The 54,771-nt window shown below is 68.4% G+C and carries 60 protein-coding genes and 4 pseudogenes (2 of these 64 cut by a window edge); 20 read left to right on the top strand and 44 right to left on the bottom strand.

Annotation, left to right across the window (positions count from 1 at the left end):
- A protein-coding gene (locus ACH492_RS02340; protein WP_398981891.1) for a cytochrome P450 crosses the window boundary here: on the bottom strand, window positions 1-991 show its 5' portion. 248 nt of this gene lie to the left of the window's left edge; 991 of the gene's 1,239 nt are visible here — the first part of the coding sequence; it begins with the start codon at window positions 989-991; its stop codon lies off the left edge, out of view.
- A 628-nt stretch (window positions 992-1,619) separates the two neighbouring features.
- Here ACH492_RS02340 and ACH492_RS02335 point away from each other — a divergent pair.
- The gene (locus ACH492_RS02335) at window positions 1,620-3,221 is read left to right on the top strand and encodes a CocE/NonD family hydrolase (RefSeq protein ID WP_398981889.1); all 1,602 of its coding nucleotides are present in this window, start codon (window positions 1,620-1,622) and stop codon (window positions 3,219-3,221) included.
- A gap of 47 nt (window positions 3,222-3,268) precedes the next feature.
- On the opposite strand, the pseudogene ACH492_RS02330 reads toward ACH492_RS02335, so the two are convergent.
- The 7 genes and pseudogenes from ACH492_RS02330 to ACH492_RS02300 form a co-directional block, all read right to left on the bottom strand.
- A pseudogene (locus ACH492_RS02330) lies at window positions 3,269-3,413 on the bottom strand (amino acid ABC transporter permease); the annotation flags it as partial.
- A gap of 34 nt (window positions 3,414-3,447) precedes the next feature.
- Entirely contained in the window at window positions 3,448-4,191 is a 744-nt protein-coding gene (locus ACH492_RS02325; RefSeq protein ID WP_398981887.1) for an amino acid ABC transporter ATP-binding protein, read from the bottom strand.
- Between the two features lie 119 nt (window positions 4,192-4,310).
- Entirely contained in the window at window positions 4,311-4,757 is a 447-nt protein-coding gene (locus ACH492_RS02320) for a DUF6278 family protein (protein ID WP_398981885.1), read from the bottom strand.
- A 58-nt stretch (window positions 4,758-4,815) separates the two neighbouring features.
- A complete protein-coding gene (locus ACH492_RS02315) occupies window positions 4,816-5,595 on the bottom strand; it encodes an exodeoxyribonuclease III (protein ID WP_398981883.1) in 780 nt (259 codons plus the stop codon).
- Between the two features lie 45 nt (window positions 5,596-5,640).
- Window positions 5,641-6,273, bottom strand: a complete 633-nt coding sequence (locus ACH492_RS02310; RefSeq protein ID WP_398981881.1) for an MBL fold metallo-hydrolase — start codon at window positions 6,271-6,273, stop codon at window positions 5,641-5,643.
- A gap of 12 nt (window positions 6,274-6,285) precedes the next feature.
- A complete protein-coding gene (gene pcaC, locus ACH492_RS02305; protein WP_398981879.1) occupies window positions 6,286-7,566 on the bottom strand; it encodes a 4-carboxymuconolactone decarboxylase in 1,281 nt (426 codons plus the stop codon).
- A gap of 3 nt (window positions 7,567-7,569) precedes the next feature.
- On the bottom strand, window positions 7,570-7,845 hold the full coding sequence (locus tag ACH492_RS02300; protein ID WP_398983255.1) for a transposase: 276 nt from the start codon (window positions 7,843-7,845) through the stop codon (window positions 7,570-7,572).
- A gap of 128 nt (window positions 7,846-7,973) precedes the next feature.
- On the opposite strand from ACH492_RS02300, the gene ACH492_RS02295 reads away from it, so the two are divergent.
- A complete protein-coding gene (locus ACH492_RS02295; protein ID WP_398981877.1) occupies window positions 7,974-8,441 on the top strand; it encodes a hypothetical protein in 468 nt (155 codons plus the stop codon).
- A 32-nt stretch (window positions 8,442-8,473) separates the two neighbouring features.
- On the opposite strand, the gene ACH492_RS02290 is transcribed toward ACH492_RS02295, so the two are convergent.
- A complete protein-coding gene (locus ACH492_RS02290; protein ID WP_398981875.1) occupies window positions 8,474-8,695 on the bottom strand; it encodes a hypothetical protein in 222 nt (73 codons plus the stop codon).
- Window positions 8,696-9,090: 395 nt separating this feature from the next.
- Between ACH492_RS02290 and ACH492_RS02285 the strand changes: the two are divergent.
- Window positions 9,091-9,456: pseudogene (locus tag ACH492_RS02285) on the top strand (aminoglycoside phosphotransferase family protein); the annotation flags it as partial.
- Between the two features lie 111 nt (window positions 9,457-9,567).
- On the opposite strand, the gene ACH492_RS02280 reads toward ACH492_RS02285, so the two are convergent.
- The 15 genes from ACH492_RS02280 to ACH492_RS02210 form a co-directional block, all read right to left on the bottom strand.
- Entirely contained in the window at window positions 9,568-10,002 is a 435-nt protein-coding gene (locus ACH492_RS02280; protein WP_398981873.1) for a TIGR03618 family F420-dependent PPOX class oxidoreductase, read from the bottom strand.
- A 138-nt stretch (window positions 10,003-10,140) separates the two neighbouring features.
- Entirely contained in the window at window positions 10,141-10,593 is a 453-nt protein-coding gene (locus ACH492_RS02275) for an NUDIX hydrolase (RefSeq protein WP_398981871.1), read from the bottom strand.
- Window positions 10,590-11,261 carry a class I SAM-dependent methyltransferase gene (locus ACH492_RS02270; RefSeq protein WP_398983253.1) on the bottom strand — a complete coding sequence of 224 codons (672 nt, stop codon included), beginning with the start codon at window positions 11,259-11,261 and terminating at the stop codon, window positions 10,590-10,592. The genes ACH492_RS02275 and ACH492_RS02270 overlap by 4 nt, the downstream gene beginning before the upstream one ends.
- A complete protein-coding gene (locus ACH492_RS02265) occupies window positions 11,245-11,730 on the bottom strand; it encodes a phosphatase PAP2 family protein (protein ID WP_398981869.1) in 486 nt (161 codons plus the stop codon). Before ACH492_RS02265 ends, ACH492_RS02270 begins: the two co-directional genes overlap by 17 nt.
- A gap of 200 nt (window positions 11,731-11,930) precedes the next feature.
- A complete protein-coding gene (locus ACH492_RS02260; protein WP_398981867.1) occupies window positions 11,931-12,176 on the bottom strand; it encodes a phosphopantetheine-binding protein in 246 nt (81 codons plus the stop codon).
- Complete coding sequence (locus tag ACH492_RS02255) at window positions 12,173-13,003, bottom strand: ABC transporter permease (RefSeq protein WP_398981865.1); 831 nt, start codon at window positions 13,001-13,003, stop codon at window positions 12,173-12,175. Before ACH492_RS02255 ends, ACH492_RS02260 begins: the two co-directional genes overlap by 4 nt.
- A complete protein-coding gene (locus tag ACH492_RS02250; protein WP_398981863.1) occupies window positions 12,987-13,901 on the bottom strand; it encodes an ABC transporter ATP-binding protein in 915 nt (304 codons plus the stop codon). The genes ACH492_RS02255 and ACH492_RS02250 overlap by 17 nt, the downstream gene beginning before the upstream one ends.
- Window positions 13,902-13,903: 2 nt before the next feature.
- Complete coding sequence (locus tag ACH492_RS02245; protein ID WP_398981861.1) at window positions 13,904-15,454, bottom strand: alkaline phosphatase family protein; 1,551 nt, start codon at window positions 15,452-15,454, stop codon at window positions 13,904-13,906.
- Complete coding sequence (locus ACH492_RS02240) at window positions 15,451-16,062, bottom strand: histidine phosphatase family protein (protein ID WP_398981859.1); 612 nt, start codon at window positions 16,060-16,062, stop codon at window positions 15,451-15,453. The genes ACH492_RS02245 and ACH492_RS02240 overlap by 4 nt, the downstream gene beginning before the upstream one ends.
- A gap of 1 nt (window position 16,063) precedes the next feature.
- Complete coding sequence (gene galE / locus ACH492_RS02235; protein WP_398981858.1) at window positions 16,064-17,047, bottom strand: UDP-glucose 4-epimerase GalE; 984 nt, start codon at window positions 17,045-17,047, stop codon at window positions 16,064-16,066.
- Window positions 17,044-17,748 carry a PIG-L deacetylase family protein gene (locus ACH492_RS02230; protein WP_398981856.1) on the bottom strand — a complete coding sequence of 235 codons (705 nt, stop codon included), beginning with the start codon at window positions 17,746-17,748 and terminating at the stop codon, window positions 17,044-17,046. The genes galE and ACH492_RS02230 overlap by 4 nt, the downstream gene beginning before the upstream one ends.
- Window positions 17,745-19,163, bottom strand: coding sequence for a glycosyltransferase family 4 protein (locus ACH492_RS02225; RefSeq protein WP_398981854.1), 1,419 nt, complete (start codon window positions 19,161-19,163; stop codon window positions 17,745-17,747). The genes ACH492_RS02230 and ACH492_RS02225 overlap by 4 nt, the downstream gene beginning before the upstream one ends.
- A complete protein-coding gene (locus tag ACH492_RS02220; RefSeq protein WP_398981852.1) occupies window positions 19,163-20,119 on the bottom strand; it encodes a GNAT family N-acetyltransferase in 957 nt (318 codons plus the stop codon). The genes ACH492_RS02225 and ACH492_RS02220 overlap by 1 nt, the downstream gene beginning before the upstream one ends.
- A gap of 3 nt (window positions 20,120-20,122) precedes the next feature.
- On the bottom strand, window positions 20,123-21,139 hold the full coding sequence (locus tag ACH492_RS02215) for a radical SAM/SPASM domain-containing protein (RefSeq protein ID WP_398981850.1): 1,017 nt from the start codon (window positions 21,137-21,139) through the stop codon (window positions 20,123-20,125).
- A complete protein-coding gene (locus ACH492_RS02210) occupies window positions 21,139-22,104 on the bottom strand; it encodes an NAD-dependent epimerase/dehydratase family protein (RefSeq protein ID WP_398981848.1) in 966 nt (321 codons plus the stop codon). The genes ACH492_RS02215 and ACH492_RS02210 overlap by 1 nt, the downstream gene beginning before the upstream one ends.
- A gap of 486 nt (window positions 22,105-22,590) precedes the next feature.
- Here ACH492_RS02210 and ACH492_RS02205 point away from each other — a divergent pair, with 486 nt between their 5' ends.
- The 7 genes from ACH492_RS02205 to ACH492_RS02175 all read left to right on the top strand — a co-directional run bounded on the left by ACH492_RS02205 (window position 22,591) and on the right by ACH492_RS02175 (window position 29,647).
- Window positions 22,591-22,848: a hypothetical protein gene (locus ACH492_RS02205; protein WP_398981846.1), complete on the top strand. Its 258-nt coding sequence runs from the start codon at window positions 22,591-22,593 to the stop codon at window positions 22,846-22,848.
- Between the two features lie 162 nt (window positions 22,849-23,010).
- Window positions 23,011-24,396 carry a site-specific integrase gene (locus ACH492_RS02200; protein ID WP_398983251.1) on the top strand — a complete coding sequence of 462 codons (1,386 nt, stop codon included), beginning with the start codon at window positions 23,011-23,013 and terminating at the stop codon, window positions 24,394-24,396.
- Window positions 24,396-25,484: a hypothetical protein gene (locus ACH492_RS02195; protein WP_398981844.1), complete on the top strand. Its 1,089-nt coding sequence runs from the start codon at window positions 24,396-24,398 to the stop codon at window positions 25,482-25,484. Before ACH492_RS02200 ends, ACH492_RS02195 begins: the two co-directional genes overlap by 1 nt.
- On the top strand, window positions 25,481-26,173 hold the full coding sequence (locus ACH492_RS02190) for a hypothetical protein (protein ID WP_398981842.1): 693 nt from the start codon (window positions 25,481-25,483) through the stop codon (window positions 26,171-26,173). Before ACH492_RS02195 ends, ACH492_RS02190 begins: the two co-directional genes overlap by 4 nt.
- Window positions 26,170-28,347, top strand: coding sequence for a site-specific integrase (locus ACH492_RS02185; RefSeq protein ID WP_398981840.1), 2,178 nt, complete (start codon window positions 26,170-26,172; stop codon window positions 28,345-28,347). Before ACH492_RS02190 ends, ACH492_RS02185 begins: the two co-directional genes overlap by 4 nt.
- Before the next feature lies 1 nt (window position 28,348).
- Window positions 28,349-28,846, top strand: a complete 498-nt coding sequence (locus ACH492_RS02180) for a hypothetical protein (protein WP_398981838.1) — start codon at window positions 28,349-28,351, stop codon at window positions 28,844-28,846.
- Window positions 28,847-28,870: 24 nt separating this feature from the next.
- Window positions 28,871-29,647 (top strand): hypothetical protein, encoded by a 777-nt coding sequence (locus tag ACH492_RS02175; RefSeq protein ID WP_398981836.1) that lies wholly within the window; start codon window positions 28,871-28,873, stop codon window positions 29,645-29,647.
- Here ACH492_RS02175 and ACH492_RS02170 read toward each other — a convergent pair.
- The 10 genes from ACH492_RS02170 to ACH492_RS02125 form a co-directional block, all read right to left on the bottom strand.
- Entirely contained in the window at window positions 29,590-29,901 is a 312-nt protein-coding gene (locus tag ACH492_RS02170) for a dihydrofolate reductase family protein (RefSeq protein ID WP_398981834.1), read from the bottom strand. The two genes, ACH492_RS02175 and ACH492_RS02170, sit on opposite strands and share 58 nt — an antisense overlap.
- Window positions 29,810-30,433, bottom strand: a complete 624-nt coding sequence (locus ACH492_RS02165) for a dihydrofolate reductase family protein (RefSeq protein ID WP_398981832.1) — start codon at window positions 30,431-30,433, stop codon at window positions 29,810-29,812. Before ACH492_RS02165 ends, ACH492_RS02170 begins: the two co-directional genes overlap by 92 nt.
- A complete protein-coding gene (gene folE, locus ACH492_RS02160; RefSeq protein ID WP_398981830.1) occupies window positions 30,426-31,118 on the bottom strand; it encodes a GTP cyclohydrolase I in 693 nt (230 codons plus the stop codon). Before folE ends, ACH492_RS02165 begins: the two co-directional genes overlap by 8 nt.
- Window positions 31,119-31,292: 174 nt before the next feature.
- Window positions 31,293-31,655, bottom strand: coding sequence for a DUF488 domain-containing protein (locus ACH492_RS02155; RefSeq protein WP_398981828.1), 363 nt, complete (start codon window positions 31,653-31,655; stop codon window positions 31,293-31,295).
- A gap of 27 nt (window positions 31,656-31,682) precedes the next feature.
- A complete protein-coding gene (locus ACH492_RS02150) occupies window positions 31,683-32,183 on the bottom strand; it encodes a VOC family protein (RefSeq protein WP_398981826.1) in 501 nt (166 codons plus the stop codon).
- A gap of 139 nt (window positions 32,184-32,322) precedes the next feature.
- Entirely contained in the window at window positions 32,323-32,805 is a 483-nt protein-coding gene (locus tag ACH492_RS02145) for a hypothetical protein (protein ID WP_398981824.1), read from the bottom strand.
- The gene (locus ACH492_RS02140) at window positions 32,802-34,652 is read right to left on the bottom strand and encodes a glycoside hydrolase family 15 protein (RefSeq protein ID WP_398981822.1); all 1,851 of its coding nucleotides are present in this window, start codon (window positions 34,650-34,652) and stop codon (window positions 32,802-32,804) included. Before ACH492_RS02140 ends, ACH492_RS02145 begins: the two co-directional genes overlap by 4 nt.
- Window positions 34,653-34,677: 25 nt before the next feature.
- Window positions 34,678-35,928, bottom strand: coding sequence for an NAD(P)/FAD-dependent oxidoreductase (locus ACH492_RS02135; RefSeq protein WP_398981820.1), 1,251 nt, complete (start codon window positions 35,926-35,928; stop codon window positions 34,678-34,680).
- Between the two features lie 207 nt (window positions 35,929-36,135).
- Window positions 36,136-37,251, bottom strand: a complete 1,116-nt coding sequence (gene tal, locus ACH492_RS02130) for a transaldolase (protein ID WP_398981818.1) — start codon at window positions 37,249-37,251, stop codon at window positions 36,136-36,138.
- A 316-nt stretch (window positions 37,252-37,567) separates the two neighbouring features.
- Window positions 37,568-38,002, bottom strand: a complete 435-nt coding sequence (locus ACH492_RS02125; RefSeq protein ID WP_398981816.1) for a hypothetical protein — start codon at window positions 38,000-38,002, stop codon at window positions 37,568-37,570.
- A gap of 85 nt (window positions 38,003-38,087) precedes the next feature.
- On the opposite strand from ACH492_RS02125, the gene ACH492_RS02120 reads away from it, so the two are divergent.
- Both ACH492_RS02120 and ACH492_RS02115 read left to right on the top strand, forming a co-directional pair.
- The gene (locus ACH492_RS02120; RefSeq protein WP_398983249.1) at window positions 38,088-38,765 is read left to right on the top strand and encodes a helix-turn-helix transcriptional regulator; all 678 of its coding nucleotides are present in this window, start codon (window positions 38,088-38,090) and stop codon (window positions 38,763-38,765) included.
- 841 nt (window positions 38,766-39,606) lie between these two features.
- Window positions 39,607-40,278, top strand: a pseudogene (locus tag ACH492_RS02115) (transposase family protein); the annotation flags it as partial.
- A 306-nt stretch (window positions 40,279-40,584) separates the two neighbouring features.
- On the opposite strand, the gene ACH492_RS02110 reads toward ACH492_RS02115, so the two are convergent.
- The 3 genes from ACH492_RS02110 to ACH492_RS02100 form a co-directional block, all read right to left on the bottom strand.
- On the bottom strand, window positions 40,585-40,722 hold the full coding sequence (locus ACH492_RS02110) for a DUF6461 domain-containing protein (RefSeq protein ID WP_398981815.1): 138 nt from the start codon (window positions 40,720-40,722) through the stop codon (window positions 40,585-40,587).
- 531 nt (window positions 40,723-41,253) lie between these two features.
- The gene (locus ACH492_RS02105; RefSeq protein WP_398981813.1) at window positions 41,254-41,595 is read right to left on the bottom strand and encodes a helix-turn-helix domain-containing protein; all 342 of its coding nucleotides are present in this window, start codon (window positions 41,593-41,595) and stop codon (window positions 41,254-41,256) included.
- A gap of 141 nt (window positions 41,596-41,736) precedes the next feature.
- The gene (locus ACH492_RS02100) at window positions 41,737-41,877 is read right to left on the bottom strand and encodes a hypothetical protein (RefSeq protein WP_398981811.1); all 141 of its coding nucleotides are present in this window, start codon (window positions 41,875-41,877) and stop codon (window positions 41,737-41,739) included.
- Between the two features lie 243 nt (window positions 41,878-42,120).
- On the opposite strand from ACH492_RS02100, the gene ACH492_RS02095 reads away from it, so the two are divergent.
- From ACH492_RS02095 to ACH492_RS02065, 7 genes and pseudogenes are all read left to right on the top strand, one after another.
- Window positions 42,121-42,843 (top strand): DUF2470 domain-containing protein, encoded by a 723-nt coding sequence (locus ACH492_RS02095; RefSeq protein ID WP_398981809.1) that lies wholly within the window; start codon window positions 42,121-42,123, stop codon window positions 42,841-42,843.
- 56 nt (window positions 42,844-42,899) lie between these two features.
- Window positions 42,900-43,619: a siderophore-interacting protein gene (locus ACH492_RS02090; RefSeq protein ID WP_398981807.1), complete on the top strand. Its 720-nt coding sequence runs from the start codon at window positions 42,900-42,902 to the stop codon at window positions 43,617-43,619.
- Window positions 43,620-43,716: 97 nt separating this feature from the next.
- Window positions 43,717-44,385: an isochorismatase family protein gene (locus tag ACH492_RS02085; protein ID WP_398981805.1), complete on the top strand. Its 669-nt coding sequence runs from the start codon at window positions 43,717-43,719 to the stop codon at window positions 44,383-44,385.
- A 78-nt stretch (window positions 44,386-44,463) separates the two neighbouring features.
- Window positions 44,464-45,501 (top strand): N-acetyl-gamma-glutamyl-phosphate reductase, encoded by a 1,038-nt coding sequence (gene argC / locus ACH492_RS02080; protein WP_398981803.1) that lies wholly within the window; start codon window positions 44,464-44,466, stop codon window positions 45,499-45,501.
- A pseudogene (locus ACH492_RS02075) lies at window positions 45,498-45,827 on the top strand (bifunctional ornithine acetyltransferase/N-acetylglutamate synthase); the annotation flags it as partial. The gene argC and the pseudogene ACH492_RS02075, both read left to right, overlap by 4 nt.
- 164 nt (window positions 45,828-45,991) lie before the next feature.
- On the top strand, window positions 45,992-46,849 hold the full coding sequence (gene argB / locus ACH492_RS02070; RefSeq protein WP_398983247.1) for an acetylglutamate kinase: 858 nt from the start codon (window positions 45,992-45,994) through the stop codon (window positions 46,847-46,849).
- A gap of 73 nt (window positions 46,850-46,922) precedes the next feature.
- A complete protein-coding gene (locus ACH492_RS02065) occupies window positions 46,923-47,090 on the top strand; it encodes a hypothetical protein (protein ID WP_398981801.1) in 168 nt (55 codons plus the stop codon).
- Between the two features lie 78 nt (window positions 47,091-47,168).
- On the opposite strand, the gene ACH492_RS02060 is transcribed toward ACH492_RS02065, so the two are convergent.
- The 7 genes from ACH492_RS02060 to ACH492_RS02030 form a co-directional block, all read right to left on the bottom strand.
- Complete coding sequence (locus ACH492_RS02060; protein WP_398981799.1) at window positions 47,169-47,702, bottom strand: GNAT family N-acetyltransferase; 534 nt, start codon at window positions 47,700-47,702, stop codon at window positions 47,169-47,171.
- 114 nt (window positions 47,703-47,816) lie between these two features.
- Complete coding sequence (locus ACH492_RS02055) at window positions 47,817-48,080, bottom strand: 4'-phosphopantetheinyl transferase superfamily protein (RefSeq protein WP_398983245.1); 264 nt, start codon at window positions 48,078-48,080, stop codon at window positions 47,817-47,819.
- A 358-nt stretch (window positions 48,081-48,438) separates the two neighbouring features.
- A complete protein-coding gene (locus tag ACH492_RS02050) occupies window positions 48,439-48,669 on the bottom strand; it encodes a hypothetical protein (RefSeq protein ID WP_398981797.1) in 231 nt (76 codons plus the stop codon).
- Window positions 48,666-50,246 carry an amidohydrolase gene (locus ACH492_RS02045; RefSeq protein ID WP_398983243.1) on the bottom strand — a complete coding sequence of 527 codons (1,581 nt, stop codon included), beginning with the start codon at window positions 50,244-50,246 and terminating at the stop codon, window positions 48,666-48,668. The genes ACH492_RS02050 and ACH492_RS02045 overlap by 4 nt, the downstream gene beginning before the upstream one ends.
- A 20-nt stretch (window positions 50,247-50,266) precedes the next feature.
- Window positions 50,267-51,157 carry an ABC transporter ATP-binding protein gene (locus tag ACH492_RS02040; protein ID WP_398981796.1) on the bottom strand — a complete coding sequence of 297 codons (891 nt, stop codon included), beginning with the start codon at window positions 51,155-51,157 and terminating at the stop codon, window positions 50,267-50,269.
- Entirely contained in the window at window positions 51,154-52,278 is a 1,125-nt protein-coding gene (locus ACH492_RS02035) for a FecCD family ABC transporter permease (protein WP_398981794.1), read from the bottom strand. Before ACH492_RS02035 ends, ACH492_RS02040 begins: the two co-directional genes overlap by 4 nt.
- Window positions 52,275-53,342 (bottom strand): FecCD family ABC transporter permease, encoded by a 1,068-nt coding sequence (locus ACH492_RS02030; RefSeq protein WP_398981792.1) that lies wholly within the window; start codon window positions 53,340-53,342, stop codon window positions 52,275-52,277. Before ACH492_RS02030 ends, ACH492_RS02035 begins: the two co-directional genes overlap by 4 nt.
- 237 nt (window positions 53,343-53,579) lie before the next feature.
- On the opposite strand from ACH492_RS02030, the gene ACH492_RS02025 reads away from it, so the two are divergent.
- Window positions 53,580-54,771: the 5' portion of an ABC transporter ATP-binding protein gene (locus ACH492_RS02025; protein ID WP_398981790.1), read on the top strand. 521 nt of this gene lie beyond the right edge of the window; only the first 1,192 of its 1,713 coding nucleotides appear in the window; its start codon is at window positions 53,580-53,582; the stop codon falls past the right edge of the window.

The following is a 54,771-nucleotide window of genomic DNA, read 5'->3' as shown; positions in this document are numbered from 1 at the left end:
CGGATGCGTGGAAGACGACGACCTTGTCGCCCGTACGGATCTGCTGCCCGGCCAGAGTGGTGTCGCGGGTGGCGGTGCGGCGGAAGCTGAGGACGGGCGGGTGGCGGCGCAGCAGTTCGTCGACGGCCCGGTCCAGGTCTGCCTCGCCCAACCGCAGTCTGCGCTGTTCTTCCGGGTGCTCCGCCAGCGTCAGAAAGCCGCCGGGGGCGGCGCTGCGGACGGTGTCGTTGCCCGCGACCGTCAGCAGAAAGAAGAACATCTCCAGCTCGGCGTCGGAGAGTTCCGACTGCGCGAGCGAGGTCATGACGTCGTCGGCGGGGCTGCGCCGTTTGTACGCGGCGAGCTCCTGGGCGTATGTGAACATCTCCTGGAGCATGGCCGGTGAGCGCGGGTTGACGGGCCGCCCGTCCGGGCCGAGCACCGGCGGCTCGTCGGGGTCCTGGTAGGCGATGACGCGCTCGGTCCACTTCAGCAGCAGGCCGCGGTCGCTCTCCGGGACACCGAGCAGGTCGGCGAGATTGAGCAGTGCGTAGTCGTCCGTGACGGCGGAGACGAGGTCCACGACAGGCCCCGTGTCCCGTGCGGCGGTGAGCAGTTGGCGGGCCCGGGTCCGGGCGGCCGCAGTGAAGCGGTCGATGCGGCCGGGGGTGAAGGCGCCGCTCACCAGACGTCGCAGCCGCCCGTGGTCCGGAGGGTCCTGATTGAGCATCATCCGCCGGATGAAGGGCAGGTCGGCCGGGTCGGGGTCGCGGATCTGGGTGGCCCCCAGGTGAGAGGAGTACGTTCCCGAGTCCTTGAGGACCCGTACGACGTCGGCGTGCCGGGTAACCGCCCAGAAGCCGGGTCCGGCGGGCCAGCCCAGGACTTCGTACTCCTGCTGCCAGGCCACCGGATGGCGGTCCCGCAGCTCGCGGAACGCGTCGTGCGGCAGTCCGGCAGCGTAGATCCGCGGATCGAACACATCGGGCACGGTCTGATCGGGCCTCGTCATACAGGCATTGTCAGCCGTGGACACCCGCGCGGAGGAAGTCCTCGACGGTACGGATGAGCTGAAGCGGCGTCTCGTCCATCGCGTGGTGTCCGGCGCACGCCGGCTCCACCAGCTCGCGCGCACGTAGCAGCGCAGCCAGGTCCGGCGCATGAAGTCCGCGCTGATCGCCGGGTCGAGCGCCCTGATCACCGCGAGCGCCGACGTCAGCGAATGGGGCATCAGGGGGCCACGACTTCTCCGTTAGCCGACACAGGCCTGCACCACCAGGGTGTGTCAACTGCCCTTCCTGGCAGGACCGGGAAGGGGGCCTCGGGAGGCTTCTGGCGCGTTTCGTTCGTGGCCGTGAGCCCTACTGGCGCGTACTGCCTGACGGCGTCGAGCAGTTCGGCCGGATCCAGATCGAAGATCTGTCTCTCGAAACAGAGCCCGCGGCCGTCTGCGGGCCGGGCCCAGGTCCGGGGCGAGTCTTCGCACACGGCCCGCACCCGGCAAGTCTGCGGCTCGCCCCGCTCACTGACACCGCGTCCAATAATCGTTACCCTCGCGTAACTTACCGAGGAGTTACCCCAAGTAAGTCCCCGAGGTTACCGTCGGGTCACTTTACAGTTACGCGTGCGAGGAGTGACCCGTGAGACAGCACCGCCATGCCCTGCGCACGACCGCGATCGGTACGGTCTCCGCCGCGCTTCTCGCCGGACCCGCCGTCGGGGTGGCACCCGCCGCCCCGACGGCACAGACCCAGGCCCGGGCCCAGGCCCAATCCACGGCCGCGGACGTACGGTTTGTCGACATCGAGGGCGGCGGCGGCACCGTACTCAAGGCCAATGTGGTCACCCCCGCCGGCGCGGACGGCAGCCGCAGCTACCCCGTGGTCGTGCTGCCCACCAGTTGGGCCACGCCCCAGATCGAGTACCTCGCCCAGGCGAAGAAACTCGCCGACTCCGGCTATGTGGTGGTGAGTTACAACGCCCGCGGCTTCTGGCAGTCGGGCGGCTACATCGAGGTGGCAGGACCTGCCGACATCGCCGACGCGTCCAAGGTGATCGACTGGGCGCTGGCGAACACCCCCGCCGACCCCGGCAAGGTCGGTATGGCCGCAGTCTCGTACGGCGCGGGCATCTCTCTGCTGGCCGCCGCCCACGACAAGCGGATCAAGGCGGTCGCGGCGCTCAGCGGCTGGGCCGACCTCGTCGAGTCCATCTACAGCGGCCGCACCCAGCATGTGCAGGCCACGGCGCTGCTCACCGGGGCGGGATATCTCACCGGCCGGCCGAGCGAGGAGTTCCAGCAGATCACGGCGGACTTCTTCTCCTCCAATCTCGCCAAGGAGCAGGGGTTGATCGACTGGGGGAAGAAGCGCTCCCCCATCACCTACCTGGACCGGATCAATGCCAACGGCGCCGCCATCATGCTCGGCAACGCCTGGGGGGACACGATCTTCCCGCCGAACCAGTACGCGGACTTCTACGAGAAGCTCACCGGCCCCAAGCGCCTGGAGTTCCGCCCCGGCGACCATGCGACGGCCGAGGGCACCGGTCTGCTCGGTCTGCCCAACGACACCTGGACCAGCGCCCGTCGCTGGCTCGACCACCACCTCAAGGGAGTCGACAACGGCGTCGACCGCGAGCTGCCGGTCCGCATCAAGTCCCGTTCCACCGGCGCCTATGAGAACTATCCCGACTGGAAGTCGGTGGCCGCGACGGAGCGCAAGATCGACCTCGGCGGCAGCAAGAGGATCTTCGCCAATATCGACTCCGGCGCCAATGGCGGGGTCACCATCCTCTCCAGCGCCCTGGACCAGTTCGCCAAGCTGCCGCCCATGGCGTCGATCCCGCTGCTGCCGCGTCTCTTCGCCGCCGTCTGGCAGTCCGAGCGCTACGCCTCCGAGCAGCAGATCCGGGGCACCGCCAGGCTGCACACCACGGTCACCAGCACCAAGGAGAGCGGCACCCTCGTCGCGTATCTCTACGACGTGGGCCCGCTCGGCCTCGGCAAGCTGGTCAGCAATGCGCCGTACACCTTCCACGGCAAGACGCCCGGAAAGCCGTTCGCCGTCGACCTGGAGCTGTTCTCCACCGCCTACGACGTTCCGGCGGGCCACCGTCTCGCCCTGGTCGTCGACACCGTCGACCCGCTCTACATCGAGCACAACCCGTCCGGCGCGCAGCTGACCTTCTCCTCGTCCGCGGCCGACCCGTCCTATCTGTCGGTCCCGCTGCGCGAGAAGTGATCACCGGCTGCTGCCGGGCGGGTATTGCCCCTGAGCCACTGCTTCCCCTACGACCTGGGGGCCGTGGGGCGACCCCCACCCGGCAGCAGCGTTCCTGGTTCGGCCGGGGCGACATCCACGGCCTCTTTTCGGGCGTAGCCCGATGCAGATCGGCGAGATCACCATCACCACTGGGATGAACGACAAATCGTAGTGGCTGCGCCGGCCCGTGGCGAGATTCCCCCCGTCAGTGCTTGAGGATCTTGGAAAGGAAGTCCTTGGCGCGGTCGGTCTCGGGGTGGGTGAAGAAGTCGTCCGGGCTACGGTCCTCGATGATGCGGCCGTCCGACATGAAGACGACACGGTTGGCGGCGGAGCGGGCGAAGCCCATCTCGTGGGTGACGACGACCATGGTCATGCCGTCGCGTGCGAGCTGCTGCATCACCTCCAGCACTTCATTGATCATTTCCGGGTCGAGGGCCGAGGTCGGCTCGTCGAAGAGCATGACCTTGGGATCCATGGCGAGCGCGCGGGCGATGGCCACGCGCTGCTGCTGGCCGCCGGAGAGCTGGGCCGGATACTTGTCGGCCTGGTCGGCGAGGCCTACGCGTTCGAGGAGCTGGCGCGAGCGCTTCTCCGCCTCGTCCTTCTTGCGCCCGCGGACCTTGATCTGTCCGAGCGAAACATTGGCCAGGACGGTCTTGTGTGCGAAGAGATTGAAGGACTGGAAGACCATGCCGACGTCGGCACGGAGTCTGGCGAGCGCCTTGCCCTCTTCGGGGAGCGGCTGGCCGTCGATGACGATGGCGCCCGATTCGATCGTCTCCAGGCGGTTGATCGCCCGGCAGAGCGTCGATTTCCCGGAGCCCGACGGGCCGATGACCACCACCACTTCTCCGCGGCCGACCGTGAGGTCGATGTGTTGGAGGACGTGCAACTGTCCGAAGTGCTTGTTGACGTCACGCAGCTCGATCAACGGATCGCCGGCCATACGCTGCCCCACCCACTCTCAGCTGTGTCGGGTCAACGCAAACTATCCAGCCGGACAAGGGACTTCACACCCGACACGCATAAATAGGGCATAAGCCGTATTTATAGCGACTTCGCAGGTCAGGCCTCGGCGGCTTCCGCGTAGACCTGGGACAACTGGGGCGCTCCATTGACCGCCCACTCGAGGCCCGCCTCCACCACGCTGATCTCGCGGCCGGAGGCGAGCCGCACCACGGGATGGCCGCCCGGCCAGACGTGCCAGGCCGCGCCCCGCACCGTACGGACGATCACGGTGCCGAGGTAGAGGCCCGCGTCATTGCCCAGCCAGGGCAGCTCCTCCGGGTCGTCGCGCCAGCGCGGCGGCAGCTGGTCGAGGGCGGCCAAAGAGGCTGGGGAGTCGTCCAGTTCGAGCCCCGCCTGCCCCGCTCGGACACGCAGCAGCTCACACTCGGAGAGCAGCTCGGCGACGGCCGCCGCGCGCTCCGGGTCGTACTCGGCGGAGAGGTCGTCCTCCTCCTGCTCAGCGACGTGCCGCTTGAGCCAGTTGTCCAAGAAAGGGATGTTCATACCGCTCAGCCTCGCATCCCTGCCGCCGCACGCACCACAAGGCGCGCGTCAACAACCGTCAGATGTCCAGATCGACAACAACCGGGGCGTGGTCCGAGGCGCCCTTGCCCTTGCGCTCCTCGCGGTCGACATAGCTGTCCTTGACCACATTGGCGAAGGGTTCGTTGCCGTAGACCAGGTCGATGCGCATGCCACGGTTCTTGGGGAAGCACAGCTGGCGGTAGTCCCAGTACGTGAACGGGTGCTCGTACTTCAGGGGGCGCGGCACCACGTCGGCGAGCCCGGCCTTGCGCAGGGCCTCCAGCGCCGCACGCTCGGTCGGGGTTACATGGGTCATCCCCTCGAAGAACGACGGGTCCCACACATCGTCGTCGGTCGGCGCGATGTTGAAGTCGCCGAGGACCGCGAAGGGACGGCTCCCGGACGCGTCCGTGGCCACCGCCGCCTGCAGCACCTCCAGCCAGCGCAGCTTGTAGGCGTAGTGCTCATGGGCGATCTCGCGGCCGTTGGGCACATAGACCGACCAGAGGCGGACCGGGCCGCAGGTCGCCGCGATCGCCCGCGGCTCCTGCAGCCCCTCGTAGTCCGGACCGCCGGGCAGACCCTTGACGATGTCGTCAAGACCGACCCGGGAGACCAGCGCCACGCCGTTCCACCTGCCGGAGGCGTGGATGGCGGACTCATAACCGAGCTCGCGCAGCTCGTCGGAGGGGAACTGCTCCTCGGTGCACTTCGTCTCCTGGATGCACAGCACGTCCGTGCCGGTGTTCTCCAGCCAGGCCAGCAGCCGGGGCAGCCGAGCGGTGATCGAGTTTACGTTCCAGGTCGCGATGCGCATGTGCGACAGCCTAGCTGTGGGGTCTGACAGTCAGGAGGCCGGCAGTCACAGGTCCGCCGTCCCGCCCGGGGCCAGCCGGCCGTGCTCGGCGCCGCCGAGCGCGCCGATCTGGCTGTCGTAGATCGGCCGCGCGAGATCGGTGAGCAGGGCGTCGTGGATGTCGAAGGCGCGCTGCGGCTTCACCTCGCGCACGTAGTCGATGATCTCGGAGATCTTGTTCCACGGGGCATGCACAGGGATCAGCAGCGTGTCGACCGGTCGGTCGGGGACGGTGAGGGCGTCGCCCGGGTGGAAGACCGAACCGTCCACCAGATAGCCGACGTTGGTGATCCTCGGGATGTCCGGGTGGATCACCGCGTGCAGCTCGCCGTGGACCTCGACGTCGAAACCGGCCGCGGTGAAGGTGTCGCCGTGGCCGACCGTGTGGACGCGCCCCGGGAAGGCCGCCGAGATCTTCTCGGCGACACTCCGCAGCGTCCAGATTTCGGCGGCCGGGTTGGCTTCGAGGCCGACGCGCAGCCGGTCCTCGTTGAAGTGGTCGAGATGCTCGTGCGTGACGAGGATGGCGTCCGCGCCGACGGCGGCGTCCTCCTCGCTGAAGGTGCCGGGATCGATGACGAGCGTCTGCCCGTCCTTCTCCAGCCTGATGCAGGCATGCGTCTTCTTCGTGAGCCTCATGCCCCCATCCTGCTACGGCTCGGGAGTGGTCTCCTCCTGGATGACGGCGTGGGCGACCCTGAAGGCGGAGTTCGCCGCCGGGACGCCGCAGTACACGGCCGCGTGGATCAGGACTTCCTTGATCTCGGCGGGGGTCAGGCCATTGCGCAGGGCGGCCCGGGTGTGGAAGGCCAACTCGTCCAGATGCCCGCCCGCGACCAGCGCGGTCAGCGTCACCACGCTGCGGGTGCGTCTGTCCAGGCCCTCGCGGGTCCAGACCTCGCCCCAGGCGTAGCGGGTGATCAGCTCCTGGAAGTCGCCGGTGAAGTCGTCGGCGGCGGCCGTCGCCCGGTCCACATGCGCGTCACCGAGGACCTCGCGGCGGACCTTCATGCCCGCGACGTACGGATCGGGGCGGCCCGAATGCACCGCTTCGGGCTGCGCGGGCGAGGCGGACGCGATCTCGCCGACGGGCGCCACCGGGGCGGAGATCGCGGGCGCGACCGGCGGGGCCGCGATGGCCGAGAGTGTGTCGTTCCAGGCGGTGGAGAAGTGGCGTACGAGAAGGTCGGTGACGGCGGCGGGCTGCTCGACCGGCGCGAGGTGCGAGGCGCCGGGCACCAGCGCGAGCCGGGCGTCCGGAATCCCGGCGACCAGGGTGCGGGCCTCGGCGGGCCCGGTGACCTGGTCCTCGGAGCCGACCAGGACGAGGGTGGGGACGCCGACCAGGCCGAGTTCGCCGCGCACGTCGAAGGCCGCGAGCGCCTCGCAAGCGGCGATGTAGCAGCCGGGGTCGGTGGTGCGGACCATCTGGACTGCCCACTCGACGATCGCGGGCTGGGCGGCGGCGAAACCGTGCGTGAACCAGCGCTCGGGCGCGCTGCGGGCCATCGGGTCCAGACCGTTGGTACGGACGATCACGCCGCGCTGGCGGAATTCGTCGGCGGTCCCGAACCGGGGCGAGGCGGCGACCAGCGCGAGGGAGGCCAGCCGGTGCGGATGACGCAGCGCAAGCTCGACGCCGATCGCGCCGCCGATGGAGCAGCCCGCGTAGCCGAAGCGCTGGATGCCCACCTCGTCGAGGGTGGCGAGCAGCCGGTCGGCGAGTTCGGCGACGGCGGTGGCGGGGTGGGCGGGGGCGCCGCCGTGGCCCGGCAGGTCGAAGCGGAGTACCCGCCACTGGCGGGACAGATGGGCGATCTGCCGGTCCCACATGTGCCATGTGGTACCCAGTGAGGGACCCAGGATGAGGACAGGGGCGTCTTCTGGCCCGTCAACGCGGTACTGCAGGGTTTTCGGTGGTGTCTCGCTCACCCGTCAGACCCTCTCATCTGTCACGACAGCCCCTATAACGGGGGGGTCGGTGGAGACCGTCCGGACCAGGTTGAAGACCTCGCGGGCGGCATATCGCTTGAGGCAACGGATGATCTCACGACGGGTTTTGCCCTCCTGGGTGCGGCGCTCGTAGTACGCCTGGGTACGCGGGTCGTGGCGCAGCCGGGTGAACACGATGCGGTGCAGAGCGGCATTCGCCTGCCGGTCGCCGCCATGGTTGAGGCGACGCGAGCTCTGCCGACCCGAGGAGTACTCGATGGGACTGACCCCGCACAGGCGGCGAAGGACGCCTCAGTGCTCAGCCGCTCAGGGTTGTCGCCCATGGTGATCAGGAGCGTGATAGCGGAGTCCGGGCCGATACCAACCGGCGCGAGCAGCTGCGGGGCATGGCGTTCGACGAGCCCGGTCAGTCGCTGATTCAGCTCATCGATCTGCCCCGTGAGCTGCTCGATGCGCTCGGCCAGCAGCCTCAGGGTGATGCGAGTGGCCTGGGCGACGGCATCCTCGTCGCCCTCGCCGTCGCGCGGGCTGAGGCACGCGCAGGTGCGGAACAGCTCGCGGTTACCCAGGTCGGACAGCCGCTCCCGCAGAGCCGGGTCGGCTACGACCAGGACGGCCTTGAGCTGGTTGATCGCCTGGGTACGGGCCTTGACCGCGGAGTCCTTGGCGATTTTGAACATCCGGGCGCTCAGCACCAGACCGTCGCCGGTTTTGGCCCGGGCCCTGGCGCGACCGCTGAGCACGGCCCGCGCAGCAGCCTGCGCGTCGAGCGGGTCCGACTTCCCGACAGACGGCGGGCCGTGCGGTCAGGCCGATTCACTTCGTACACCTGGACGTGCTGCGCCAGCAGGTAGCGGGACAGGCCCGCTCCGAAGGTGCCGGTGCCCTACACACCGGCCCGGCGCACCGTCCCCAACGTGCGGGCCCAGACGAGCAGCCGACGGTAGCCGGCCGCCGTGGTCGGAAAGGACTCGGTACCCAGGACCTGGCCCGGTGGGCAGACCACGGCGGCGACATGAACCTGTCCATGCGTGTCCACACCCAGGACGCCCTCGCCCCAAGCTGGCGGATCCGTGCTGTTGGAGGTGATGCGCTGTCCGGTCGTCATGGTGGTCCGCCTCCCACGTGGTGACGTGCTGGGTAGCCGGCACCGGCCTGCTCGGGCGGTCTGAACCGTGATGGCGCCTGATCGACGGCAAGGCCCGTATTGGGACACGCCCTGTGGCTCGGTGACAGCAGGCACCATCCCGCAACGACAGTCGACAAGCCCGTGACAAGACACTTCGGTCAGAAATCTCATGTGTCAGACCCCCGTCCGGAACGGTGTTGCGCAACCGTCCCATTGCTCCCGGCACAACGGCACGGCCCGATCACTGCCGGAAGGCTTCGTCCGAACCGGTGCTCAACCTGGCCTGGACGAGTGGACAATGAGTTAACTCCTCGTCCACTCGTGACCGGCATTGACGGACAGCCGAGTGGCCCGCCTTACCGGACGCGGCACGTCTCGGGCAGCCACTGCCCCGGCGAGTCGTGGACGCCGCGGCCGCGACGCTGCGGGAGGTCGGCCGCGACCAGCCGGACACACTGGTCCACGGGGACCTGCATTTCACCAACGTGCTGCACGCCGAGCGCGAGCCGTGGCTGGCGATCGACCCCAGGGGATACGTGGGGGACCTCGCCTACGACGGCATCACCCTGCTGCGCGGCCACCCCGAGGCCCTCTTAGCGGCCCCGGATCCGGATGCGCACCTGCTGCGCCGCATGGGGTCTTCGCCGACGCGGCGGACGTCGGCCCCGAGCGCGCGCGGCGCTGGGCGCAGGCCCGCACCGTACCGGCGTCGTTGTGGGGTCGTAGGTGCGGCGACCTGACTGGGCGATCCGGACGAGCGACCGGATCTCGGCACTTCTCGCATGAGGACAGGCGCTCGAGGGGGCCGACAAGTCGGCGTCCCCGAGCTGCCCGGTCATCGAGCGGCACGGTCACCCGTGGAAGACGAGAACACGGTCCGGAACGACCCGTACGACCACCCGCTCGTCGTCGGGGCCGTCCCAGGGGTAGGGCCGGGTGCCTCGGTGCCGCTCGTGCAGGAAGTCGATCAGTTCCCGGCCTCCGTCCTCGATGGTGGCCCGCCCGCGGACCTCCACATAGTGGTCCTCGCTGTCCGGCGGGGTGATCAGCACGGTGACGAAGGGGTTGCGCATGATGTTGTCGTACTTGCGGCGGCCCTTGACGGTCGCGAACAGCACGTCGTGCTCCGTGTAGTGCGCCCAGACCACGGAGAGCTGCGGACGGCCATCAGGTTCGACCGTGGCGATCGTGGCGCACGCCTCGGCCTTGAGCCAGAGGCCGACCTCTTCGGGAAGTATCTGTTTGTCGTTGGAGACGGGCGGGGTCCAGGTGTAGTCCTGCGTCATGGTTCTTCCGAGTCTCTCTGTTCGTATGTGTCAACAATCAGGGCAGCGGACGACCTGGGCGGCGTAGCTCAGGCCGACCGTGTGGTTGGAGAGCTGTAAAGGGGCAGTGGCTGCGTGAAGCGTCTCGACATCCCTGCCCTACAGGCGTTGAGGGGTGAGGAGCGTGAGAATCGCAGTTCCTTCGTGAACACGGAAAGCGATGGAACTCGTGGCGGCGAGAGCGTCTTCCAGGCGGGGGCGATACAGAGGGTGTAGCCGTTTGAGAGCATCTTCTGCCTCTGCCCACTCGGCCACGCTGGCTTCCGGTGTTGGGTGGGGCTCTCCTGAGAGCGCCTTCGCGATGAACAGTCCCGCGAGAATTCCCCGACTTGGATGCTGATAGACACCTACCAGGCCGTTGACTTTCACCTGGACACCAGTCTCCTCGTAAGTCTCGCGTGCGGCGGCATCGTGGAATGACTCTTGAGGGTTGAGTAGTCCTCCAGGAAGTTCCCACCGTTCGGGGGAACGTCGACGAGTGATGAGGACGTGCCCTATGTCGTTGAAGACTACGCAGGTCGCGCCCAGCATATAAGTTGTGTCGTTGGTCATCTCGCTGCCCAATCGCCGTTGTTGCGGAATACCAGGAGGTATCTCCAGAACAGGAGTCTCCGAATGCGACTTCGCGGAAGTCGAGTTGTCGCGAATTCCCTGATCTCGGCAAGGGACATAGAAGGGGAATAGGTAGGAGCTGAAGGGGGCTCACGGGTGGAGCTCGTACTGAATCCCGACCGCTTCTCCCAGGCGAACACGGCCACGCGCAATGCGGCGTTCACGGGGACTGCCAAAAGACTTACGGCACGGTCCCAGATTGTGGCTTCTCGGTAGCAGCCGAGAATCACTAGAACGCCGTTCTCGGTGAGCGAGTCGCGCAGTTTCTGTACCGTCTCGATGGGGACGTGGTGGATGCTAGCCAAACAGGAAATATAGTCGTACGTATTTGGCGGCAACGTCACGCGTGTGATGTCGACCTGGTCGAAGTGGATTCTCGCCGGGAGTTCGAGAGCAGAAGTCTGATTCTGCGCGGTTGCGATGACATCGCTATCCACGTCAACAGCGTCCACCTCGATTCCTCGGAGGGCCAGCCTTCGGGCGAACTTCCCATTTCCGCAACCCACATCGAGGGCCCGTCTGCATGGTGTGGGAAGCTCGCGGAGTAAGACGTCGTGGTAATAGTCATTGTGGTTGAAAGGCACAGCGCCATCATGGCACGGGCTCATCTGCCGTGTCGGATACCGCTTGGCGCGCTTCACGGAGCAAGCGGTGTGTTGACTGGCGGTGCAGCAGAAGAGCGCCGATGGCCAACCAGCCGGCTCCCAGGAGCTGTCCGGCCAGCACGTCAACGCTGAAGTGCGCGCCAAGGAAGACCCGGCTCCACGCCACGAGTTCGGCACCCAGCCCGGCGATCAGGAGAGTTGTTTTCGACACGATGCGGGGTGTGTGGGTGCTGAGGTAGAGAGCTGCCAGCAGGAAGCCGGTTGTCACTCCCACTGCGTGGCCGCTGGGGAAGCTGAATCCGTCGGCCTGGGCAGAGACGCACTCTAGGGCGGGGCGTTGTCGTTCGGCCAATCCCTTGAGGAGGTTGCAGCTCGTCGTGGCGGCGTATGGTACGGCCAGGAGGATGGCGGCGGCCGCAACGTTCCGCCGGATCAGTGCGAAGCATGCAGACCCGGCGGCAAGCAGGGTCACCGGCCAGGGATTGCCCCAGGACGTCAGTGCCTCGAGGAGCCAGGTGCGGGACGCTCCGCTGTTTCTCCAGGAGCAGAGCGCCCCGCTCAGTCGTTCGTCCCGCTGGAAGGCGACGAGGACGAGCAGCACAAGGGCGTGGGCCGCCGCCCACACGCCGAGCCATGGCCAAAGACGGGGCCGGTATACGGGGTAGTGCCGGCTCATGCGGCGGTGGTGACCTTCGCGATGTGCTCCATCAGCTCGCGGGGGGTGCGGATGGTTCGCAGAGTGCTGTCGTCTATCTGGCAGTTGAACTTATCCTCGACGTGGCTGATGATCTCGACCTGGTTGAGGGAATCAATTTCCAGGTCGACGAAGGTGACGTCGAGTTGCTCCTTCGAGATGGCGGTCCCGGTGATGTCCTCCGTCAGGGGCGCGAGCGTTGCGATGAACTCCTGCTCGGTCATGGTTTTCGTCCTTTCGTGATGAGTGATTGCTGGTTGTGTCCCGCAGCTCGGCGTCCGTAGCGGGCACGCCAGTGCATCCGTGTGCTGGTCAGACCCCAGATAGCGACGGCGAAGGCGGCGAGGACCGCCATGTCGGCGAGAGCCCTGAGGTCGGCGGGGCTAGTGAGGGAATGGCGCAGGCTGTCGGCTGCGTACACCGCGGGGTTGATGTGGCCGATCCAGACCAGGGCGTCAGGGAGCAGCTCCGGGGGGACTGCCACTGGTCCGGTGGCGATCATGAGGAGCGTGGTGGCCAGGCTGAGCGAGGATGCCTGCTCAATGGTTGCGGATCTGCTACCGATGAAGGCGCCCAGCCCGGCCGAGGGGAGAAGGGCGAGGAGCAGGCACAGGGGGGCGAGTGGAGAGAAGGTCAGCGGGACGTCGAGCAGGGCCGAGCCGAGCAGCAGGGTGACCGCGACGGCGGGCAGCGAGAGCAGGGAGAACGCGGCCAGTGTGGCCAAGATGAGTGCCTCGCGCCGTACTGGCAGGGCGGCGTAGTACTCGAAGGCGCCGTTGCCGCGCATGAACGCGAAGTTGCTGGCGATTCTGTTCTGGGTCTCGAACAGGATCGCCATGGTGACGCTCCCGGTCAGTACATACTCGGTGGCGGCATGACCCGAGTTTCGGGCGAAGAGCCCCAAGGCGGCGATGCTGACCAGCGGGGCGAGCATGCCGGTGAGTACCATCTGGGGCCAGGACCAGCGCCAGTTGGTGAGCTGGATGCGGAACAGGTCCCAGACCTGCTGGGCGAAGCCCAGGCCGAGCTTCTCGTCATGCGTAGCTGACATACACGTCTTCCAGGGTTGCGGTGTGCATCGTGAACTCGGGGAATTGGGTGAGATCCACGTCCTTGGTCAGGTGTGGCAGGTCGGCGGAGTCGACCAGGGCCACGACCTTGCCTCGGTGCTGGGACTGCACGTGTACGTAGTCGGGCAGCCGGTGCAACTGCGTGTCTTCCAGCGTGATCGACAGGCGTACCTGGGAGCGGAGGGAGGACTTCAACTCGGCGGGGGCGCCCAGCGCGACGAGTCGGCCGTTCTTGAGGATGCCGACCCGTTCAATCACTTGCTCTGCCTCGATAGCGTTGTGGGTGATGAGGATGATTGTGCGGCCGTCTCTCTGGTTGAGGTCCTTGAACAGTTGCCACACCTGGCGGCGCCGTGATGGATCCAGTTCGTTGGTCGGTTCGTCCAGGATCAGCACGGGCGGTGATCCGGTCAGGGTCACCGCGATCTGCAGCAGCCGGCGTTCTCCGCCGGAGAGCTGCCGGGCGACCTTGTTGGTCAGGTGGGTGAGGCCGAGCTGCTCCAGAAGATCGTCTCGTTCCCGTTTGGCCGCCTTGGCGGCGACGCCGCGTAGGTGGGCGCTGAAGTAGACAGCCTCCCTGACGGTCAGGCTATTGAGGGCGAAGGCGGTCTGGGGCATATAGCCCACGTTGGCCGTCGTGAAGCGGGGGTGCGTGAAAACGTCGCGTCCCAGGAGCCGTACTGTCCCGCTGTCCGGCCGCACCAGGCCGATCATCTGCTTGATCAATGTCGTCTTGCCGGCTCCGTTGCTGCCGAGCAGCCCGAAGAACTCTCCCTGCCGGATACGGAAGGAGACATTCGCGTTGGCCGGCTTGGAATCATCGCCGTACTGCTTGTTCAGGTCCTCGACCTCATATGCGAAGGGTGCGTTGTCCGGCATACTCACGTCCCTTGTGCCGCGCGGCGCCAGATCTCGCGGGCCACGGATGCGGCCCCCGTGATGTCGCTGGGGGGAGCCTGCCGGGCGGCTGCCTGCCCGAAGCAGCGGTAGAAGCCGCTCATGGCCGAGTCACTCGGTAGATAGCCGTGGGACGCGGACGCCACGATTTCCCGCGGTGCGACGTCGCTGTATTGGAACTCGATGTGCTGACCGCATGTCACGGTCAGGCGGCCCACCCGCGGGCTGCTTACCGGCAGCTTCAACCGGGCTCGATCGGCTGGAGAGAGTACGCCGATGGACGGATCGAGCGCGCGCAGGGCACGGCTGATGCGCTGTTCCTCGGTGGCCGGAAGTGGTGCGTCGGCATATAGGTAGGCACAGTTGCTGTCGCCCTGGAAGACCATGCGATCGGCGAGGCCCAGGTCGGCGAGCACGTGGTTGGGGCGCAGGTGCGTCTCGACGTAGTCGATGCCGTGGTCGGAGAAGAATACGAACTCCGAGTGCTCGCCGATGGCTTCGGCGAGCCGCGTCACGGAGGCGTCGATCCGGGCGTAGACGTCCAGGATCTGCTTCCACGCCTGGCTGCGTTCGCCAGAGTTCCCGCGGACCGCATGCCAGTACAAGAACTCCTGGGCGTGATCAGCCTGGTTGAAACGTACGAACAGGACATCGGGGTCCTGCTGCTTGAGGATCTCGAGGGCGGTCTGCTCCACCCATTCGACACGGGGCGACTCATGAAAGGTGTGGTGCGGATTCGTCGTGTACTCGACGTGCAGGGACGCGGGCCCGTCACCGGTACGACCCGGTACGGGATGGAGACCGCCGAAGCCCATGGTGAGCACGGCAGTTCCCAGCCGCACCTGTATCCGGTCCTGGTTGAGCCTGCGGCAGGAGACCGCCACGGAAATGGATCCCGAGGCCACCGGGATGTCCAGGCGTACGGGACGGAGGCTGTCGGCCACGACGGCAGCCTCGTTGCTGCTGCCCACCGTGATGGTGTCTGTCTGTTGGTCGAACCGCAGGTACAAGGACACTTCGTGCCCCAGGTAGGAGAGCGTCACCATGCCGTCGGCTGCCGTGCCCCCGGCGGGAGAAAGCGGGAGGAGCAGGTCGCGGGCGGGCGCGTACAGGCAGTAGCAGCTGGGGATTGCGTGTTGAGCGTTGCGGGAGAAAGTCTGCGGGAAGTGGACGGCGGCGGCCGATGCCCCCTGCCGCGCGAACCAGTCGAGCAGGCTGGGCGCGGTCAGTGAGCTGGCCTCGTAAGGGTGGAAGGCCGACAGCGGGTCATCCGCGCGCCGCCGGATCTCCGCTGCGCTTTCCCGCTCCCAGAAGCGGTTCCCCACGATGCCGTGGCTGTTCGGGTGCGTACCGGTGAGGAAGGAAGCATGCGACGGCGCCGTCGAGGAGGGGTAGATGCTGCGTAGCTCGTGAACGGCGGTGCCTGGCAGGGAAGGCAGGGCCCGGCTCAGGTTGAAGAAGTCGTGCTTGCGGATGATCCCCGGAAGTCCGCCGTCGACACAGACAACAACCAGGCGCCGGCCCCGCCCGCTCACGCGGTCAACTCCGCTGCCGTGGCGGATGCCCCATCGTTCAGGGGTGTTGGGGCGAAGGCAACGTTGTGCTGGTGCAGCAGCCACGCGCCGCCGGTGTCGCCGGGACGGTATTGCCAGTGGGTGATACCCCCATGTGCCACAAGCAGTTCGACCCTGCCGGTGCCGCCGCACAGAAGCTCGTTGACGGCGTCGAAAAAACCGCTGTGGGTGACCAACACGATCCGTTGGTCCTCGGTGGCCTGGTGACACAGCTCGCTCATACAGGTGGCCACCCGCGTCATGAAGGCGTGCCACGATTCCGCGCCCGGGGGCGGCGGATAGCGCCGGTCCTCTCGCGGGCTCGGCAGAAGCTCCCCTTCGGACGACGCCCAGATGATCTCGTTGAGGCGCGGGTCCTCCCGTGCCGCAAGGCCGGTGTGGTGCGCCACGATGTCCGCGGTCTGTCGGGCACGGGGCACTGTGCTGGTGCGTAAGTTGGTGGGGTATCGCCCCGCGAGCCAGAGAGCAGCGGCCCGCGCCTGATCGCGTCCGTGATCGGTCAGGAACTTGTTGTGCGGATCGTGCTTTCCGACACGGTCCTCGGCATGGCGTAGCAAGTAGAGGTGCATGTCACTCCAGTGAGGCGGGGGCGCTGGTGTGCCAGTCCCACGCCGTACGAACGATGTGGTCGAGGTCGCGTTCTGCGCGCCAGCCGAAGCGGCTCAGGGCCAGACCGGGATCGGCCCAGGACAGGCCCGGATCCCCGGGCCTGCGTGGCGCGATAGTGACCTCGGTGTCCTTCCCTGAGACGTTGTGCAGGACATCGATCAGCTCGCGCACGCTGACGGGATGTCCTCGGCCGAGATTGACCGGGCCACACAGGTCGTCGCTGTCCAGGTTCTCCAGCACCCGGACGTGGGCTTGGGCGAGGTCCTCGACGTGGATGTAGTCGCGAAGTGCCGTCCCGTCGGGGGTCGGATAGTCATCGCCGAAGATCCGCAGTGCGGGGGCGAGGCCCAGGGTGGCACGCACCGCCACGGGGAGAAGCTGGGTTGCCGCAGGGCCCGCGTACTCTCCCAGGGAGGCGTCGTCGGCTGCACCCGCCGCGTTGAAGTAGCGCAGGTTGGTGTAGCGCATGCCAGTGGCCTGCCCGTAGGAGGCGATCATGCGCTCACACAGGTATTTCGTCTCGCCGTACGGGCTCTCCGGCCGCACCGGCACGGTCTCATCCACCGGGCAGATCTGCGGGGTCCCGTACACGGCGCACGAGGAGGAGAAAACGAATCGCTCCACTCCTGTTCGTGCGCACAGGGCGAGCACGTTCTGCGTACCGGTCACGTTGACGCCGAAGTACGTACTAATGTCGCGCAGCGATTCTTCGGAGGACTTCAGAGCCGCAAAGTGGACCACGGCCTCGGGGCGGTGTTCTTCAAAGACCGAGGCCATGCCGGCGATGTCACGGATGTCTGCCACGTGCAGGCGACATCCCTTGACGGCCTCGCGGCGGCCCGTGCTGAGGTTGTCGACAACGACGACGTCATGGCTGGCATCCAGGAGACGCCGTACGGTGAAGGAGCCCACGTATCCGGCTCCTCCGGTCACGAGCACTCTCATCGCCTAGTCCTCCCGCTGGGGCCTGCTGTCCCGGGTGTGCGCAGTTCCCGTCCGGTCATGAACGCCTCGGCTGCCTCCACGCCCACTTGCGTCCCCCGGTAGGCGGCCAGTGTCCGCACGGACGTCAGGGAGCGCGGGTGCGGCGGGTTGTAGACCTCATAGGGGTAGGCGGCAAGAGCCCGGCACTTGGCGTCGATGTGCTCTGTCACGTCGTAGAACAGGTTGGGGGTGAACGGCGCCACCAAGCCTGTCTGCTGTTCTGTGGAGGACAGGACCTCGAAGTGCAGGACCTGCCGGACAGGGCCGGTGCCGAGGATCCGTGTGCCGTACCCCACCGCCTGGGCGACGCTGCGGTGGTCTGCGTGGATGTCGCCCGGGTGGTGGGTGAACACGATCTCGGGCCCCGCTTCGCTCAGTACCCGGCTGACCGCCTCGACGACCTGGCGCTGCGGCAGGTCCGCGAGCAGTCGGCCGTCGGCTGAGAAACCGCCGAACGAGAGTTCTGCCGCGCCCAGTTCCTTGGCCGCCGCCTGGCATCGCTCCCGCGCTTCCTCGATCGTCACGCCCGAGTGCCGCAGGGAGACTCCCTCGGCGAGGATGTGAATGTGGACCTGTGCGCCCAGCTGGGCGAGAGCCGACGCGGTGGCTCCCGCCCCGAGCGTTTCATCGTCTGGGTGCGCGGCGATGATGAGGGCCTTCACACGCGCTCCGCAACAGGACGCTCGGCGTCTGCGGTTCGGGCCGTCGACATTGGCAGGGTATCCGGCCGAATCAGCGCGCCCATGGCATAAAGCCGGTACGTGAGCACGCCGGGTGTCAGCTGGGTGGGCTTGAGCAACTGGAGCGGATCGTCGGCTTCGAGCGCGGCACGGACGACTGCGTGGGTATCGCTGTCTAGTTCCATGATGTGGGAGGTACGGGGTACGAAGACGAAGCCGCCGTCGGTCTCCTCACGCACCCGCACGTCGTCCCACACCAGCTCGCTGAGGACCGCGTCCGGGCCGAGCCGTTGGAGGGCGAGGAGATCGAGACGGTGGATGAGGTATTCCACACGCCGGGCAGCGCGGTGTCCTCCGTGGATGGCTTCGCGGCCGGCTGCTCCCATCGTTTCTGCCGCTTCACGCTCGATCAGGAGCCGCTGCATGGCTTGCCGCAGATCTTCGTCGTCGATGAACAGGAGGCCGTGCCGCTCGTCCTCCACGAACTCTGGGATGCCGCCTTGGGCGGAGGCGATGACGGGACGGCCGGCGGCCATAGCCTCCTTCAGTGCGAGCGGGCCCGTCTCGGGCACCGTGCTGGCGAGGATCACAGCGTCGCTGGCCGCGATGACCGGGGCAATAGCGGCCTGGTGGCCGAGGAAGCGGACCTGATCAGCAACACCACGCTCGACGGCCTGTTCGCGCAGGTCCGCCTCCAGCGGCCCATCACCCGCGATCACCAGCAGCGGCGGTGTCCCCTGCGCCGATTGCTCGAGATCCGCAAATGTGTCGATCACCCGCTCGATGCCCTTCTCCCACGCCAGACGGGCCAGCACGAGGAATATGAACTGCTCGGGCGCGGCCTCCAGTTCTTGACGGGCGATACTGCGATCCGCGACATCCAGGGCCTCAAGCAGGGAATCGCTGATCCCGCTGGTGAGCACTTCAACCTGCTCTTGCTGCAGGACACCAGCCGCGATCAGAGGCTCGAACTGGCGCTGTCGCTGTTCCCGGGACGTGGCGAAGACCAGATCCACGCCGCTGAACAGGTCGCGCACGTCGTCGGTGGTTCCCAGGGGAAAAGCTGAGTGGCGGAAGAGACACACCGCCGCATCATCCAGATCCTGCGACCGGGCCTGGTGGACGGCGGCGGCGTCCGCACGGCCAGTGACGCACACGATGCGAGGGCGGTGGCGCCCTAGCGCACTCCGGACCGCGTCGACTGCGGCGTCACTCGCAAACGGCGGCACGCTTACGGTCGCCAGGTCGGCAGCACGGCACTGCTGCAGCATGGCTCCGCTCTCCTCCGCAAGGACGGTGACCGCATGCCCGGCCTTGGCCAGCCCGGCCGCCATGTCCAGCATGTAGCGGTGCTTGCCGCCCCAGACCTGGTCTGAGACAGTGAGGACGATCTCCATTAGTTCCGAACACCCCTCCCAAATATTCCCGGACACGTGCCCGGGATGGTCCACAGCGAGCTGAACGCGCGCAGCGCCGCAAGGCGTGCGTTACCCACGCCCCCCAGAACGGCGTATCGCATGCCGCTGGCCCGCGCTTCACGCAGGCACTCCTCAATGAGCGCGATCGTGAGAGCCTTGTCGTGCCCACGGACTGAGGGCACGAGGGCAATGGTCGAGAGCATCCCCAGACGCGCGGTGTCGTAGGCGATGAAGCCGAGCAGGCGGTCTTTGGGCGCCAGGTCCGTGTCCCGGTCGACGACGATCACGGACGAGATCGGGTCCCGGGAGAACGACCGGTGAACCTCGCTCGCCCAACCGCCGCCGAAGGTCTCCCTGAGCCAGTCGACGAGGAGTAGCCCTTCACTGGCTTCCGGGCGGCGCACCCACAGGTCCCGGCCGTTGACCGTCAGGGATGTCGGCGCAGCGCTCGGCGTCCAGGTCCGGAAGTCGATGAAGAGATCTGCCCATTCCAGACTCCGGTCGTCACGGCTCACTGCGCTCTTGCGCTCGGTGGAGTCGGGAATCCACCACGATGCCTGCTGCAACGCCGCCGGGAAATGGTCCGAATGTTCACCGACATCCACCAGCGCGTATGCGTACCCGAGCCACTGGAGGCGCTCCAGCGCCACGTGGACGAGGAGCCAGTGCACCGTTGCGCGGTCTTCGGGGTTGACAGAGTCCATCACCTCGCAGGCGCCCACTGTGCCCGGCCCCTGGGTATTGATGCCGCAGCGGCCCAAAACAGTCTCGCCCTGATGCAGCTCGACGGAGGTCTCAGCTCGGGTGTCTGCAGACGGCTTGAACCAGGCAACTGCAGGAACGGCGCCCTGCGGCAAGGAGCCGGAACTTACCGTGTCGAGCAAGGGCTGGGACGGTGTAACGTCGTACAGACGAATCAGTGCTTCGCTGCCCATCGGCTACCTCACCTCAGCGCCTTCGAAGATCTGCCTGTCCAGCAGCGAGGTGAGCGGCGGTCCGTCGGACGCGTCGCCCGACGCGAAGTCCCAGAAGATCTCGCGCAGCCGCCCCTCGGTGAACTCCTCCTGCTCCTCGACAAGTTGTTCCTGGCCCTGCGCCCAGATATCCCGCAGCGAGGCGTCCTTGGTGTTTCCCAAGGGGGCGGCACTGTATAGGCGGCTCATAGTCACGTCCCCCGTGGCGGAGATCGCAACGCTGCTGTCGCGCACCAGGTAGGGGAACATGACGACATCCTGGAAAGGACGGAGCTTCTCGCCCGGCACCAGGTAGGGCGCGTTGAGGTTCAAGTCGAAGTCGGTGGCCGGAACGTCCTGCTTGAACTCGGCCACCTTGCGGTGAACCGCCATGGTCTCCTCTTCCGTCAGGAGCAACCGGTTGCGGCCGCCGCGGCCGTGCGCTCGGACGAGAATGAGGTCCTGGCGACGGAAACCCTGGGCCTGCAGGTAATGCGCGAGGTCGAATACGTTGTGCTGATTGGTCTTCATCACCGTGGTCAGCACCTTGAAGCTGCGCACACGGTCGCGCAGGTAAATCGAGTTCTCCACGACCGTGTCGAACACGTCCATGAGGCGGACGGCAGCGAACGTCTCCCGCGTGCCGTCCATGCTCACCCGCACGGACGAGATACCGCTGTCCACGATGCGGTCGAGCTGCTCCTGGGTGTGTGCCGCCGCGTTCGTGATCAGGGTGACGGTCGAGTGGCGCAGTTTGGGCACCACGTCCAGCAACTGCCAGAAGCCCTTGCGGATCGTCGGCTCGCCACCGGTGAGGGTGATCTCGAACGTGCCCATCCGGTCCAGCTGGAGCATGATGTCCTGGAGTTGCTCGATGGACAGCATCTTGCGGCGGATGTGGAGCGGGATCTCTCCGGTATTCGTGCGGCAGTGGATGCAGCGCAGGTCGCACGCGTAGGTGACATCCAGGCTGGCGCGTACGGGTGCAGTGTAGCCGGGCATCAGTTGGCCCTCTCCTCTTGGAAGATGCGCTGGCGTATGTCGTCAAGGCCCCGCGACTCCCACCACGCGAGAGTGAGGCGGATCCCCTCCTCGAGGCCCACACCATCGGCCTTCTGGCCGATCTGCCGGGCCTGCAAGGCTGTGCTCGCCCGGAACTCCGTGATCTCGTTCGGCCGGGACTGCTTCTGACTGACCCCGGCGTCCGGGGATGCCTTCTGCAGGACTCGCACGACATCGTTCACAGAGAAGGATCGGCCGGAACCGAAGTTGACGACGGGGGCGAGCGGCCGGCCTGCCAGCATGACGAGCTTGCCGACGACATCTGTGATGTAGGTGAAGTCACGGCGTTGCTCGCCGTCGCCCTCAACGGGCAGCTCGTTCCTGGTCAGGAGATTGGCGCAGAGCCGCGGCACCAGGGCATCGGGGCGTTCGCCGGGGCCGTAGACGTTGAAGAACCGAACGATGCCCACTTCAGGGGCACCAGAAGCTCGCTGGTGGGCCCTGGCCAGCATCTCCAGGCCGACCTTGCTTGCCGCATAAGGCGAACGTGGGGACAGGGGACTCGTCTCAGGCGTTGGCAACATATCGGCCTCGCCGTAGACCTCGCAGGTACTCCCCACGACTACTTTGGGAACGCCGACGCTCGTGCAGAGAGCCAGCAGATGCCGGCCAGAGTCCACGTTGTCCAGATAGTCAAGCGGCTGCTGGAAGGAGCGAGGGACGCTCTTGTGGGACGCCAGATGGTAAACGAAGCGCACGTCTGAGAGGTCCCGCTCCTCTAACTCTAAGACGGGTTTTTCCAGGAACTTGCCGGTTCCTTCTGGCGGGATCATGGGCGGTACACGCAGGTCGTCCACAACCGTTACCTCTTCCCCGGACGCAACCAGTGCACGGGCAAGATGGCCACCAATGAACCCGGCACCTCCGGTGATGAGAATTCGGTCCCTCGAAGGGTTTTTTTGCACGCCAATACCTCGGCATCCCCGTTAGTGGGTCAATTTGTGAATGGGCTTACTGGATTGGAGAGATGGGAGCACAGGCTCAGCAGGGAAATCCCCGCCAAGCCAGCGATCGATGTTGTCACCCTAGGCGGCGCAGTGGCCACTGGCATGTGACTCGCTTCACGTTTAATCTGACACTTGGGCGAGATCTTGGCGAGAATCTGCAGGTGAATGCTTCATGAGGATCACTACATTCCGGATAAGAGGAGTGCTGGAAAATCCTTACTCTGGCGTGAACCTGTTACCGGATGGCTTGACGTTCTCGTTGTATCGGTAGGCAATCGGCCGTACCGGTAAGTAGCGATCACGAATTAGGGGGCGCAGCCAGCCTCTCGTACATCCCCCACCTCCTACCGCCACACCGGCTCCTGGAGGCCAACGCCAAACTGGCCAGCGCCAACACGCTGGCCGACATCGGCGGCCCCGCCCTTTGCCGGCGCACTGATCGGCGTGATCGGCGCCGCCCGCGCAGTCGCCGCGGACGCGGTCTCCTATCTCGTCACCGCCTGGTGCACCCTGTGCATCCGCAGCCCCGAGGCCGCCCCGAGCCCGCGCGCCGAAAAACCGAGCCTGCGCAGCGAGATCCGTCTCGCCTACACCTGGCGGCACCCCCTCGTCGGCCCTCTCGTGACCACGAACGCGATCACCTCCACCGCCCTTGCCGGCACCAACCCGATCTGGATCGTGTATCTGATTGTTCCCGCTTAGCGACGGTGTTGCATACCGCCTGATGTATCACCTGACCTGCTCGTTTGCATGTTGCACTCAGTCGGGTTGCATTGATACTCATCGGCCATGCACCAATCGACGTACTCATCAGCAGGCTGGGAGTCCTGGGGACTTGCGTTCAGTCCGGCGATCCCGGAGGGGATGCCACTGCTGTTCGACGACGACCTCCTCTTCGAAGACAGCAACGGCGTCCGCCCCACCACCGTCATCAACTGCTGGGCCTGCGAGCTGCCGGCGAATGGATGCCCATCGCCAAATTCGTGGCCCTACTACGTGCGCACGGTGCGTGAGTGGCTGGAGTTCATATCCGAGCATGGGGTCGCCCTGTTCGACACGCGGCGTCGCCTGAAGGCAGCATTGAGCGCGTACTCCGTCTATCGAGCCCAAGGCCCCATCAAGCACCGCTTCGAGGCATCTACGTGGAACCAAAACATGGGGATTCTGGCGGGGTTCTACAAGTGGGCGAAGGATGAGGAGTACGCAGACTCCGAGCCGTTCACGTACCGGCAGGCGGTCTGGGCCTTCAAGGGGCAGGTCCGTCGCGGCCGGGTCAACCAGTCACGACGGCGCCAGGCCAAGCCCCATGTGACGATCAAGTATCTCGACGACGATTTCACGGACATCCTCCTGAAAGCGTTGGCGGGCCTGGATCCTCACGGCGAGCGGGATCTGCGTTACCGAGGGCGAGAGTTGGCTCGAAACTCGGCGGTCGGACGAATGATCGTCTCCAGCGGGCTACGCAGCCAGGAGTACACGTACCTGCTGGTCTGCGAGGTGCCCGCGCTTCCCTCGCGACGCACTGCGGTGCCGATTTCGTTCCCGGTCCCTTCCGGGGTCACCAAGGGAAGCAAGTTCCGCGAGTCGTGGATCGACTACGACGCGCTGGCTGAGCTGCGCTCCTACATCGCTCTCGACCGGGCGGCGGCGACGTTCGGATCGTCCTGGCGTCCGCCGGCCCGGTGGGGGGAGCCACTGTTCGTGACGGACGCCGACCAGCGGGGAGGGCGTGTCAACGGGGTCCGTGTCCAGTGGAGTTCGCTCGTCCCTGACGAGCGGCGGCGTCTGGTCGCCCCGGACGGCGGGTCGATGCTGCTGTCGGTGTGGGGCCAAGGACGCCCGTTCACCGGATGGTCCTCGGTCTTCGCCAGGACCGCGGACCGAATCCGCGAGCGTTACGAGCCGCGTTTCCCGCACGTCAGCCCCCATCGGCTACGCCATTCCATGGCCATGGCGACCATGGCGCGGCTGATGCGCGGCTGGTACGAGCAGGCCGCTCGGCAGGTCCGCGACACCGACGACGATGCCGCCCTGGCGCACTACCTGCGAACCCAGGAGCCGCTGCTGATTCTGCGCGATCTGCTCGGACATACCAGTCCACTGACCACGGAAGCGTACCTCCATCGCCTGGACGTGCTCCGCCTGTTCACCTCCCTGTACCGGCGGGTCGGCAAGGAGTACGGCCTCCTGGACGCGGAGGCCGAGCTGGAGCTCGAGACCGAGTTCGACGACGATTTGGCGGTGGTCTGATGCCGGCGACCGTCACGCTCGACCCGCTGGGCGTGCACTGCATCTTCAGCGACGGGTCGGAGTACCGCCGGCGCCTGCGTGCGCGGCGACCAGTGGAGCTCCCTGGGCTGGCCCGCACTCTGCTGGAAGGCGCCACGGATCTTGTCCATCCGCACGGCCAGGTCGACAGTGCGGGAGGTTTCGAGCTCTACCTCACGGCTGTCCGCGCCTTCACCGACTGGCTGGCCGAGTTCGGGTTCACCGGCGAGGCATCCGACCTGACGCGCGCGCTCCTCGCCCGCTACTGGCGGCAGGGGGTGCGATCCTCCAAGGAAAGCGCGCTGCGGGCGATGCTGCGGTGCGCCGACGACCAGGAGCAGATGCTGGCGCCGGACGTGCGCGTGTTTGTCGACGGCCGGCTGTTCAACACGGGCGAGAGGTACGGCTCGCACCAGCCGTACAGCGAGGCCGAGTGGGCCCGGCTCATCCGTACCTGCCGGGACGAGGTCGATGGCGCCTTCCGCGCGTTCTGCGCGGCCCGTGAGCAGGCTTCGTCAGCTGACGGGCCAGGGGCTTCGCTCCGTGAGCGCACTGCACATCACTGGCTGGTGCTTCACGAGGGGCCCGACCCGCTCGTCAACGAGATGGCAGAGAACGGCTCCTTCCCTTTCCGGCAGAGATACGGGGCCGGTCTTCGCACGGTGCTGGATCCGCTGATCCCGACTTTGGACGTGGTCATCGCCTATCAGCTGCTGTTCGGCGCCTACACCGGGGTCGTGCCGGACGGGATCGCAGACCTGGGACTCGACGACATCGAGTGGGCGGGCGACGAGAAGATCCTCCTCAGCTACGTCAAGGGCCGCACGGCGGCGGAGAGCCTGGCTCTGTCACGTCAGGCCACTCGGCTGCTGGAACAGTGGCTCGATCACTCCGCGGTGGCCCGCCGTTTCGCGCCCGAGGAGTTGCGCCACGAGCTCTGGGTGCGTTTCACGCCGAGCGGCACACGGGCGGGAGAGCGATGGCTGGCCAAGCCGCCCACGCGCCTGTCCATATGCACTTGGATCGAGCGGCGCCAGGCCGTCGACGAGGACGGGCGCCCGCGCAGATGACCGGCGACGACGGCCTCCCCCTGGCCCTTCACCTGCACCGCATCCGCACGACGCACGACGCGCTGCAAGACCGGTCGCACTGGCGCGGCAGCCGCCGGACCACGCTGGATCCGAACCGGTCCCCCGGCGTCGAGGGGGACCACTACCTGACGAACACGACGCCGGCTCAGCGCACGGCGGTGGAAGACATCATCGCCCAGGCCCAGGAGGACCTCGTGCGCCGGGCGCTGCCGCCCTTGGTGCTGGCCACCGCCGAGATGGCAGACCTGGTGGAGAAGTATCCCGAGCACATGAAGTGGCTCGGCCTGGACAACGACGCCTTGGCGCAGTTGCTGTCCGGGGAACGCGACGTATTCACCGCGGCATGTGGAGACCAGCTGTCAGGACTGCACGGGCCGAAGGGCAAGCCCTGTCCGGCACGCCCGTGGGTGTGCCTGCTGTGTCCGCTGGCCTTGTTCGCCCCTCGCCATCTGCCGAATCTGCTGCGGCTACGGTCGTTCTTCTCCCGCCAGTGGCAGCAGATGACCACCGCCGAGTTCATCCCCCTCTTCGGCCCGTACGCCCACCGCCTCGACGAGATCCTGACCCCCGACCGCTACTTCTCCGAGCAGGCGCTGCGCGCCGCTGCTGCGGAGGTCACCGACTCTGACATCGAGCTTCCCTTGCGGCCCGAGGAGCACACCGTATGACGACCCCACACCACCCCACGGCCCTTTCGGCTACGTTTCCGCGCTCCGTCTTTCGAGGTGAAGACGTATGCGCTGCGGCCGGTCTGCCGGTCCACGCCGCGGGCCCGCATCCTCACTTCGACGACAGCATCTGGGACTTCACCGGTGTCATCGGACTGCCCCGGTACCTTGCCCGGTACGCGCGGATCCTGTCCTTCACCGAGATCCTCAATCCCCAGTGGAGGGCGCTCGCAAAGGAGTTCATCTTCGCCCGGCTCGCGCCGGACCACCCTGCCGTGCGGGAACTTGCCCACGCCTACCGGACGCCGGTGCTGGTGGCCACGGTGAACGGGCGACTGACCGTGCTCACTGGCTGGCTGAACTGGCTCACCGAGCAGGGCGTGGACAGCCTCGGGGAAGTCACCCAGCAGCACTGCGCCGCCTACCTGGAACTTCGCAAGAAGGTACGGGACAAGCACGGCGTCATCATCCGCGACAGCAGCCCCGGCTACCGCATGGACGTAGTGGCGGTCATCCAGGAGCTGGGCTACTACACCGAATTGTTCACCACCGACGGCTACGTGCCGACCTTCCGTCCGTGGGGGCGACGCACGGCGTACGCCGTCGCCGGAATGGTCCGGCGGACGGGCAACACGACGCCTCCGCTGAGCAACGACGTCTTCCAGCCGCTTGTCGGGGCGGCCCTCTACGTGGTGGAGGTGCTGGCACCGCACGTCAAGGAACTTCAGGAGCAACTGCGGGAGATGGTTCCGAACCGGCCGGGCCGCCACAGCGGGCGCCCGACCTGGAAGGTCGAGGTCGTGCAGGCCATCGACCGCCACCTACGGGAGGGCGATCCATGCGATGTCGCCCTCGATCACGTCGTGTACCAGCGGCTGGCGGACGGATGGGATCCAGACGATCCGCTGCTGCGGGTCAACCTGATCTCCCTTGCCCACGAGACCGGGCGGCACGCCTTCCACTCCACGTGGCTGCCCACCCTGCGCGGGCGCCTTGAGGAGGCCGTCAGGGAAGTCGGCCTGGCCAAGCGCTGGGGTCGGACGGCTGCTCTGGTGGAACGCGCGGACGGACGGGGCAGTGTCCCATGGACCCTGCCGATGAACACCACCGAGGCCCGGCTGCAGCTCTCTCGGGCCCGCACGGCCTGCGTCATCGCGCTCGCCGCACTGACAGGGATGCGGAAGAGTGAACTGGCCGAGCTGACCCACGACTGCCGCCTGCCCCCTGAACAGCTCGGCGAGGGTCGCCTGCGCTACCGCCTGAAGGGCAAGGTCATCAAGGGCCGGAAGCTGGGTGGTGCACACGATCAGTGGGTGACCATCAAGCAGGCGTACGACACCGCCGGCGTAGCGGCCTCGCTCGCCGACCCAGGGAAGAGCACCGGCCACCTGTTCAAGGCGCTCTCCTTCTTCACTCCGTACGAATGGTTCGTGACCTGGGTCAATGGCCCCGACGGTCGCCGTCTTGGACTGGCTCCGATCCCCGAGGTGCCGGTCAGTCTGCGGATGCTGAGGCGCACCCTCGCGGTGGAAATGGCGCACCGTCCCGGCGGTCTGCTGGCCGCCAAGATCCATCTCAAGCACATTTCCGTGGTCACCACCGAGGGCTACGCGGACCGCCCCGGCGGGGCCCAGTCGGTACTGATGGCGGAGTTCGGCCACGAGGAGCGAGAGCACAAGACGCGCGTCGCCCTCGATGCCTTCCACGACTACCAGAACGGTATCCGGCCGGCGGGGCCCGGCGCCAGCGACCTCCTGGACTTCTTCGCGTTCGTCGACGAACAGCTGGATTCGTCCGGGGCGCCGAACATCAAACGCAGCGACCAGGAAGTGACCAACCTGCTCGCCAAGCGGGCGAAGGCCCTGCATCTGGGGACGGCGAACTACTGCTGGTTCCTCGATCCGTCCAAGGCACTGTGCCTCAAACTCGCGGGGGCCCACGCCCGTGGAGCGACCGAGCCCTTGATCGGCATGTGCGATTCGGCGCGGTGTCCCCAGGCCACCCACCACGCCGGGCACCGCCCTGTGTGGGCGGCCAGCGCCGAGAGCAAGAAGGTCTTCATCGCCACCATCGGGCGCGCGCAACGAACGGAGAAGGCTCGGCTGGAAACGGAACTCGCCCGCGATGAACGGGTGCTGGCCGAGATCGACGTCCACTCCGGAACGGCGGCATAGCGTGGCGCGTATCAGCGATGAGACCCGGCGGGACAACGAGGCGGCCATTCGGCACGCGATGGAACGGCTCCTTGCCGGTGACCTTCCCGCAGGCAGCAAGTGCGACATCAAGACCCTCGCGGCCCAAGCCGGGGTCGCCCGCACCGGCTTCTACCCCAAGAAGAACCGCGACGGCACCACCCGGCCGGGCCCCTACCAGCACCTTGCCGAGGAGTTCGAGCGTCGCCTTACGGCTCTGCAGCAGGCCGGCGAGATCGTCGACCCACGTGCCGCGCAGATCGAGCGGCTCAAGGCCCAGGTCGACGCGCTCAAAGATCGGGCCGCCAAGCGGGACGAAGCCCTCGCCGAGCTCAACGCGTTCAAGACCGCCGCCGTCTCGCAAATCGCGGCCCAGCACGACGAGATCACGCGGCTCCGGGAACAGACGGCCGCACTCGGTAACGTCCGCCGCCTGCCTGCAGCCCGCGGTGGCATAGCGCCGTACGGGTCGTGCAGTTGAGGCCTTCTCTGCCCGAGTGTCCGTGTGAGGCGCAATCATGAACCGCGGGCCCTAGAGGACCTGAACGAACAGGCACCGGTCGGACAGGGCGCCCGCGACGAGTACACCAGCGCGATCGGCGACGACGGCAAGGTCGTCGACATCTCCTTCGCCACCCAGAACTGGCAGAAGGCGGTGGTCGACCGGACGCGGCCGGGGCAGTTCGTCCGCCGGCACTTCGAGGCGATGGTGTTCACCTACCTCGCTGAAGAGCTGCGCACCGGGGATGTGGCAGTGGTCGGCTCGGAGGAGTACGGCGACTGGTCCAAGCAGCTGCTGCCGTGGGACGTCGTCGAGGAGAAGCTGCCCGCCTACCTGGTGGAGGTCGGGCTGTGCGAGGAGAGCGAGGCCGTCGGCTTCGACGCCGCGTCCTTCCGCCGCCAGCTGGAGGTCCGCCTCCGCCACCTGGGCTTCCCCACCCAGCGAGGACGCAAAGCGGCAATCCGCCACCTCGTGCTCCAAGCCCCCGCCCCCGTGGTCGCCGCATGCTCAGCTACCACGACGACACCACCGCCCAGCTCGCCGCCGACGCCTGAGGAACCCTGCGGCACTATGCCGCGGGTGACCACTCACGGTGACCATGAACCCTCGCCGACCCAGGAATACGCGACTCTCGATTACGCGAGGTCGCCAGTTCGATACCCCATCCGTCGTGGACATCGCGCCACCCCCAGAGGCGTTCGGCGTCGCATCCTCGGCCTGCGTCAACTGGCCAAGGCTGATTGCGGGCCGCCATGTGCGTGTGGGGTGGGGAGTCGGTAGCGGAGGAACAGGTACGAATTCCGTCGCCGCGCGCTGATCAGGTCCATCCACGCCGGCCGGTTCGGTAGCAGTTCGAGCCCAGCGACCAGCCCGGGCCGGGAGGTGCCGGTGCGGCCGGCGAGCACCGGGGATGCGGTGAGGAACAGCTCATTCAGCAGGCCCTCAGCGAGCAGATGACCGATGAGGTGCGGTCCGCCCTCGGTGAGCACGGCGGTGTAGCCCTGGGTGTGGATGGCCGCGAGTACGTCGGTCATACGGAGGGTGGGTCCTTCGCCTGCGGTGAGTGTCGTGCATGCCGTCGGCAGGCGTCCGTCTTGGGTGCTCGGTGGGCACGTCGCCGCTCGCGGTGACCACGACCAGTCGCGGTTGGGTGGCGCGTCGCAGGCTGCGCCGTAGCTCGGCGAAGTCAGGGGCGGCTTGTGGACAGACGTGGTCGGGGGTCCATTGGTGGCCGGGCGTGGCCCGGAGCGTGCCGGCCCCGATGAGTACGGCGTCGGCGCACGCCCGCAGCAGCCCCATGACGAAGCGGTCCGCCGGTTTCCGCCCGCTGATCGCCGAGCCGGATGACGGGTATTCGGGGCCGAGAGCGACCACTCCGTCGATGGATGCAACGAAGTTCGCGTACACGCACGGCGGGGTGAAGCCCAGATCCCCACCGTAGGCCGCGGCGAGCGCCGAAGGCAGACCGAAGCAGGGTTGACCAGCCTCCTCGTACAACAGTTCCAGGGGCTCCAAGGGGCCTGGCGGTGTTCCGCAGGCAGCCTGCGCGGTGGTGTGCTCAGCCATGTCCGGCCAGGCCCCGTTGGCCGCACAACGTGAAGAATTCGCCCCGCAGTTGTGGATCCTCGTCGTAGGTACCCCGCCAGTGGGTGGTGCGGGTACTGGACTCGATCTCCCGTACGCCGCGCATCTGCGTGCACAGATGCACCGCTTCCAAATGGACCGCGACGCCGTGTGGCAGCATGATTTGCTGCAAGGATTCAGCGAGTTGGTGGCCGATGCGTTCTTGCACCGAGAAGCGGCGGGCGAACAGCCGTACCAGCCTGGTCAGCTTCGAGAGCCCGAGGATGTGCTCGTGTGCGATGTAGCCGACATACGCCTTGCCGAAGAACGGCAAAGCGTGATGCTCACAGAGGGCGAAGAACGGGATCGGACCTTCGACGATCTGGCTGATCCGACAGTCCGACCCGCCGTGGCATTCGGTTTCGAACGCGGTGACCAGCTTTTCGTCACCCTCGTACCCGCTCGTGGCGTCGAAGAGGGCGCGCAGAAAGCGGCGGGGTGTGTCGGCCGTGGCTGCTGACCCGACGGCCAGGCCCAGCGCCTCGAAGATCTCCTTGAGGTGGCCCTCGAACCGCTGCCAATCCTCGGGGGTGATCTGCCGCGGAGACACCGCCGCCCACTCGATCTCGTCTGTGACGGGTACGAGACTCTCACCGACCAGCCCTGCGACGGGCGGGGGACCGTTCATCGGCGGGAGTTGATCATTCATGAGCAGCCTCAAGATGCGACGAACGTCTCGCTGGAGTCGGTCACACCCATTATCAGCTGATTTCTGCATGAGTGCTGCTCGAAAACACGATGCCCCCCCGTGCGCCAGTGCAGTAAGACGGCGAGCGCATCCCGGTGACGTTTGACCCCGCTGTCAGCTCCCGAGCAGCTCAGCGAGCACCTCGGCTTCGCTGATCTCGGGATGCTTGGTCGCGGTGAGTAGCGTCAAAGGCCGATCTTCGGCAAGGTCGCTCAGGTGCGCCAGGGCGTCTGCGTGTTCGGGATCTTTGAGCTCGGTGCGGTAGCGGCGGCTGAATTCCGCGAACCGCTCGGGGTCGTGGCCGTACCACTTGCGCAGCTCTGTGGACGGGGCGACCTGCTTGCACCACTCGTCGAGGTGGGCCTTGTCCTTGGTCAGTCCCCGGGGCCAGATGCGGTCGACCAGCACTCTGGCGCCGTCTGCCTGCGCCGGATCCTCGTAGACCCGGCGGACATGCACCGTCTTCTTGCGGGCCATGAAACCTCCTCGCGACTGACCCCTCAGCTACACGTAGTAACGGGCGACGATCTCAAGGCGTGCCACTTCGTCCGGGCCCGGGTAGGCCACCAGGACTGGCAGGCCGTTGGGGTCCCGGCCCTCGATGACGGTGAAGCCCTCACCGGGCCTGGTGTACACATGGTCGGACCGGGCTCTCAGTACGCGCTCGCACCGCTGGAAGTCGTCGGGGCCGTCCGCTGTCCAGATCACGTACTGCGCACCGACGTGCCCAGCTGGGTGGGAGGCGTTCGGCCCCACGGAACGTAGGGTTAACTTGAAGCCGCCAGGGCCCACGAGCAGTGCGGCTGTGGCGGTGCGGACGGTGACCTCCATGTTCAGCAGGTCGCTGTAGAAGTCCGCCGATTCGTCGTGGTCATGGACGAACACCACGACCGAGGCCAACCGTGGCCCACGCGTGTCCTCTGCTGCGTTGCCAGCTGGCTCCGCATCTGTCGGAAGCACCGCGTGGTGCGGCTTGGAAGGCGCGGTTTCGTGGGGATGCGCCATGAGGACCCTTCCGCCTTCGGCTGCGACGCGAAGGCTTCATCTCTGGTGTGGCTGGTCCCGCTTTCCACGCTACCCGGCTCGCGTCGTGCCCGCCGCAACCGCGCGGCAAGCCCCTGCACGGTGCTGGCCGGGGAGGCGTTCAGCCTGGCCACGTGAGGAATCCTCCGATGATGGTGCCGTAGGCGAGGTGTGCGGCGAGGGTGACGGTGGGCGTGCCGGGGCCGTAGTTGAGCATGAGGAAGCCGGGTGGTTCGAGCAGCGCGACGTGGGGGGCGCTGGTTTCGGGCGTGCCCATGCGGGGGTGGATGAGAGGCAGCAGGATGTTGACCAGGGCGGTGACGGCGAATAGGCCGTGGACGAGGCCGAAGAGACATCCCAGCCACCAGCTGCTGTAGCCGATGGCGGCGAAGACCGCGTAGTAGATCAGGGCGAAGATCTGGCCGTTGATGAAGTGTGCGCCGTAGCCGTATGCCTTGGCGCGGGTGCGGTTGCTGGTGAAGGCGGTGCCGAGCAGGAAGGGCAGGTCGATGCGGGTGAGCTTGAGGGCGTTGGCTGCGCGCAGGCCCGTGGTCAGGACCAGGGTGCCGGCGAACCCGCCCGCCAGAGCGGCCCAGATGGTCATCGTGTGGCCTCCCCGATGGCGCAGGCGGCGCTGATCAGGGCCAGGTGGGACAGGCCCTGGGGCAGGTTGCCGAGGAAATCGCCGGTGGTGGGGTCGATCTCCTCGCTGTAGAGGCCCACGTCGTTGGCGAGAGCCACGAGCTGGTCCATGAGGGACACGGCTTGGTCTGTGCGACCGCACCGGGCGAGGGCTTCGACAAGCCAGAAGGAGCAGGCGAGGAAGGCGCCCTCGCCGCCGGGGACGCCGTCGGCGCCTAGGTAGCGGGCGACGTAGGGGCCGTCCTGCAGGGTCTGCTGGATGGCGGCGACGGTTGCGTGCATGCGGGGGTCGTTGGGCGGCAGGTAGCCGTGGAGCAGACCGAGGAGGACTCCGGCGTCCATGTCGTCGCTGTCGGCGGAGCGTACGTAGCTGTTGCGGTGCGGGCTGAAGCAGCAGGTGTCGACGAAGTCGGCGATGGCCTGTCGTTCGCGCCGCCACCGGGGCGCGTGGCGGTCGGGGATGAGGTGGCGGGCGGCGAGGTCGAGGGCGCGGTCAAGGGTGATCCAGCACATCATCTTGGACTGGGTGAAGTGCTGGAGTGTGCTGCGGACCTCCCAGATGCCCGCGTCCGGCTGCTGCCATGTGGTGCAGATGAAGTCGGCGGTCTGAGCCAGTCGGCGGGCGATGTCGGCGTCGAGTCGGTGGCCTGCTGTGGCGTGGAGCCAGGCGGTCTGCAGCAGTTCCCCGTAGGTGTCGAGCTGAAGCTGGCCGGCGGCAGCGTTGCCGAGCCGCACGGGCGCCGAGCCTCGGTAGCCGGACAGGGGCAGGACCTGCTCGGGTGCGCGCGTGCCGCCGTTGAGGCGGTACAGCACATTCAGGCGTGGGTGGGTGAGCTGGGAGGCGTGCATCAGCCACCAGAAGTAGCTGGTGGCCTCCGGCGCGCATCCCAGCTGCAGGAAGGCGTCCAGGGTGAAGGCGGAGTCCCTAATCCAGCTGAAGCGGTAGTCCCAGTTTCTCTCCCCGCCCACCTCCTCGGGCAGGGAGGTGGTCGCGGCCGCGGCGACCGCGCCCGAGGGGGCGAACACCAGCAGTTTGAGGGCGAGGGCGCTGCGCATGACCGCCTCGCGCCATGGTCCGGTATAGGTGCGGTCCGCGCACCATTGGCGCCAGGTGGCAGTGGTGTGGTCCAGGCGCGCCTCGCACTCTGTCCGGGTGGGCAGGACCAGCGGTTCCTGGTGCGCGTACGCCAGCGCGATGACGGCCTGGGTACCGGCCTCGCTCCGGAACCCGGATGCGACGGCATTACCGGTGAGCTGCGGCTGTCCCGCGTTCCAGGCGCAGACCGCGACGGCATCAGGTCCAAAGGTGGCCACCGGGACGCCGGCACGGTGGGTCAGGTGCGGTGCGCGAGTGCCGTAACTGAAGCGCGGCTGGACGCTCCAGCGCATGGGGACGCTGCCGGCGAGGCCCTCGATCCCCCGGACCAGTTCCCGTCCGGGCGCCAGGGAAGTGGCGTCCGGGAGGGTCAGCGCATCGGTCAGCCGGACCGTGCCGTGCCCGGTGGTGAACGTCGTCTCCAGCACGTTGGTGCCGGGCAGGTAGCGGCGGCTTGCGGTGTACGGCACGTCGGGCTGGAGAAGGAACCGGCCGCCGCGGACGGGGTCGAGCACGGCGGCGAACAGGCTGGGCGAGTCCAAGTCCGGCCAGGCCAGCCAGTCCACCGAGCCGTCGCGGGCGATGAGCGCGGCGCAGCGCCCGTCACCGATCACCGCGTAGTCCCGCAGCTGCGCATACCCCTTCTTCCGCACCGGCTGCGCCGCATCCGCGGCCTGGGATGAACGGCCGGATGCGGGAGGCGTGGCTGTCACCTTCACACCACCTTCTGGCGGGCTGTCACCCAGCCGAGTCGGGGCGGTCGAGAAGGACGCTCAGTGGGACGTCGGGGTCAGCGAGCCCCGTCGCGTCGACCGGGCGCCCGGAGGTCACCAGGGCCCGGATCGGGTCAGTGACGTCCCAGACGTTGACGTTCATACCGGCCAGTACCCGGCCCTCGGCGAGCCAGAACGCGATGAACTCGCGGGTGTCCCTCCGGCTACGGAAGACCACCTGGTCGTAGCCACCGGGCTCCACGTAGCCGGTGTACTCCATGCCCAGGTCGTACTGGTCGGTGAAGAAGTACGGCACACGGTCGTAGGCCACGTCCTGGCCGAGCATCGCCTTGGCCGCGACTTGAGGCTGGTTGACGGCGTTGGCCCAGTGCTCGACACGGATGTGCTTGCCGAGCAGCGGGTGAAAGGCGTTGGCGACGTCGCCTGCGGCGTAGATGTCCGGGTGCGAGGTGCGCAGGTGGGCGTCGACACGGATGCCGTTGTCGACCTCCAGGCCGGCAGCGTCGGCGAGCTGGGTATTGGGGGTGATGCCGACCCCGACGATGACCGCATCGGCATTAATGCGGCTGCCGTCGGCCAGCAGCACACCGTTCGCCCGGCCTCCGTCCGCCGAGATCTCGGCGACCTGGACACCGAAGCGCAGGTCCACCCCGTGATCGGTGTGCAGGTCGGCGAAGATCTGGGAGACCTCACGGCCCAGCACGCGCAGCAGCGGCAGCTCCGCCATCTCCAGCACGGTGACCTCCACGCCGGCCGCGCGGGCGGCCGCCGCGGTCTCCAGACCGATCCAGCCGGCGCCGATCACCACCATGCGGGAAGCCGACTCGAACGATCTTTTGATGCGGTCGCTGTCGGCGAGCCGGCGCAGGTAGAGCACTCCGTCGAGGTCGGCTCCGGGCACGGTCAGGCGACGCGGCGCGGAGCCGGTGGTCAGGAGCAGCTTCCCGTAGCTGATGCGGCTGCCGTCAGCGAGCGTCACCTCGTGTCCGGCCGGGTCGATCGCGGTTGCGGTGGTGCCCAGGCGCAGGTCGACGTCGTGCTCGGCGTACCACTGGGGAGGATGGACGTAGACGGTGTCGCGCTCGTCCTTGCCCAGCAGATAGCCCTTCGACAGCGGCGGGCGTTCGTAGGGGCGCTCGTTTTCCTCTCCGAGCAGCACGATCGGGCCGTCGAAGCCCTCGTCGCGGAGGGTCTGTGCCGCCTTCGCACCGGCCAGGCTGGCTCCGACGATCACGAATGCTGTGTTCGCGGCCATGTTCTCTCCTCTGCTGCGTTGACTCGGCCCGCACGCGGATGGCGATCCGCTCCCCGCCAGGCGTCGCCCGTGGCCAGGCCATCGTCGTCGATAGCCCTGCCCTCTCAGCGGTTGATTTGTTCCCCGGTGTGTCTGCCGACCGGTCGTCGCCGGAGACAGTGGTGCTGGGACCGTTCGCCGGCGGCCGACGGCTGGCGGTCGGCTGCGTCAGGCGGCGCTGCGCCTGGTGTGCAGTTCGGCCTCCAGTTGCTCGAACAGCTCGTTGCCCGAGGCAGCGAACTTGGCGATGCCCTCGTCCTCCAGCACACGCACCACGTCGTCGTAGGACACTCCGACCGTCTCCAGGCCCTCCAGTACCTGCTGGGATGACGCGTAGGTGCCGTGGATGGCGTCGCCCTGGATGCGGCCGTGGTTGTCGACCGCGCGCAGGGTCTGCTCCGGCATGGTGTTGACCACCCCGGGCGCCACCAGTTCATCGACGTAGCGGGTGTCGGCGTAGGCGGGGTCCTTCACCCCGGTGGAGGCCCACAACGGGCGCTGGGGGCGCATTCCGGCCGCGGCCAGAGCCTGCCACTCCTCGGATGCGGTGGCCTGCTCGGAGTGCTGGTAGGCCAGGCGTGCGTTGGCGATCGCGGCCTGTCCGCGCAGGGCCAACGCCTCGGGCGTGCCGATCTTGTCCAGTCTGCTGTCGACCTCGGTGTCCACCCGGCTGACGAAGAAGGAGGCCACCGATGCGATGGACGCCAGATCACGCCCCGCCGCATGGGCCTTACCCATGCCGTCCAGGAAGGCGCGGAGCACCTGGTCGTAGCGATGGAGCGAGAAGATCAGCGTCACGTTGACGCTGATGCCTTCGGCGAGCGCGGTGCTGATCGCCTCCAGGCTGGGCTCGGTGGCGGGGATCTTCACGAACAGGTTCGGCCGGTCCACCAGCCACCACAGGGCCCGTGCCTCGGCGATCGTCGCCGCCGTGTCGTGAGCGACGCGCGGGTCCACCTCGAGCGATACCCGTCCGTCCACCCCGTCGCTGGCCTCGTACACAGGTCGCAGTACGTCGCAAGCCCAGCGAACGTCGAACGCCGTCAGCAGCCTGACGGCTTCCTCCACTCGCACCCCACGCCGGGCCAGATCACCGACCTGCTCGTCGTAGTGGACACCCGAACGGATCGCCCTGGCGAAGATCGTCGGATTGCTGGTAATGCCCACCACGTGCTGGTCACGCACCAAGTCGGCCAGCCCGCCACCGGCGAGCCGCTCCCGGCTCAGATCATCGAGCCAGACCGCTACGCCTTCAGCGGCTAGCCGGTCCAGGTTCTCACTCATGATCTTCTCCCTTGCGTCGTCGTGGGATGCCGTCTAGAGGTGTCGCCTGGATCCTCTGCGGGCCGGGGCGCAGACCTCCTTCGCACACACCCCGGTGGCAGGGCCGGGCACGCTCGCTCCGCCGACTGCGGCGCGTAGTTCCACACAACACCGTCCCGGGCGAGGGGCCGGGCCGCTCCGGCGCGATGCGCCCGGAGGGGGCCGCCGGTGCTCCGCAGTTCGGTGGAGGCAGCGGCATAGCCGTCGGGCCTCGGGTCGGGCGGGTGGATCCGTGAGGCTCCACCCGCCGGGTGGATTCAGTGCGCTCCGCGCCTGTTCACCGCTGCCGCTTGGCGTGGTAGCGCTGGGCGAGCCGAGCAAGCGCGACGGCACCGAGGAGCAGTCCGAAGTCGCGCAGCGCGACATCGTAGTGGCCCGGGACGGTCAGCAGGTTGACGATGATGCCCGCCAGCCAGCCGGCGACGAGCCAGCCCCCGAAGCGCGGAGCCAGCGCCACGGCGATGCCGGCCACGATCTCGATCGCCCCCACCGCGTACATGGCCGCCTGGGCGCTGCCCGGGGCGATGTCGTCGATCCACGGCGCGAGGTAGGTGGGCCAGTCCACGAGCAGGTTGGCGAACTTGTCCAGCCCGAACAGGATCGGGGCCACCGTGAATCCGGTACGCAGGATCACGAACGCCTGGTAGCCGGGATCGGTGAGCATCGCCCGCCGCGGGGCTGCGGAGGTGGTGCTGGTGGTTGCGGAGGACATGACCCTCTCCTTCTATCGACAATGTTAATTAACAATAGAAGAACCCCGCTTCGCTCTTTAGTCAATGGCTGTGGGTTTTACACTGGTGTTCGTGGATGCCCCCAAGGAAGTACGCGACCCCGACGTCTCCGCCATCGCCGCCCTCGACGAGCCCACCCGCAGGAGGCTGTACGACCACGTGGTGCGCCAGCCGAGCCCCGTCAGCCGCGACGAGGCGGCCGCCGCCCTCGGCCTGGCCCGACAGACCGCCGCGTTCCACCTGGACCGGCTCGCAGACGAAGCACTGCTCGACGTCGTCTACGAGCGCCGCAGCGGACGCTCCGGACCGGGCGCGGGAAGGCCGGCCAAGCTCTACCGCCGCTCGGCGAAACAGGTCGCCGTCAACCTGCCGGACCGCCGCTACGAGCTGGCCGGACGGCTGCTCGCCCAAGCCGTGGAGGAATCCGACGCGACCGGTAAGCCGGTGCGGGACGTGCTGCACCGCAAGGCCGAAGAACTCGGCACACAACTGGGCGGGCAGAACAAGACGGAGGTCTTCGACCTTCTGGAGCGGTACGGCTTCGAGCCACGCTGCGAGGGCGATGCCATCGTTCTGGCCAACTGCCCCTTCCACGCGCTGGCCCGGGAGCACACCGAGACAGTGTGCGGCATGAACCTCCACCTGCTGCGCGGTGTCCTCAATGGCCTGGACGAGGCCGGACTCGAGGCACGCCTCGCGCCCAGCCCGGGGCGATGCTGCGTCCGACTGCAGCCAGCCGCCTGACCAGTTCGGAGCCCGCTGGAACGGGGGGCGCCGCGAACGAACGAGACCAACCGGCATGTAGCTGTGAAGCACAGACGGTGGGTTCGGAACCGTCGTCCTCGGCGAGTGCCTAGTCGGTGGCCACCGAAGGGTGCTCGCCCTTGTTGTTGCCGGACGGGACAACGAGCTTGCGCGCGTTCTCGGGTATGGGGACTCTCTGGATGCGTAGGCGCGGGCGTAGGCGGCCAAGAGGCTGACCGCTGCGAAGGCGAGACCCTCGGTTGCATGCCCTGGGGCCTGCCGAACCCCGCGGCCCCGACGTCACGTTCGTGTGAGCCACAGTCATCGTCGGGGTCGCTCCCTGACAGCAAACGCTCGCGCTGGACCCCGCTGGCTACGAACCCGCGCCCGACGAGCACTAATGCAGCTAGTGTGCGCTTTCTCACATGGCCGGACGGAGAAAGCATCACGATGGGACTGCTGCAACGGGACACCACACGAGCGGCTTTCCGCGGCGTAATGCAACACGACCTGCGGGGGACACAGTTTCTGCGGGAACGAACCACGTCCGCGAACTGCACTGCTCACCACAGGCGTTCGCCCTGGTCATGAGCACTGGGGCGAGCGGAGGGTCCCTCTCAGCTCTGCCGGCTTTGGATCGCCCACAGTCAAGACCTGCGGCGCGAACTGGGCGACGCCCCGGCCGAGAACATGCTGCGCGAGGCGCACCAGGTGCTGCCCACACTGAGCGTTTTCAGAGTGGCCACCGACGGAGTGACGGACTCGGTGTGCGCAACGCACGAGGCACCCGTGCCGTTGAGGGAGGTGTTCGAAGTCTCAACTCATCAGTGCAGGTGCCTCGTTGGTTTCGTATCCCGCCGCACTTGACCTGCCCCATGCGCTGGTCGAGTGGGTCACCATGCTCATCGTCACCCGCGAGGGTGACCGCCGCTGCAAACTTCCACCGCACCAACGGGCGCTGATCGGTCTGGTGTACCTGCGCAAGCACGACACCCTGGCTCAGATCGCCGCCGGCTTCGGTATAGCGGTAGGCACCGCCCACGCCTACACCGCCGCGGTGATCAGCCTGCTCGCAGACCGGGCGCCCGGTCTGCTCAAGGTTCTGCGCGAGCACGATCCGGACTACGTTCTGCTCGACGGGCCGTGTCGGCGACGGCAGGGCCGACTACTCCGCCAAACACCGTCGCCACGGAGTGAACGTGCAGGTCGTGACCGATCCGACCGGGCAGGTGCTGTGGATCTCGCCGGCCTTGCCGGGACGGTGCCACGACCTGACCGCCGCCCGCACCCACCGGATCATCCGGATCTGCGAACACCAGGGCGTCCCCGTCCTCGCCGACCGCGCCTACCAAGGCGCCGGACCGTGGGTGACCACCTGGCGCAGACGACCGCCCGGCGGTGAACTGTCCCCGACACAACGGACGATCAACCGGGCACTGGCAACATCCCGGGCACCAGTCGAACGCGGCATGGCACGGCTGAAGTCCGGCGAATCTTCCGAAGGTCCCGGATATACGGGCGCTCGGAAGTCCGCGCCCTCTTCATCTCCGCATCCGGCTTCACCGGGTCAGCCATCGCAGAAAGCGAACGCGCACTGGAACCAGCGAGTGATCGTCCTGGGCGAACTCCGGGAACTCGTTCTCCTGCTCGAACAGCAAGGTGACATTGCGACATGGCTACGCGAAAAGGTCCGTTTCGCGCAGCTCGAACGTCGCCCTCTCGCCCTGCTGGGCTCCGACTTCTGAGCACGCCACACGCACCATCAGGCTGCCCACTCGTCCCAGGACATGGCCTCGCGCCAGGTCCTCCTGTCGGTCGATCAGCGCATCCGCTCCCTGACAGGCCCCTGGAGGTCTGCCGCCATCACCCGCAACACGTCCCCATGTGTGGCCCCTTGCACCAAGGTCAGCGTATAGCCGACCTCCAGCGCATAACGGAGCAGCGGGAAGGCTCGCACCCAGGCCTAGTCATGTGCCGTAGCTGAAGGCCTGCAGCGCATTGCCCGGTGCCACTGACACCGCCAGGCGGCCACTCCGGAAAGACCACCAGGCCAGCCCCGGCTCAGCACGCAACAGAACCCCCGGCTGATGCGCGCCAGCTGGAGTTCTGCATGGCCCGTTCTGTCACACGCGAGTCACGAACACCACTGACGCACCCGGACCACAAGGAACCCGCCTACGCAAACAGCCTCGTTTCGGACCACGTGGACGCCAGAAGACGGTTCTGCCTACCTGCGCCATGTAGTGCCGAGGGAGGGTCCCAAGATCAGGACAGGTGCGTCTTCTGGCCCGTCAAGGCGATATTGCAGGGTCTTAGTCGTCGTCTCACTCACCCGCTCACGCTCCCATATCTCACAATTCCTCAAGGGAGGGGGTCGGGACACTCGCCAGTCGCGGCATCCCCCCTTGCGCAAGCCATCCTCGATTCCGGGCGGCGCGGCGGCACACTGACGCTCCCGAGGTACGGCGACCGGTCCTCGACACGCACGCTACCCGGAGCTCCCGTGGGCGGTCACGGCTGAGTGTCGCGGAAGGTTCCGGGGGGTCTGGCCCGTCGCGCGGGCGAAGAACTTGCTGAAGTTGGTGGGCTCCGTAAAGCCGAGGCGGTGGCTGATGGAGGCGGCGGACAGATCGGTGTGGGCCAGCAGGGGCTTGGCTTCCAGAGTGACACTGGCGTCGTTGAGCTGCTTCGCGGTGTGACCGGTGGCCTGCCGGCAGACGCGGTTGAGGGTCCTGAGGGAGTAGCCGAGCCGGGTGGCGTAGTCGTGGGCCTGGTGCTGCACGGCGAAGGCGCGCTCCAGCTCGTACTGGTGGAGGCGGTACGGCTCCATGGCGGCAGGGCCTGCGGCCCCGCCGGGCGCAGGGAGGCGTGCGATCCGCAGCAGGACTCCGGCCAGTCTGACGCAGCAGTTCCTTGGTGATCTCGTCCGTGTCCTGGTCCGACGGGGCGGCGTACTCGGTGGCGAGGTCTGTCAGCGCGCGGCCGGTCCGGAGGGGTCATCAGTCACCTGGACGGTGAGGCGGAGGCGGGGCGGGTAGTCCGGGGTGAAAAGGACGATCGTGCCGTCCAGCTCCGCGGGGCCGCCGTCCGGCGTCGTGGGCAGGCGCTGCACCTGACCGGGTCGGACGTGCGTCAGCGTCCCGCGCTATGGGCGGATCAGTGACGCTCCGACGGTACAGCGTCAGCCCGCCACCTCTAGCACTGTTGCGCTCGAGCCGCCACCACCGAGCGCATGGCGGTATGGACGCACAGACAGATGAAAGTTAGGTTAGCCTTACCTCAATCGAAGGGGCCTGATTTCGCGCCGCCCCGACCGGAGCCGCCCCGATCCGACCCCGTCCCGCGAGGAGTTACCTTGAGCGCCGCCACCGACATCGCCCTGCCCGAGCAGACCGCGGCGGAGCACGTCCGCTCCGTACTGGCCCGGGCGGTCTCCCTGTCGCTCACCACGGACGGGCAGCACTACGACCTGATCGGCATGCACTCCGTGGGCGGCAAGGGGCGGATCACTCTCCGCCCTCAGGCGGACAGCCCGCTGACCGCCCAGGTCGCCACCGCGCCGCGTGGCAGCCTCGCCGCCCTGCTGGAGTTCACCGACATCGCACCGACGCCGCTCCGTGACCGCGTGCGAGCCAGGGTGACGATCTCCGGCCGGCTCGCCCCGGCGGGGGCGAAGGACGGCGACGCGCTGCGTCTTGATCTGGCGCGCGTGACGCTGCGGACCTCGGCGGGAACCCAGGACGTCGGTCTTGACGAGTTCGCACTCGCCGAACCCGACCCGCTCGCCGTCGAGGAAGCCGCGATGCTGACCCACCTCGCCGACGCCCACGAGGACATGGTGGTGAACCTGGTCGTCCTCGCCGGGTCACGGCTGCCGCACGGCGTCGTACGGACCATGCCGCTCGCTGTGGACCGGCACAGCATCACCCTGCGCTGCGAGTACCACGAAGGCCACTGCGATCTGCGCCTCCTGTTCCCGGCCACGGCCCGGGACGCGGCCGAGGCCGGAGAGCAGGTCCGGCAGCTCCTCACGACGCCCCGATGCGCGCACCACCGGCACCCTTCCGCGCGGCCCTGACTCGCCACTCGCGACACCGAATCGGAAGATCTCCACACGCGGCCAGGGGGCAGACCATGGGACACGGCTGGCAGGGCGTCGCCCTGAAACTCATGCGCGGCAAGGACTTCACGTTCACCGTGCGCTCGAACGAACGGATCTCCGAGCACCTCCACCGGCTGACGTTCACCGACGGAGGCATGCTGAGCGCCACGGGGACGCACCCGACGATGTGGGTGCGACTCTGGTTCGAGGATGACGGACGTCCGCACCAGCGGGCATACACCCTTGTGGACCCTGACCCCGCCGCCGGCACGTTCAGCATGGAGTTCGTCCTGCACCCGGGACGGGCGAGCGACTGGGCGCGCGCCGCCGAGGTGGGCGACACGATCGAGGCCACCGTCCAAGGCACCGGGTTCACCGTGCCGGACCCCCTGCCGTCGCAGCTTCTCGTCGTCGGCGATCCGGCATCGCGGCCCGCCATCAACTCCCTCCTGGAGTCGATGCCGTTGACCCCGGCCACCATCTGGTTCGAGAGCTCGGACCCCTCGGACGCGGACGGCATCCCGCATCAGGACACCGCCGGCCGTCGAGTCGTCCGCGTCCCCCGGCGCGACGGAGGAGCCGAGCTGGTCGAGACCGTGCGATCGAGCCTGCCGGCACATCTGGACGCCAACTCCTACGTGTGGATCGCCTGCGACACGGCGACCACCCGAGCGCTCGCGGCGTTCGCGTGCAAGCAACTCGACGTACCCAAGGAGCGGTTGTACGCGCTCGGGTACTGGCGAGCCTCATGACTGAGCCACCATGGGCGCGACTTAGGTTAGGCTAAGCTAAGCGGCAATCGAGGGGTGGGGCGCTGGTCGCGCACGTCATTCAGGGGAGGAAATCACCATGGGCCTGCCGGCCGTCGACTCCTACCCCATGCCCAGCCGCGCCGCCCTCCCCCGCTCCTGCGCCTCCTGGACCATCGACCCCGGTCGCGCCGCGCTCCTGGTCCATGACATGCAGAACCACTTCGTGAAGGCGTTCCCAGCCGGGCAGTCCCCGGTCGTGGAACTCGTCGACAACATCGCGGCCCTGCGCGAACTCGCCGGGGCTCTCGGCATGCCGGTCGTCTTCAGCGCCGAGCCGGCCGCCCAGCGGCCCGGCCAGCGCGGCCTCGTCGCCGACGTCTGTGGCCCCGGCATAGGCGACGAACCCGACGCGGCCGCGATCGTCGCTCCGCTCACGCCCCGCCCGGGCGAGCATCTGCTCGCCAATGTGCGCCAGAACGCCTTCCTCCGCAGCCACCTCGGGAGACTGCTGCGTTCGGAGGGTCGCGACCAGCTGATCGTCTGCGGGGTGTACGCCCACCTCGGCGTCCTCCTGACGGCCGCGGACGCCTTCATGAACGACATTCAGCCCTTCGTCGTCGCCGACGCCGTGGCGGACTTCTCCCCCGAGGAACACGCCATGGCCCTGCGATGGGCCGCCCGCAGCGGTGTGGTGTGCACGACCGAGGCCCTGTTGCGCGACCTCCTGCTCAACAGGACGCCGCGAGAGGTTCGCCGGGACGCGTGACCGAGTCCCCGTGGCGGCAACCCTGCGGCGCCCCCCTGTGGCGGCAGCCCTCACACGTACCGAGAGAGACGGAAGAACATGACCGTAAGGGTCGCGGTGGCCGGTGCCAGCGGCTACGCGGGCGGGGAGATCCTCCGCCTGCTGGTGTCGCATCCCGGCGTGGAGATCGGCGCGGTGACCGCGCACAGCAGCGCGGGCCGGTCGCTCGGATCCGTACAGCCACAGCTGACCGCGCTCGCGGACCGAGTCCTCGACGAGACTTCGGCGGCTGTCCTGCGCGGTCACGACGTGGTCTTCCTGGCCTTGCCGCACGGGCAGTCTGCCGCGTTCGCAGGGGAGTTGGACCCGGGCACGCTGATCGTGGACTGCGGCGCGGACTTCCGGCTGCGCGACCCGGCGGCCTGGGAACGCTTCTACGGCTCCGCCCACGCCGGGACCTGGCCCTATGGACTCCCGGAACTTACTGGCGCCCGGGACGAGTTGAAGGGTGCTCTGCGGATCGCCGTACCCGGCTGCTACCCCACGGCGGTCACGCTCGCGCTGTTCCCCGCCTACGCGGCCCGGCTGGTGGAGCCGGAGGCCGTGATCGTCGCGGCCAGCGGGACGTCGGGCGCCGGACGGGCGCTCAAGCCGCAGCTGCTCGGCGCCGAGGTGATGGGCTCCATGAGCCCGTACGGAGTCGGGGGCGGCCACCGGCACACACCCGAGCTGACGCAGAACCTCTCCCGGGTGGCGGGCGAACACGTCACGGTCTCCTTCACCCCGACGCTGGCTCCCATGCCCCGAGGCATCCTCGCCACCTGCTCGGCCCGCCTCCGCCCGGACGCGGCCGCGGCCGGGCAGGAAGCGGTGCGCGCGGCGTACGAAGCCGCGTACGCCGACGAGCCGTTCGTACGGTTGCTGCCGCCCGGCCAGTGGCCTTCGACGGCCGCCGTACTCGGCTCCAACACCGCGCAGGTGCAGATCACCGTGGACCCGGACGCCGGCCGACTGATCTGTGTGAGCGCCATCGACAACCTGACGAAGGGCACCGCGGGTGGCGCGGTGCAGAGCATGAATGTCGCCCTCGGCCTGCCGGAACGGCTGGGCCTGCCCACGAATGGAGTGGCTCCGTGAGTGTGACCGCTGCCCGTGGATTCCTTGCGAGCGGTGTGGCCGCCGGCATCAAGGAATCCGCTGATCGCGATCTGGCTCTGGTGGTGAACCGGGGGCCGTCGCGCGCCGCCGCCGGTGTCTTCACCTCCAACCGCGTGCAGGCCGCGCCCGTACGCTGGTCCCGACGCGCCTTGGCCGACGGCCGGATATCGGCCGCCGTCCTCAACTCCGGTGGCGCCAACGCCTGTACGGGACAGGCGGGTGCCGTCGACGCGCTGCTGATGGCCGAGCACACGGCACGGGCGGTGGACGTGGACCCGCACGAGGTCGCGGTGTGCTCCACCGGCGCGTACAGCTCATGAGCACACCCGGGACGACGCGAATGACGACACAGCTGGGGACGCTCCCACTCGGGCGGTCCGACGCCACCGACGAGCTGACGGCCGCCGACCTGCCCTGGCTGGAGGAGCTCCAGGGCCGGACGGTCGTCGTCAAGTTCGGCGGCAACGCCATGGTGGACCCCGCACTCCACCGGACGTTCGCCCAGGACGTCGTAGAGCTGTGGCACGCGGGCCTGCGCCCGGTCGTCGTACACGGCGGCGGACCGCAGATCAGCGCAATGCTCGACCGCCTCGACCTGGAGGTCCGCTTCGAGGCGGGCCTGCGGGTGACCACGCCGGAGACCATGGACGTGGTCCGCATGGTGCTGACCGGTCAGGTCCAGCGGGAACTCGTCGGCGCCCTCAACGCCCATGGCCCCTTCGCCGTGGGCATGTCGGGCGAGGACGCGCACACCATGACGGCCGTACGGCGCCCCGCGTGGGTGGACGGCCGGTCCGTGGACATCGGTCTCGTCGGCGAGGTCGTGGCCGTGGAACCCGGCACCGTTCACACACTGCTCGAGGAGGGCCGCATCCCCGTGGTCTCACCCATCGCGCGGGGTGCGGAAGGGGAGGTCTACAACGTCAACGCCGATCTCGCGGCGTCCGCACTGGCCGTGGCTCTCGGCGCGGAACGGCTGGTGGTGCTGACGGACGTCGAGGGGCTGTACGCGGACTGGCCGCGCAGCACCGAGGTGATCGACCGCCTGACGGCCGGTGAACTGGACGCGCTGCTGCCAGGACTCGCAAGCGGCATGCTTCCGAAGATGGAGGGCTGTCTGCGGGCGGTACGAGCCGGTGTCAGCAAGGCCCAGGTCCTCGACGGCCGGGTGCCGCACGCGCTGCTGCGTGGCGTCTTCGCCGAGGACGGTCCGGGCACGACCGTGGTTCCGGACCCGGACCCGGACCCGGACCCGGACCCGGACCCGGACCCGGAGCCGGAGCCGGAGCCGGAGCCCGAGGCCGAGACCCAGGGGGACCGCGCGTGACCGCCGACGCCAGCGCGAGAGCGCTCACGGACCGCTGGCGCGCGGTCATGATGTGGGCCTCCTCCTGGGCGTCGTGCTCACCGAACCGAGCGCCGCCCTCGTCCAACGAGCGGCGCAGGATGCCGGATTCCTCGTCAACGCGGTGGGCCCTGCCACCGTTCGGCTGGCTCCGGCCCTGACTGTGACGGACCATCAGGTCGACGAGCCGGTGAGGGCGCTACCGGAGATCCTCGACGCCTGAGGCTCGGGACGCAGCCATCCCGCCAGGACGGGCCCGGAGCCGTATCGGCTCTCGGGCCCGTCCTTCGCGTTCCTTGCCTCACAGGGCGCGGGACAAAACGCGTGCGTTGCGCCGGGGATCCAAGGACTGCGCCCAGGCTGTCGGCGCCAGGCTCGGGCAGGCCGGTGCGAAGCCGTGCCGGAGGAAGAGCCGACCGCCGCCGGTCGTCGCCGTGAACAGGGTTCGCAGCGAGCGGCTCCGCGCCCTCGCCAGCGCGGCGTACAGGAGCCGGGCCCCCATGCCGCACCCCTGCCGGTGCCCGGCGACGCAGAAGTTGTAGAGGACTCCGGTGGCGGGCCGGCCGGCCGGCGTGTCGGCAGGGTGGACACTCAGCCCGAGGCATCCTTCGAGGGTTCCGTCGGGGGCCTCGGCGACGAGGAAGTCGCGCGCCTGGGAGGCGTACTGAGCCATCGGACGCTCACGCAGAGCCCCCGAGCGCACGAACGGCCGGGAGAGGGCGGCGAGCGCGGCAGCGTCGTCGGGACGCGCGGGCCGAACGGAGAACGTGGGGAAGCCGGGCGAGTCGAGCGCGCGGGGCGACAGCGTGGCAGGGCGCGGCGTGGCCGTAATCAAGGCTTTCCTTCCTCGGGTCCACCGTGCGCGAAGGGGCGTTGGATCGCCGCGTAACCCCGGTGAAACACTCAGGCTAAGGTTAGCCTCACCTAAGTGAATGGCCAAGTCGACTCATCACGGGCGCTCTCCGTACGGGTCGCACAGCCCGCCGCGTAGCCCGGAAAGGCCTGCACGTCCGTGACCGACCAACCAGGAACGGCCGCGGGAAGGCCCCCCCGTACCCACGTACGTGACGGACGGATCTTCGCCGAGTCCGATGCCGACTCCCTTGAGGTACGCCTCCTTTCGGGCCCAGCAGCGCCCGACAGCGGCGGGACGGGCCGACGGCGGCAGCGCCGCCGGCTCGGCGCGCTCGGTGCCGTGCAGCAGCTCCCCCACTTCCGCGGCCACCTCCTGGAGTGGGGCGGTACGGGCAGGGCGCCGGCCACGACCGGGCGGCCGTGCGGCTCGCCGCACCCAGGACACGGCTCACGTTCGAGACGCACCTCCGCCGGGTCCGACTCCAGGTACGCGCCGAGCAGTTGCCGGAGCGCCACATGGGCGACCCGGTACCGGTTTCGGTCGGCGGTCCGTAGGAGGCCCCGGTATCGGGTCCGCTCACCGTCGTCGAGCACCGTGTACAGCGAGTCCGCCCGCATCGCGTACTCGCTCACACGCACGGCCCACAGCCTGGGTCCGTGCCCGCCGGGCCAGGCCGTCGGCAGCGGGTCCGTACTCAGGCGCGCCGGAGTCGTCCCTATCCGCATGGCCGGCCGGGGTAGTCGTCGCTCTCCGGTGCCCCGGCCCCGCGCATCCGGCGCAGGACCTCCTCCAGGGCCGCGTCGTCCACGGCGACCGGGATGTTGAACTCCCGGTCGAAGACGAGGACTTCGTCCTCACTCGCATGCCAGATGACCCAGCGTGGCGGCGTCGCGGGGGCCTGCCACAGGGCGGAGTGATGGTCCGGGAGGTCCGTTCGCTCGCTCACAGCTTCTGGCCCTCCGTCGCCTCGCGTCCGTCCACGAACGTCGCCACGACCTCGATGTCACCGATCCGGGAGGGATCGACGCTCCGCGGGTCGTCGCCCAGCACGACGAGGTCGGCGCGCTTGCCCGGGCTGAGGCTGCCCGCGCTGTCGTCCCATCGGCAGGCGTACGCGCCGGCGACCGTGTAGGCACGCAGGGCCTCGTCGACGGTGATGCCCTCGTCCGGGCCGATCAACCGGCCCGAGGTGGAGGCACGCTCGACCATGAACTGGACGGCCCGCAGCGGAGATCCGTCGGTGACGGGGCGGTCCGAGCTGCCGACGAGCGTGACGCCGTGGTCGAGGAAGCCTCGGCCCCGGTACATCCACGGCGCTCGGTGCGGGCCCATGATCGTCGCGTAGTCGTCGCCGAAGTAACGCAGGAAGTTGGGCTGGATCACGGCGCTGAGCCCGAGCCGGGAGAAGCGCGGGAGCTGGTCGGGCCGGATCAGCCCGGCGTGCTCGATGCGGTGGCGCGCGTCCGGCCGGGGCCGCAGCGCCTGTGCCCGCTCCAGGGCGTCCAGAGCGAGGTCCGCGGCCCGGTCGCCGATGGCGTGGACGGCGAGCTGCCATCCGGCGAGATGCCCGTCCATGATGAGCGAGGTGAGGCGCTCCGGGTCGTCCTGGAGCTGGCCGGTATGGGTCATACCCTCGTACGGGGCCGTGAGCGCGGCCGTACGCGCCATCATGCCGCCGTCGGTGTAGATCTTGAGCGCGCCGACGGACAGCCAGTCGTCGCCGAACCCGGTGCGCAGGCCGAGGTCCAGCCCGCGGGGAATGCCGTCCCGCTCGTGCGCACCGAGCGGCCGGAGGGTGTCGGCCCCCGGCATGAGCTGGACCCGCAGGGGCAGTCGGCCCTGGTCCCGGAGGAGTTGGTAGGCGCCGAGCTCGACGGGGCTGTGGCCGAGCAGGCCGCCGCCGATGCCCGCCTCGGCGCAGGCCGTGATGCCTTCGGCGAGGCAGACGCGGCCGGCGTACTCGATCGCGTCGGCGAGCTCCTGCTGCGCGTACGGAAGGCGCAGCCGTCGTACGGCGCCCATCGCGCTCTCCACGAGGAGGCCGTCCTCGTGGGGGACGTCGGCCGGGAGCAGGTCGAGGACGGCGCTGTTGACCACGCAGGCGTGGCCGGAGGCATGCATCAGGAAGACCCGGCGGCCGTAGCTGACCCGGTCCAGTTCGGCCGCGGTCAGATGGCGTCCGAGGGCACGCTGGTCGTATCCGCCGATGTGCACCCACGCACCGGGCGCGCACTCGCGGGAGACCGCCTCCTCCACGACGGCGAGGGCATCCTCGACACGCTCGCAGCCGGCGACGCTCGGCGAGCCGGCCTTCAGACCCGTCCACGCCAGGTGGACGTGGCTGTCGATGAACCCGGGCAGCACGGTGGCGCCCTGAAGGTCGATGACCTCGCGTGCCGGCAGGGAGGTCACGGCCTCGTCCAGGCCCACGATCCGGCCCCGCCAGATACCCAGGTCGTGGGCGACCGGGTGATCCGGATCCATGGTGAGGATGCGCGCGTTCGTCAGCCTCGTGCACAGCATCATGGGCAGTCCATCCGTCCCTAGGAGGTTTCAGCGAGCACGGCGGCGGCTTCGGTGCCCTGCGTGTCGCGCGCGCCGGCCTCCGCCTCGTACCGCTTGGGCGCGGCGGGCACCATCAGCGGGGTGCCGGTCTCGGGGTCGTCGATGATCCGGCAGGGCAGTCCGAACACGTCCTCGACGAGCTCGGCGGTCATGACGGTCGCCGGGTCGCCCTCGGCCGCGACCGTGCCGCCGGCCCGCATCACAATGAGGTGGGTGGCGTAGCGGCACGCCTGGTTGAGGTCGTGCAGGACCGCCACGACCGTGTGGCCTTTGCGTGCGTGCAGGTCGGCGCACAGGTCGAGCACCTCGACCTGGTGGGCGATGTCCAGGAACGTGGTGGGCTCGTCGAGCAGCAGGATGGAGGTCTGCTGGGCCAGGACCATGGAGAGCCAGACGCGCTGGCGCTGGCCGCCGGAGAGGTCGTCCACGGGCCGGTCGGCGAGTTCGAGTACGCCGGTCTGCCGCATCGCCTCGGTCACGGCCGCCTCGTCCTCGGTGGACCACTGCTTCAGCATCCGCTGGTGCGGGTAGCGGCCGCGCGCCACGAGGTCGCCGACAGTGATGCCGCCGGGCGCGTTGGACGACTGCGGAAGCAGCCCGAGCCGGCGGGCGACTTCGCGGGAGCGGTACGAGGAGATGGCCTCACCGTCGAGGTAGACCTGGCCCGACTTCGGCCTGAGCATCCGTGAGAGCGCCTTGAGCAGGGTGGACTTGCCGCAGGCGTTCGGCCCGATGATCACGGTGAAGGAGTGGTCGGGGATGTCCACGCCGAGGGAGGTGGCCACCGTCCGCTGGTCGTAGGACAGCGTGAGGTCCTCGGCGCGCAGCCGGGGCGTAGGGGCGTTCGCTCGGGCGTTCGCTTGTGTCATGCGCGGCTCTTTCGCGACTCGGTGATCAGCAGCCAGATGAGGTACAGCCCGCCGATGGTCCCGGTCGCCGTGCCCACAGGGAGGAGCGCGGGCGCGAAGACGCGCTGCACGACGAGGTCGCTCAGGGCGAGCAGGACGGCACCCATGAGGGCGGACGGCAGGAGAGTGGGGCCGGACGACCGGGTCAGCCTGCGGGCCAGTTGGGGAGCGGCCAGGGCGATGAACACGATCGGGCCGGTCACCGCGGTGGCGAAGGCGGCCAGGGCCACGCTGATGACGAGCAGGGCCGCCCGGGTCCGGGTCACGTTGACGCCGAGGGCGGTCGCGATGCCGTCGCCCATCTCCACCATGGAGAGGCGGCGGGCGAGGAAGAAGGCGAGCGGGAGCAGGACGACGACAGCGAGGCCGATGGTGTTCGCGTGGATCCACAGGCGGTTGCCCAGGCTGCCGATCAGCCATGCCTGGGCCTCCAGCGCCTCCTGCCAGCTTGCCCGGGTGATCAGGTACGAGTTGACGGCGAGGAGCAGGGCGCTGACGCCGATGCCGACCACGACCAGCCGGAAGCCCTGCAGACCCCGGCCCACCATGAGGAGGGAGACGGCCGCGGCGGTGGCGAGGCCGCCTACGAGCGCGCCGAGGGCGATCTGGGTCATGCTGCCGTTCAGGACGACGATGACGGCCAGGGCGCCGGTGGCCGAGCCGTTGGTGAAGCCGATGATGTCGGGGCTGCCCAGCGCGTTGCCGGTCAGGCTCTGCAGGATGGCGCCGCTGACGGCCAGGGCGGCGCCGACGCACAGGGCGGTCAGCAGCCGGGGCATGCGCAGGGTGTTGACGATGAAGTCGGCGGCTCCGGAGTCGTTGCCGAAAAGCGCCTGGAGGACCTCGCCGACGGAGAGTTCGAAGTCGCCGGTGGTCAGGGTGATGCCCATGACCAGGACGAGCACGGCGCCCAGGACGGCCGTGACGGCCAGGGCGCGGCCCTGGACCCGCAGGGAGAGGCCGCCCTTCCGGGTGCGGACGACCAGCCCGGTGACGACCCGGGGCGTCGCTCGGCCCTTGAGGGGCGCAGGGTTCGGGCGCGGGTCGAGGGTGGATGCCTCTGACTCCCGTACGGCACTCACAGCATGACCAGCTTTCGGCGACGGCACAGCGCGATGAACAGCGGCGCTCCGAGGAACGCGGTGACGATGCCGACCTGGACCTCACCCGGGGAGCCCAGGACCCGTCCGAGAACGTCGGCACCGATCAGCAGAACAGGTGCGAACAGCATCGAGTACGCCAGCACCCATCGCTGGTCGGGTCCCACCACGAACCGGGCGACGTGCGGGACGACCAGACCCACGAAACCGATCGGGCCGGCCGCGGCCGTCGCCGCACCGCACAGGAGCATCACGGCGACGGCACCGAGCACCCGGGTCCGGCCGACGTTCACGCCCAGGGCTCGTCCCATCTGGTCGCCCATGGCCAGGGCGTTCAGGGATGGGGCCAGGCCGAGTGCGAGGAGCAGACCCACGGCGACGAACGGCAGGGCGATGAGGACGATGTCCATGTTCCGGCCCGCCAGGGATCCGACCGTCCAGAACCGGAACTGGTCGAAAGCGCGCGGGTTGAGCAGCAGTACCGCGGAGTTGAAGGCGAAGAGCACCGCCGTCACCGCCGCTCCGGCGACGACGAGTCGGTCGGGCGTGGCCAGAGTCCGCCCCGAGGAGCCCAGGACGTAGACGAGTACCGACGCCACCGCCGCACCGAGGAACGCGAACCACACATAGCCCAGGGCCGTACCCACACCGAAGAAGGCGATGGCCACGACGACTCCGGTGGACGCACCGAGGCTCACGCCGAGCAGCCCCGGATCGGCCAGCGGGTTCCGGGTCAGCGACTGCATGAGCGCGCCGGACAGCCCGAGGGCCACGCCGACGAGCAGCGCGAGGAGGGTCCTGGGGATCCGGTACTCATGGATGATGACCGAGGTCTCCGAGCCGTCGGGCTGCCGCAGCACGCTCCAGGTGGAGGTGAACGGGATACCCCGGGTGCCCATCCACACGCTGAGCAGCCCGACGAGAACCAGGGCTGCCAGGGTCACGAGCAGGCCAAGCGCGCGGAGTGCGGACACGGACCGACGGGGCCCCGGCACGGCCGCGCCGCCTGCCCCGCTCCCGGGTGCCGCCTGGGTTTCAACCGACAACGACAACTCCCCCTGGCGGCGACTCGCGTGCGAGACAACACATGTGATGCAACAACAGACAGTTACTTAGGTGAGGCTAACCGAATCCACTCGACAGGGTCAACGCGTCGACTCCACTGACGAGGCCGACGAGGCCGACGATCACGGGTGAGCCAGGTACGGCCGCCGACGACCTTGGCAACTCGCCTGATTAGAGTAGCCTTACCTAACTAATCATTGTCTTCGCGGAGGTACCGCATGCCCGTGGGGGGACCGAACGAGGGGGGTCCGACGGGGGGCCTCGTCCTCCGGAGAACGATCAGGGGTCAGCGCCGACGGGTCGTCAGGGCGTCCGTCCTCGGCATGGCCCACCAGGCGTGCGAGGCCCTTGTCCCCGTCGTGATCGGCGTCATCATCGACAGGGCCGTGTCCACCGGCTCCTCCGCCGCTCTGCTGCGCTGGCTGCTCGTCCTCGCCGTCCTCTTCCTCGTTCTGTCCACGTGTTACCGGACGGCCGCGAGGATCACCGACGGGGCGGGCGAACACGCCGCGCACGGGCTCCGCGTCGACCTCGGCACCAGGGTGCTCGACCCCCGTGGCGGAGCCGACGCCGGACGGCTGCCCGGCGCGCTCACGACCGTCGCCACCGCTGACGCGACGCGCGTCGGAGCGGTCGCGGCCGCCGTGCCGTACGCGATATCGGCGCTCACCGGGCTGGTCGTCAGCGCGGTGGCGCTGCTCCGCGTCTCGGTGCCGCTCGGCCTGCTCATCCTGCTCGGCGTCCCGCCCCTGCTGTGGCTCGGCCACCGGATCAGCCGCCCCCTCGAAGAGCGCAGCGAGATCGAGCAGGAGCGTGCCGCGCACGCCTCCGGCGTCGCCGCCGACCTCGTCGCGGGCCTGCGGGTGCTGAAGGGCATCGGGGCGGAGGCCGCCGCTGTTTCCCGGTACCGGCGCACGAGCCAGGAGTCCCTGGCAGCGGCGCTGCGGGCCGCCCGCAGCCGGGCCTGGCACGACGGCGCGATCCTCGCCCTCACCGGCGTCTTCATCGCGGTCATCGGCCTCGCCGGCGCGCATCTGGCCATGCGCGGCTCGATCAGCGTGGGCGAACTGGTGGCGGCCGTCGGACTCGCCCAGTACCTCCTCGGCCCCTTCCAGCTCCTCACGTACGTCAACGGCGAGTTGGCGCTCGGCCGCGCCTCCGCCGACCGGATCGCCGAGGTACTCGCCTCGCCGCCCGCCGTCGCGACCGGACGGACCACGCTTGCCGATCCCGTCGCCGGACGAGTCCGGCTGCGCGGGCTCGGACACGGCGCCCTGCGCAGCGTCGACCTCGACGTCGCCGCCGGCTCCGTCCTCGGCGTCGTCGCGAAGGACCCGGCGGCGGCGCACGACCTGCTGCTCTGCCTGGGCCGGGAACTCGACCCCGCCGAAGGGGCCGTCGAACTCGACG

The organism is Streptomyces sp. NPDC019443, from assembly GCF_044389785.1.
GTDB lineage: Bacteria > Actinomycetota > Actinomycetes > Streptomycetales > Streptomycetaceae > Streptomyces.
The sequence above is the reverse complement of the archived record's forward strand: the minus strand, read 5'-3'. Positions and strand labels throughout refer to the sequence as shown.

Bases quoted from the DNA above. Each gene is read 5' to 3' on its own strand.
- ACH492_RS02325 (WP_398981887.1), bottom strand. From the start codon at position 4,191: ATGGCCGGCGATCCGTTGATCGAGCTGCGTGACGTCAACAAGCACTTC.
- ACH492_RS02320 (WP_398981885.1), bottom strand. From the start codon at position 4,757: ATGAACATCCCTTTCTTGGACAACTGGCTCAAGCGGCACGTCGCTGAG.
- ACH492_RS02315 (WP_398981883.1), bottom strand. From the start codon at position 5,595: ATGCGCATCGCGACCTGGAACGTAAACTCGATCACCGCTCGGCTGCCC.
- ACH492_RS02310 (WP_398981881.1), bottom strand. From the start codon at position 6,273: ATGAGGCTCACGAAGAAGACGCATGCCTGCATCAGGCTGGAGAAGGAC.
- ACH492_RS02295 (WP_398981877.1), top strand. From the start codon at position 7,974: ATGGCGTTCGACGAGCCCGGTCAGTCGCTGATTCAGCTCATCGATCTG.
- ACH492_RS02290 (WP_398981875.1), bottom strand. From the start codon at position 8,695: ATGACGACCGGACAGCGCATCACCTCCAACAGCACGGATCCGCCAGCT.
- ACH492_RS02280 (WP_398981873.1), bottom strand. From the start codon at position 10,002: ATGACGCAGGACTACACCTGGACCCCGCCCGTCTCCAACGACAAACAG.
- ACH492_RS02275 (WP_398981871.1), bottom strand. From the start codon at position 10,593: ATGACCAACGACACAACTTATATGCTGGGCGCGACCTGCGTAGTCTTC.
- ACH492_RS02270 (WP_398983253.1), bottom strand. From the start codon at position 11,261: ATGAGCCCGTGCCATGATGGCGCTGTGCCTTTCAACCACAATGACTAT.
- ACH492_RS02260 (WP_398981867.1), bottom strand. From the start codon at position 12,176: ATGACCGAGCAGGAGTTCATCGCAACGCTCGCGCCCCTGACGGAGGAC.
- ACH492_RS02255 (WP_398981865.1), bottom strand. From the start codon at position 13,003: ATGTCAGCTACGCATGACGAGAAGCTCGGCCTGGGCTTCGCCCAGCAG.
- ACH492_RS02250 (WP_398981863.1), bottom strand. From the start codon at position 13,901: ATGCCGGACAACGCACCCTTCGCATATGAGGTCGAGGACCTGAACAAG.
- ACH492_RS02240 (WP_398981859.1), bottom strand. From the start codon at position 16,062: ATGCACCTCTACTTGCTACGCCATGCCGAGGACCGTGTCGGAAAGCAC.
- galE (WP_398981858.1), bottom strand. From the start codon at position 17,047: ATGAGAGTGCTCGTGACCGGAGGAGCCGGATACGTGGGCTCCTTCACC.
- ACH492_RS02225 (WP_398981854.1), bottom strand. From the start codon at position 19,163: ATGGAGATCGTCCTCACTGTCTCAGACCAGGTCTGGGGCGGCAAGCAC.
- ACH492_RS02220 (WP_398981852.1), bottom strand. From the start codon at position 20,119: ATGGGCAGCGAAGCACTGATTCGTCTGTACGACGTTACACCGTCCCAG.
- ACH492_RS02215 (WP_398981850.1), bottom strand. From the start codon at position 21,139: ATGCCCGGCTACACTGCACCCGTACGCGCCAGCCTGGATGTCACCTAC.
- ACH492_RS02200 (WP_398983251.1), top strand. From the start codon at position 23,011: ATGCCACTGCTGTTCGACGACGACCTCCTCTTCGAAGACAGCAACGGC.
- ACH492_RS02195 (WP_398981844.1), top strand. From the start codon at position 24,396: ATGCCGGCGACCGTCACGCTCGACCCGCTGGGCGTGCACTGCATCTTC.
- ACH492_RS02190 (WP_398981842.1), top strand. From the start codon at position 25,481: ATGACCGGCGACGACGGCCTCCCCCTGGCCCTTCACCTGCACCGCATC.
- ACH492_RS02185 (WP_398981840.1), top strand. From the start codon at position 26,170: ATGACGACCCCACACCACCCCACGGCCCTTTCGGCTACGTTTCCGCGC.
- ACH492_RS02170 (WP_398981834.1), bottom strand. From the start codon at position 29,901: ATGACCGACGTACTCGCGGCCATCCACACCCAGGGCTACACCGCCGTG.
- ACH492_RS02165 (WP_398981832.1), bottom strand. From the start codon at position 30,433: ATGGCTGAGCACACCACCGCGCAGGCTGCCTGCGGAACACCGCCAGGC.
- folE (WP_398981830.1), bottom strand. From the start codon at position 31,118: ATGAACGGTCCCCCGCCCGTCGCAGGGCTGGTCGGTGAGAGTCTCGTA.
- ACH492_RS02155 (WP_398981828.1), bottom strand. From the start codon at position 31,655: ATGGCCCGCAAGAAGACGGTGCATGTCCGCCGGGTCTACGAGGATCCG.
- ACH492_RS02150 (WP_398981826.1), bottom strand. From the start codon at position 32,183: ATGGCGCATCCCCACGAAACCGCGCCTTCCAAGCCGCACCACGCGGTG.
- ACH492_RS02145 (WP_398981824.1), bottom strand. From the start codon at position 32,805: ATGACCATCTGGGCCGCTCTGGCGGGCGGGTTCGCCGGCACCCTGGTC.
- ACH492_RS02135 (WP_398981820.1), bottom strand. From the start codon at position 35,928: ATGGCCGCGAACACAGCATTCGTGATCGTCGGAGCCAGCCTGGCCGGT.
- tal (WP_398981818.1), bottom strand. From the start codon at position 37,251: ATGAGTGAGAACCTGGACCGGCTAGCCGCTGAAGGCGTAGCGGTCTGG.
- ACH492_RS02125 (WP_398981816.1), bottom strand. From the start codon at position 38,002: ATGTCCTCCGCAACCACCAGCACCACCTCCGCAGCCCCGCGGCGGGCG.
- ACH492_RS02105 (WP_398981813.1), bottom strand. From the start codon at position 41,595: ATGGAGCCGTACCGCCTCCACCAGTACGAGCTGGAGCGCGCCTTCGCC.
- ACH492_RS02090 (WP_398981807.1), top strand. From the start codon at position 42,900: ATGGGACACGGCTGGCAGGGCGTCGCCCTGAAACTCATGCGCGGCAAG.
- ACH492_RS02085 (WP_398981805.1), top strand. From the start codon at position 43,717: ATGGGCCTGCCGGCCGTCGACTCCTACCCCATGCCCAGCCGCGCCGCC.
- argC (WP_398981803.1), top strand. From the start codon at position 44,464: ATGACCGTAAGGGTCGCGGTGGCCGGTGCCAGCGGCTACGCGGGCGGG.
- argB (WP_398983247.1), top strand. From the start codon at position 45,992: ATGGTGGACCCCGCACTCCACCGGACGTTCGCCCAGGACGTCGTAGAG.
- ACH492_RS02045 (WP_398983243.1), bottom strand. From the start codon at position 50,246: ATGCTGTGCACGAGGCTGACGAACGCGCGCATCCTCACCATGGATCCG.
- ACH492_RS02040 (WP_398981796.1), bottom strand. From the start codon at position 51,157: ATGACACAAGCGAACGCCCGAGCGAACGCCCCTACGCCCCGGCTGCGC.